Consider the following 57671-nt stretch of genomic DNA (forward strand, 5'->3'; position numbering starts at 1 on the left):
TCTCGTATCCTTCTGGCTTTGTCATGATTACAACGTTCTTTTCATAACCATCAGTTTGAGCTTTTAAAACTGGTATAGGATCTATAATTCCTCCATCTAGTAATTTTCGATTATCATATTCTACAGCAGGTGCTATAAACGGCACAGAGCTGGATGCACGGATGATTTTTAAAATATCATTTCCATGTTCTGTTTTATTATAATAAACAGCTTGTCCTGATTCGCAATCAGTCGTCCCTATAACAAATTGTTCATTACAGTTTAAGAAAGTTTGAAAATCAAATGGAACAATTTTATTAGGTACTTCATCAAATAAAAAGTCCATTCCAAATAATTCACGTTTTCGAATTAAATTTCGATAAGATATATACCTGTAATCTGATACTAGCTCTGTATTTACTTTCTTATTTCTCCCTTGTTGACGCGACAAATAGGTTGCTCCCATACAGGCTCCAGCTGATACGCCGACTACATATGGAAAGAATAAGTTCTTTTCCATGAAATATTCGAGTACACCTGCAGTATATAAACCTTTCATTCCTCCGCCCTCTAATACTAAACCGATATTCTTCATTCTATATCCCTCTGCTTCTTTTTTCTTAATTTCATATTAGCATAAGATTTTAAGATGAGGTTATATAAACTAATTACAACAATAACCAGAAACTACTAAAGTAATGTGATAATATCTTTGTGAGTAACATGTTACAATATAAGTAATTCATTCCACATATATTAAAGGAGGAATTTAATATGGGTTTATTTAGCGGTATTTTAGGAAATGCATCAAATACGAGTTCTGAAAGTGTAGAACGTGATTTAGAGAAGATTATGCTAGACGATGAAAAAGTAGAGCATGCTTATAAATTAATTCGTGATCTAATCGTATTTACAAATCGTCGTCTTATATTAGTAGATAAACAAGGAGTAACTGGCAAAAAAACAGAATACCATTCTATTCCTTATAAAAGTATTACACAATATAGCATCGAAACGGCTGGGCATTTTGATTTAGATGCAGAACTTAAAATTTGGGTGTCTAGTATGGAGGAACCAATTACGAAAGAATTTAAAGGTGACGATAGTATTTTAAGCATTCAAAAAGCGCTAGTAACCTTTACGACAAAGTAGTGTTTTTGTATCTTTATTCATTTTAGAAATTACTAACCCGATTATTTTGGAAGAACATACATTATTTTTGTATATTTAATCTAAAATAACATAAAAAGGTAAAGCGTATTTTAAATGCTTTACCTTTCTTTTTTGTAATAAACAAGTGTAGTTTTATCATTTAATTTCTTTATTACTTCTGTTCTTTTATACCCCATTTTCTCGTATAGAAAACAATTTCTTTCTTCTTCTAAAATCGTAGCAAGTTCAAAACTTCGTGCTTCTGGAAACATTTCTTCAATTAAAATAAGTACCTTCTGAGCAATTCCTTTCCCTTGATAGATTTGATGAATAAACATTGGACTAATCCAAAATTTATAAGGTAGTTCTTTTGCGGATATACATATCGCTCCAACAAGTTTCGAATCTATTATCACCTTATAAAAATTACTGCTGGGATTATTTATTCTAAAAATAGTTTTTTCAATAGTTTCATTTGCTGGATTTGTTTCATAGTCTTTATATTTATGTAATAAAGAGCTAAATGAGTCTATTTGCATTTGAAATATAACTTCTGCATCAGTTTCTGTCACCTTTTCTAATATAATCTCCATGTTACCAATTTAGACGCTTTCTTAAAGAAGTAATATGAGCGGTATGGTGACGACCATGCCATGCATATAGTCCTATTGCAACAGCAAGTTTTGTTTCACCAGTTTCAGGATGGTTAAATGTCTTTTCTAAATCTTCAATTTCTAGAGAATATAAAAGATTAACCCATCTTTTATGTAATGAATCTAGCATTACTAGTGAAACATCTACCGGTAATTTTGAATCAGGTAACTCTGCCCACTTCTCTTCTTTATACGGCTTAATAGTTGGATTCTTTTCTGTCAGTGCTAATTTAAAGCGTATGTAGCTATTCATATGGCTATCAACGACGTGATGAACTACTTGACGTACAGTCCAACCTCCAACGCGATATGGTGTATCTAACTGCTTCTGATCTAAATCTTTAATTGCCTTTGTTAGTTCATTAGGTAAATCTTCAATTTCTTGAATCCATGTATCAATCATTTCTTCAGTTATAGGACGTTTGTATGTAAATTGGCCAATTGGATAACGTAAATCATTCATGAATAAGTCCTCCTTATTATAAGTGCGAAGTATTTCTCCAAATATAGTGTACAAACTTCACATGTTCTCCATTTAATTCTACAGATGTTATATCTGATTCGTTTTGATAAGAAGAAAATCCGCTTTTTTCTAGTACAATTTGTGATGCGAGATTATTAGTCGTTGTTTTAGCATGAACTTCAGTAATTTCATTATTTTTCGCTACATCTAAAATTAATTTTACGGCTGCTGTTGCAACTCCTTTTTTAGTGAATTTTTCTCCGACACGATACCCGAGCGAACTAATTCGAGTTTCCGTATCTATATCTACTAAATTGATTCGCCCTACAATTTCTTTTTCTTCATTACGAATTAAATAAAAATAAGAATCTCCATCTGCCTGTTCTATTAATAAATCGTCTAGTAGTTTTTGGAAATATTCAAATTCAAAATATTTCGAGCCACGATTTGGTACCATTGTTTCAAAAAAAGATTTATTTGTAAGTTCAAACGTAAATAAATCCTTAGCATCTTGTTTCTTTAGTTGCTCTATGTATATTTCCATCCCGTATTCTCCTTCTTGATTTACTAACTGTTATACATTCTTTTTTAATCAATTATATTCCTGCTATTTCTTTCGATTAAGTAATACAGATAGTAGCACTTTCGGATGAAAGAGATGAAATGGACTACGAATTAAATTCATCACTCGTACTAACCGAATATAAACATCAGAATTACTTGCGGATAGTCGATATATTTGCTTCGTATACCATAGTTGAAATTTTTGTTTTGTAGTTAATTCTCTCTTTAGTTGCGGGTGACGTGATATTTCTGTTGTTGTCATATCCCAAGGGGTTTCTATTATAGTAGCTGCCTTTTTATAAAATTGTTGTGTAAATGTTTTATCAAGTTGTTTTCTATCGTGCAAAAGTAATTGCAATTGGTGAGCCTCCATAGCAGCAACTGATACGCCTTGGCCGAAAACGGGATCAAAACGACATTGCGCATCTCCAATAACTAATAATCCTTCTGGTACATTATTCACTAAATCAAATCGCCGGCGTACTTGATAAGGAATTTTGTATGTCTTTATATCAGTAATTCCCTCAGCCTTATTTAAGAAGTCTGTAACATTAGAAATTGATAGATTTTCAGCAAAATCATAAAACTCATCATCTGTTTGTGGTGCTTTCTCATTTGCGTATCCACTAAAAGTAACAAAATAACGATTATCTTCTATCGTTTGAATAAGAACGCCATAAGGGTTATCAGGGAAACTAGGAGACATTAGCATATTACAACAGTCTAACTCCTCATTTTCTTTAAGTTTGAACATTTTCGTTGCGTAAAATAAATCAATACGAACTTTCTCTTCTTGTACTTTAATTTCGTATTCTCGTAGCCACTCTATACTTTTTGAGCCAAATCCACTCGCATCAACTACAAGATCCGCATGAACTTCTTCTTGTGTGTTTGTCTCTAAATATTTAACTTTTACTCCACACACTTTGTTAAGCTTTGCATCTACCAATAACCCTTTAACCAATGTTTCATATTTAATAGTAATATTTGAAATTTGATGTATTCGTTTTTGAATATGCCATTCTAGCAAAGGACGACTTTGTTGAATCATATGTACTTCCCCTATGAACGGTTGTTTCCATAGACCGAATTGATGCCATTTCAAATCACGCGTAAAGTTGTTTATAATACTACCCGCTTCTATTAATTCGTTCGTAATATTAGGAAACAATTCTTCAATTGCGTTTTCTCCACCTTTTAATAACACGTGAGGATGATTACTTTGTGGAACTCTTTTTCTCAAAGACTTTCCATCCCATCTTTCACCAGCTTCTATAATGATTACTTCTTTAAAAGAAGTTGATAATGCTTTTGCTGCAAACTTTCCTGCCATACTTCCACCAATAACGATAGCCTTATTAAACATATTTTCCCCCTTAATAAAAAGAGATCCTGCCTTGTATGAATGAAACAGGATCTTAAACTAATTAACTTCTTTATCATTATACTTAAAATACATCAGTAAATTGCAACATTAAAATTAAAATACCTAATCCCCATACGTAATACGCGAATACTTTTAAGGAGTGACGTTTTAAATATTGAATCATCCATGAAACGGCTATGTATCCAAAAAACGCTGCTGATAACGTTCCGACAATTAAAGATGTACTAGAAATAGATTCTGCTTTCCCTTGAAAAACGTCTACAAATTGCAAAATGATAGCTCCAACGATGGCTGGTGTCGATAGTAAAAAAGAAAAGTACGCAGCAGTTTCACGGTCTAATTTTCTCCATAATGCAGCGACAATTGTCATTCCAGAACGGGAAATGGCTGGAAAAATAGCAGCAGCTTGAAATGAACCGATAATTAATGCGTCTTTATATGTTATGTCATCCATTTTTTTACGACCATTCTTTTGTTTATCTGCCATGTAGAGAAAGAATCCGGTCACTAAAAACTCCCAACCGATCGTGATTCCTGTTTTTGAAATATCTTCAAAGAAGTCTTTAAACAATAAACCAATTACAACTGCGGGTATTGTCCCAACGATAAGTAATAACATGAGCTTTGAAAATGGGTTTTTAATTAAATATATAAATTCTTTTTTGTAATAAATAAAAACCGCAAGTAAAGTCCCAATATGCAGCATCGTATCTAAAAATAAGCCAGCCTCATCTAATCGGAACAAATGCCTTCCTAAATAAAGATGTCCGGTACTACTGATTGGTAAAAATTCTGTTAAACCTTGAATTATACCTAGTATGAAAGCTTCTAACCAATTCATGATGGTCTCCTTTCTCTTTTGCTTGTACCAATATATGAGGGTTAAATTTTCGATATGAAAAAAACTATATTTCTCTATGAATTTACTTTTTATTTATGGATATATATGTAAAGAGGGTTAAGGAGGGTTATTATGTGGAAGCACACAAAATTCGGTAATGTATTACTTTGGGTGGGCCCTATCCTTGTATTTTTAGGACTATGTATGACAAATGTTATTTCAGATATTCCTTTCTTTGAGGGAAAACATAAAACGGTTGGTATTGTACTTATATTTATAGGTGTAATCTGTTTTGTTGCTGCTAATCATTTGAAAAAAGGAGAAAGATATGAAGAATAAATCTAAATAAAAAACAATCCTTGCATATTAGCTAGGATTGTTTTTTATTAATGTTGATTATTTGTAGAATACTTTATCAACGTTATATTTCGCTTTGTATTCATTAATGATATATGTTTCGTAAATTTCTCTTTCTGTTGGATCTTCTACGATACATGCATCAATGCGGTATACCTCATCACGGTGGTTTTTAATTGGTGAAACATTATCTTCAAAATGCTTCTTAATACGTTGTCTAATTTTACGAGCTTTACCTACGAAAAGAAGTTCGTCATTAATATTGTAAAACATAAAAATGCCGCCTTTATCTCTAGGGAACAAGTGGAAATCGATAAATCCATTAAATGGAGTAATGATTGGCTCGTCTCCTTTAATAACTTGTTTACGTTCAGTAATTGAAACATCAGCTTCAGGAATATTAATTTTAATCAAGTTCATTCACGTCCTCTTTTATTATAAAGATAAATAATAGCATACATAAGTAAGAAAAGCTATGTTCAGAGGCATATTTCATTTTATAATTCAAATATTATAGGTGTATCATGTAAACTTTTCTTCCAAATCATATGATCACTGGATTCTCCCCAGTAATCTTTCAATACATAGCTAGGTTTTCCAAACTTTTTCATCCATATACTTTGCGCATTTTTATATCCACTATCTAAACAATATTCTGTTATCCCTCTGCTAAGTAATGTAAGAAACATTGTATGTAGTAATAAACTCCCTATTCCCTTTCTCTGATACTCCGGAAGTATGAATACAGTTCCTATTTCATACAAATTTTTAAGTACACCACCTGTACAACTATTAATCAATGTACTTGCTGGACCGATTTCGATTGTTCCAATGATTTTATCGTTACTTGTATCAATTGCTAATAAAAAGTAACGACTTTCTCCGTTACTATCAAAGTCACTTTTCAAATACTGCTTTTTTGAGTTAATTTCATTTTCTATGTCATCTAATAATTGTGACAATCCTTCATCTTTGTATGTATTCGTAATAACTATACGGAAAAATAAATATAGTTCATCTACATCATTCAAATTCGGTCTTCTAACTGCAACGTTAGTCATGAATTCAATCTCCAATCCTCATTATGCCATTGTCAATACAACACTTTATATAATCTATTCATCATTATTCTGCAAAAACCTGCATAAATCCAACAGTATAGAAAGCTCATTATAAATATTGATAAAATAATTTTTATATCCATAGTTGTATGAACAGCAGGACCAAGTACCGGAAAGTGGAAAACATCGAGAACGATCATAATACCTATAAGTAGACAAGTTGCTGAAAAAGAAACAATCCAAATTCTCCTCTTTAATTTTAAAAAGGATACTCCTAAGGCTAGACCTAATAAGCCTGTAGTAAAAGGAAAGACAATTAGTTCACTGGGCTCAATAATAAATAATAGAAAAATAGTAAGAATATAAGAAAGTATTCCCTCACGAATAGAATAGAAAATAGCAAAAAAAATCGGTAATGTCGAAAATGGACTAATGAGCAAACCTATACCAGGAACTAAGTTTCCAGCTGCTTGAAACATGGTGGCCAATGCACTCATCAAAGCTGTAAGTACTAACTTATTCGCAAGGGACAATTTTCTTTTATGAACAAAGCTCGTATCATGTTCTATCATCAGTTGATACCAATAACGTACAAACCAATTCATTAAAATACCCCCTAAAGATACCACATTCATTACTTTCTATATTATTCATACACTTATGGTTTATGAGTTGCTTTCTACTAGTTATAAATCACTATATAATAGATACTTATAGATTGAAGATTTTTAGGGGGACAAGTCAAGTTGTGCGTTTTTGAAGCAGAATAAACTCTTTATGTTTTTAAACTGAGAATTTATATCGTATCAAGGAATAATTTCAAAAATGGTACCTTTGTTAAAATCAGTTACTTTCATAGAACTGTAAACTCCTAAATATAATTTAGTTTGATCCGAATTTGTTCCTAAACTCATATAATAAGCTGGTTGCGTACCAAAATCATAATTGGTTTCAATAGCATAAAAGTCAGCATGTTTACCGTCTGTACCTGCTCTAGTATAGGCTAAAACACCCTTAATTGGAGACTGAGATTCTCCTTTCTTGGCAAGGTCAGTAAAAACAACGCTACCTGTTAAATTTGGAATTGCATTTCCCATATATGGCTGAACTCCTGTAAGTGAAGTTCCTCCAAACTTATCTGTTCTAGAATCTTTATGAAAATAACTAAGTAGAGGCAGAATACGCTTCACTGAAGTTTGTATTGTTTCATCATAATAAACCATTGTTCTCTCATCCAAAGTCTGATTCTCAGAACAATGTCGTATAAAAGAAGTAGGTAAATCCCCTTCCCATCCTCGCCACCCAAAATTGATAAACCCATCTTGTTTGGGAGTTAACCTCATAAAATGCATTTGAACAAGTTTTGTAACCGGTATAGGTTTATATTGAACAAATGAAAAAATAGACTCTACAATATCTTGTCCGACATTTCCGGCGTATTTGATATATTGATTATAAAACCTTTGAAATGAAATGCCGGTTATATTACGTACTCCTTTTGCAATTACTGTAAGTGTTTCTTGTATAGATAAAGGAAGTTCATTAAAGCGTGTAACTACAGGAGGGTTATTTATAAATGTATTTTTACTTACATCGATTTCAATTATTTTTCCTGCTATTTCTAAATCATCTTGGCTTAAATTAAATGGATCATAACCTGATCCGCCATCTCCATTTGTAAAAACAAGTTTTCCAGTCTCAGGTGAAAAGTTTAAACTATTGACTCCGTTATGATTAAAAAATGGTCTTCTTACATTCAGTAATGTTCGTCGTTTTTGAGCTTGACCATTAGATTGTAAAGTCCATTCTTCCACTGTATCAATGTGATCATATTGCGTATTTCTATTAAACCACTTTAAATTTAACGTTTTAGGGTCACAAGGATTCGGTTTAAATTGCTCAGAAAATGCACCTGGCCCTTGAGTTCCAGCTACTGAATAATGAAGATAAAATAACCCATTTTGATAAAATTGTGGATGGAACGCAAGTCCAAGCAATCCGCGTTCATCATAACCGCTACTAGAAACACCTTCTTCAAATGTACCTAATTTAATAATTAGGTGACGAATATCTAAAAATGTCTTTATAACTCCGTCCCCTATGTAAAAAATCTCCCCTAATTGAGTTGCGATAAATAGTCTTTCGGTCGATTCACCTGGAAGTATCGTTGTTTTCAATACAGTTGGTAAATTTACGTTATGAACAATGGGTCGTAAACTAACTTTAACTTTTGTCAATTAACTGTACACCCCTTTTTCTTCTTTTTTATAGAAGAATATGATTAGAGTAGTTCTGTTAGTATCAAATAAGTCGCATTCCTTTTTATTACAATTTTGTATATAATATGATTATAAATAATCTGGGGGACGAACTATGATAATCGTACTACAAATCATCTTACCACTAATTTTCACAGTCTATTTATTTACCCTCTATCGTAAAGGGACGTATGGATCAGCTTCATTTCTTTTAGCAGTCATGATAGGAATTTTCGGTTTAGAGAATATTTTTCAGCATGCTAGTCTAACAGATCATGCTATTTATCCATATTGGGGCAGTTTGAAGGCTGTTGTTATCGTTTTATCAGTCGTATTTCTATTTAAAAAAGGTGGTTTAACAGGAAAATATTGATTTTTAATGCGTTACATATTTTCTTGTTAAATTGCTTTTATTTTATAAAAGAAGAAATATTTATGTAAAAACACGAAGGGATGTGTTACATATGTCTATAAATATTATTTCAATAGTATCTATCATAATATGGATTGTGTTAATTACAGAACTTATAAAACCTTCAAAAGAACAGAATGGACGAAAAATAGTAACTTTAGTAACTGCTGGTTCCGCATCAACACTTATTTTGACGGTTTCATTTATTCAAAATGTCCCGTTTTGGAATTGATAGTGATATAACTAACAAAAATATGTATAAATAAAAAGATTAGGATTTACTCCTAATCTTTTTATTTTTTGAGGTAACACCATATGCCCAGCAAGCTAAGGTCTTGAAATAGCCCCTAAACAAAATTTGAAATTTTTCTAAAGTTATTTATGTGAATTTAACTCGTTTTCAGGAACATATATGGTCCTTTTATAATTTGAAGTTCTTTTTAAGCTTCTTATATTTTCTATACGAACGCCTAACAATGTTTAACATAAAATACGGTATTTTAACCGGGAAAGGCAATTTATATATGAAAGGAAAATAAAAGGTGAAATATGCCTTTTCTAGATCTCTCCACTTACTATCTTCTTTTGTTTTTAAGAAATCAGATACATCGACTACATATCCCCTTCCTTTTTCCATCATCACATTTTTCCCGTGAACATCACAAGGAGTTAACCCTTGTTCCCTCGCATACTCTAAAGCCTCATTAATATCAAGTATTACTTGCTTAGGAATTTTAATACCCTTATGAATAGCATCGTATAAGGTAATTTCTTTTAAACGTTTCAATACTATGAAATTTTCCCCTTTATATATAAGCTTTGAATAAGAAGGATGACCTCCAATTCTTCGGTATACTTCTGACTCTTTTTCAATTCCTTCTCCTTCTCGCACGTAAACTTTCACTACCCAATCTTTGTATTCTTTGTGCATGAATACTGCGGCATAATTACCTGTTCCTAAACACTTCCAAAGTCTAGGAATATCTTTAACTACTACAGGCTCGAATTCATCCTCACTTCTTATACTTACCTCTTTTAATAATTCGTCATTTATCAATCCCACAAAACTATTTATACCCATCATTCCCACTCCGGTTTTGCTAAAAGGGGGCCCACCCACATTTTAACGAAAATATACACTAAGCGAATTTTAGCATAAAACGAGTCATCTTTCTTCCTAAAATAAAAAGCTGGCTCGTTTTATTTGAACTGTTGAATACTTAATATTTATTTCGTTATTCATAGCCAAAAACCGTACGATATAAAAATATTTCTAACTATTTTCATTTTTTCAGAGGCAACTGTATAGGGCTTTTCTTAGTGCAAGTTCTCTTCGTTCATTACCCATGCCAAATCTATAAAATATTGTTTAGAAGTGTAGCAAGGGTTTGTTAATGGTTCAATTCTTCTTCCACAACTATTTTTGTTAGCAAAAACTTTTATTGTTTTAATAGTCTTTTGTTTAATTCCCACAATGCTGTTTTGTTGCTATCCCATTTCAAAAGCGTTACTGCTTCCTCAAAGCATAACCATTTATAATTAAAGTGTTCTTTAGATAATGATATGTTTTTTGTAGGGACTTTAACTCCAAATTATTACATAAACCTCTTCTCCCCAAAGGAATCCTCTAACTACATCCTCTACTGGTAGTGAAGACACAGAATCTAATTGTATATATGGACATTCTCTTGTAATACCAGCCTCTTCAAACGCTTCCCGTTTTGCTGATTCAATAGGAATCTCACCGACTTCTCCGCCACCAGCTATTCCTTGCCAATAACTATAATCACTTTGGTTGAAAATAGCATATTGAATGGAATCAGTAGTTTTTATATAAGGAAATATCAATACTTGATATGGCGCTCTCATTGCTTAAGCTCCTCTCAAAAATAAGTTTTAAATAAATATAAATAAAGAGCCGACATCACAATTCTACATTATTAATGCAGGTTTATAATGTCGGCCTTCTATTTTTAAAGAATTTTATTTTTCATAAACAGGCTTACTCTTAACAGAGGGAAAACTGCTTATTCCTTGTCGAATTTGTTTAGCATGGTTCTTCCTAAATGTTAGCAGTACCCTATATTATTCAATTGCGCCAGCAACATCATAATCATTTAAATCTAACTCAATTGGTTGTCCCAGCGCTAATTTAGCAAGTTCCGCTCCTAAGTATGGACCAGCTGTTAAACCCGAAGCTCCTAATCCATTCGCAACGAGAATTCCTTCAAAGTTAGGTAGTGGTCCGATAACAGGTAAGAATCCTGGTGTGAATGGTCTGAATCCAACTCTCGTTTCAAGCATTGTAGCATTTTCTAAGCCAGGTGCAACTGCTAATGCCTTATGGAATACTTCATGTAAACCACCTGCTGTTACACGATGATCGAAACCAGTATCATTCTCATGTGTTGCACCAATTACGACATGCCCATTGTCAAACGTTAAAATATATTGATCGTTCGGTGGCATAACAACTGGCATATTTTCTGTTGCTGTATTCTCGATTTGCAGATGAACAATTTGTCCTTTTTGGAATGTAACTAAGAAATTAATTCCTAATGGATTCAAGATTTCATTCGCCCATGCGCCTGCAGTTACAATAACCTTTTCCGCTAAGATTGTTTCATCGTTTACTGTAACTCCCGTAACATGATTTCCTTCACGGACTAATATGGCATCGCCTTTTATGAAAGTTGCACCATGTTTTTTCGCAGCACTTATTAATGCATTACGTAATAATCTTCCATTTACTCGTGCAGCACCACTAATATGAACAGAACTATATTCGTCTGATAATGCTGGGAATAATTTTTTTGTTTCTTCAGCTGATAAGCGAGTGATTTCACCAATCTCTGGGGCATCTTCACGTCGTTTATAAGCTCGCTCTTCCATTTGATCTAACTTTTTCTCGTCAGTATGTAAACTAATTGCACCTACACGATTATATCCTGTGTCAGTTTCACCGTCTTCTTCTAATTGCTGAATTAACGAAGAATAGTAACGTGCACCGCCTTTAACAATTTTATACCATGCTTTATTACGACGCTGCGATAGCCATGGACATACAATACCTGCTCCTGCATCAGTTGCTTGTCCTAATTGTTGGCGATCCACGATAGTAACATTCGCACCTGCCTTAGCAAGATGATAAGCAGTAGACGCTCCTAAAATTCCAGATCCAACTACAATATACGATTTCATTTCAAACACCTTTTCTTTTTTGCTAATTATATAAATATAAGAACATTCCTTAGTATAATGGAAGAAATGCTTTTTTCAATGTACTCATCACAATTAATTGTTGCAGCATTGTGACTTTCTTAATCATTATTTTTTCTTCTTACGGAATAATTCAATTGTTTTATAGCCTTGTGAAAGGATCTCTATCATTTTCTCTAGACGTTTTTCACGTGTTTTTTCTTGTTTTACAGAAAAAAGATTACGTGCCCAATCTTTCTGATATCCAGGCGTTAAACTTTGATAAAACTTAAGTTCATTCGGATGATTAGCTAATAATGCTTCAACATCTTTAATTCGATCTGCATAATCGGCAACACATTGACTCATAGCAGATGTTTTCGTTGTTTTTTTCTTCTCGCGTTTTAAACCTACAACAGTAAAGACTTCATCCATACTTACCATTCGTGCAAATTTAATGTCGCTTTCTCCCACATAACCATCTTCTCCAACGTTTAATGCCGGAAACATCTCATCACGGTGAATAAACGTACTATAACGAGCATTACCTTTTTTCGGATATGCGAAGAATACGTAACCCTTTTCAATTAGTAATTCTTCATTACTAATAATAAAATTCGTTTGTTTCACCATTTCATCAAGCGTTTCTACAAATATAAAGATAGCATCGTGTTCTTTTGAGAATGCAGTTTCTTTACCTGTAAAAATGTCATAATCACTTGGTTCGTTAATAACGACCATATTTGTATACTTATTAAGTTTCAATTTATCAATAACTGACATAATAATCTTCCTTTACATTCAAAATTCATTGTACATACTTTTTCGTACTGTTCTAGTGTATTATATGTATTAAGAAAATCAAACTTTAAATCGTATTATTCTGCTGCAAAAGAACATAATTCTTTACTAGATGGGGTGGTTTTATGCCATATGTAATTCGAGATGAAGGGCTAGTTTTACAAGGGGATGATGGAAAAGAACCAATTTTTCATACATATGAAGAAGCTGAGAAAACATTAAAAACACTAACTATACCGCAGTTTCCGAAACATATTAGAAAAAAACCATTTACACCAAAAATAATAAAGATAGCCGCTTCTGAATAAGAACCGGCTATCTTTATTATTCATAACTTAATAGCAAATAAAGTATATAAAAACTCTTTATATTGATCTTCTGTAATTTCATGCTTAGTTTTTTTCCCACGAATAGCTTCAGTTAAACTTGTATTCGTTAATGAAATATGACCGGAGTTCGTCAACTTTACTGCAATTGGTCCTTTATTAAAAATAGACTTCTCATCTTCTATCACTCTTCTTTGAACATCGTTTACTATTATCTCATCAATATTATGTTTATAAAAAGCATGACAAACTTTCCATTCTCCATCAGTATCTATTCTTTCTAAAACATAATTTCCCTTACTCGTATCTTTTCGTCTCACCCGGTACGAACCATTTTTTGAAGAAACAGACTTACCAGTAAAAGGTACAGGAACAAGAGGTACTAACGAAGCTATACCTACATCAATTAAATACTGTACATTATCATAAGTTAAAATAATTGTTATATGGCCATCCTCAAGTGCCCATGCATTTATATCGTTTTTATAAACCGTACCTAATGCCAGTTGTACATCATAGCCACAGTCTCTTAAGAAATAGTAAAAAAGAGTATTTAATTCGTAGCAAAGTCCACCACGGGAACTAGTTAAAATTTTCTCTCGTAAGTTTTCCAGAGAGATTTGATTCGTATTTCGTGCTATAACATCTAAATTCTCAAATGGTATAGTGTGTGCAAATGAAAAGAGTATAGTAGGTAATTCTTCAAACGTTACTTCATTACGTTTTTTAAGATTTAATCTTGTGAAAAGCTGATTTTGTAAACTTGTCATAATTAGCACCCCTTAAAAATTTATAAGTTTAAATAATATATGCTGATTGTAAATTTTAAGGGGCACTGTAACAATGTACATTTCATTTAACTGTACCGGTACAAAAATTACGATTCACGAGGTAAATTAATAGAAAGCGTCATTACAAATGTCTTTTCTGTAATTACTTCTTTTTGAGGCAAATCAAAAGCTACGAATATAAATTTAATAGTTTATCTATAGGCAAATTATTACTATCACTTAAATCAACAAAATAGTGAAGTTGCCACGTTTGGCTCCTTTTAGCTTGATTGCTAACAGTGGTATCCCAAACAGGATAAATTCTCATTGCCATTTTCCCTGTTTGACTTTGTGTTCTCAATATTTTTTCTTTAAGAAGAACCTCTTTAGGAAAAATAAATTGTCCTAGTTTATTATCAGCAATACAAGTGATTACTAATAAATCAGGAGCAGCTTCATAAGAGAAAGCTCTATTTCGCATATTTTCATCTTTCTCCCAAAAAGAAACAAATTGACCAATTTTATTAGGAGTAACTTTTGATTTTCTAAAACGAATGGTTTTGTTATTTAAGTGGAATAAACATCCTGCATATTCTGCGTTTTGCTTTTCTTCTTTTAGATTCGTAATCATTAAATTGTTAGGTTTGTAAACTATATTGTTTAAATCTCGGATCGTATCATTAAAATTGTTCAAGAAAACGCCCCCTTTATTCATCTCTTAGTTTACCACAAACATCAGTTCTTCTATATCGTATATAATCATGAACTAAGTGAAATGGGGGAATTTAGCAGGATATAATTATTACTTTAATGTACTTAGTTTTTCAATTGCTTGTTGTTCAGTTGCTAAGTAAAAAATATCTTTTCCTTTATTACATTCATAAATAAAATCCTTTAAGCTTTTACTAGTATACATAGAGAAATCTCCAACAATAGCAATCTTTACCTTGTAGTTTATAAACTTTTGAAGGATATCGCCCGCAAGCCGTGTTTTTAGATCAAAGAAATCTTCACTTATTAAAGATTTATGGATAATAATATGTTTCGCATCTACCTCATATTGAACTGTTGCCATAGTATCTAATGCAGACTGAACATCCGATATTAATACCTTATCGTTCCTAATGACCGCAATATTGATTCCATCGATTACTACTTTCTTTATTTCCATAGTCCCACCCCTTTATAATTTATACAGTATGAGTAAAATTGTTTTACAAAACTTCGTATTAATCATAGATTAAATTAGCCTCAGCTATTAAAATAGCCTCTATTTTTTGTTGTAAATACATATTTTTTATTACTAATACGGTCAATGAAATTAATGATAGTTTCTCTTTTTTTATATTTTTGAATATATATATGGAATTACTTTTACTTGTTATAAAAATATTGTGGAGTAACATAACTTAACAAACTATCCAAAGTGTTAATCTCGGCATATGGTTGTATTTTGGTAGTATTCTTGATTTTCTGAGGGTTAAACCACACACCTTTTATATTTGCATTTTGAGGACCAGCAATATCCTTTTCTAAGTCATCCCCAACAAATAAAGTATTTTCCGGTTGTAAATTTAGCTTATCTAATGCTAGTTCGAATATACGTTTATCAGGTTTACTAAATCCCACTTCTTCAGAAATAATGATTGTTTCAAAATACCTATTTAAATTCGTGTTAAATATTTTAGCTTTTTGCCTCTGAGTTGAGCCATTTGTTATAATTCCAACTTTAAAGCGCTTCTTTATTTGATTTAAGAAATGAATAGTATTTTGGTCTATTGAAAAACATCTAGGGAAATTATTATTCCAAAAATCTTGGATGTAATTGCGTGGCAATCTATACCTTGGCGTGAATTCATCAAACAATGATTCTAAAACTGTCGTTTTATTACTTATGCCATATTCTCTTTTATCGTATTCTTTGAATTTCTGTAACATGTTGCTTTTAGCCGCACCATCTACATTTTCATAACACTTTTCTAAAACAATTAAAAATAATGCCTCTACTGCTTTATCCCTATCAAGTAATGTATCATCTAAATCAAACAGCATCGCTTTATAACCCATCAAATAATTTCACAACCTTTCTCGCATGATTTAAATAATCCTTAGTTCACACCTTAATCGTTTACTAAATTAGCAAAAAACTCTAAAGTTTGTGAAGTACACTCTATAATTTCGCTAGCTTTTTTTATATTGAAATTCATTTCCGTTTCCCCTTCTAGTAAGTAGCGAAAGTATATGTTCACACAGTTTAAGAAATCACATGCAGTTCCTAATATTATACATTGGTTTTTTAGAAATATAAATCGTTCAGCTTTTCATACGATAAGTTTTTTCAAGCATACAATTATTTTTTCATAAAAAGGAATATGGCTAATCATATTTTTTTGGAGAATACACATTCTTGAAAATGAAGCTAATACGTTAAACGTCCTATGAAGTTCCTATTGTATCTCCACATAAACTCCAGATAGTACGGCTATAATGACTACCAGAGGTGATATTATGAAAAACTATCATATTCTCGTGGTAGAGGACGATCAAGAAATTCAGGAATTAATTAAACAATTTTTAATGACGCAGCATTATACAGTGATAGTCGCTTCAGATGGACTAGAGGGTATGACACAATTTAATAAGCAATCATTTGATTTAATTCTTCTAGATGTCATGATGCCCAATCTTAATGGGTTTGAAGTTTCTAAAATGATTCGAAGTCAGTCAAACGTACCAATTATTATGCTAACTGCGTTGGAAGAAGAGGAAGATCAAATGAAAGGATTCGACCTTGGGATCGATGATTATATAACAAAGCCCTTTTCATTTCATGTTTTGATTAGACGAGTCGAAGCTGTACTTAGAAGAAGTTATGATAAAAATGTAAATAATCATTTGATATTTAAAGAAGTGCGTATTGATGTGGATGCATATAGAGTATATGTAAATGACGTTGAAATTATATTAACGACAAAAGAGTTTGAAATTCTACAACTACTATTTCAAAATGAGAGAAAAGTACTCACAAGAGAAAATATCGTAGAGAAAGTCTGGGGTTACGATTATTTTGGAGAAACACGAATAATTGATACACATATTAAAAACCTACGCAAAAAATTAGCTATCCCTTATATTAAAACAATAAAGGGTATTGGTTATAAAATTGATGAATAGTATTGTGAAACTCATGAAAATGAAGCAAATTACTTATAAACTCTTTATGACTACATCTCTCATTTTATTATCCTTTGCAGTATTGATTTATTTAACTTTATACTTCTTTCTCCCTACGTTTTATGAGCAATATAAAACAGATCAACTTCAAACAGGGATAAACGAAATCATTGATAAGTCTAAAAATCTTACGTTTCAAGATGCGATACCACTTTTTGATGAATACGCAAAAAAAAATAATGCGATGCTTTATCTTCAAAATAAAGAAGGAGTAATTATTTACTCTCCTTCATTTTCTTTTATTCAAAGTGGTACGCAAAAAACAGTAGTTACTAAAGCAACACGATTCGAGAATGCAAGTACCCTCAGCAATTCATATAATGTTACGAAACCAATTCAATTTCAAGATGGTAGTTTAACGCTTATAGTGTTTGCTACATTTCAACCGATTGATGAAGCTTCACAGGTTTTAGTACGCTTTCTCCCCTATATTAGTATCATTGTGCTCGTTATTGGTATAGGAAGTGCTTATTTTTATTCCAGGTTTATTACAAAGCCACTTATTTATATTAATGAAGGTGCACAAAAGATGGCAAATTTAGATTTCTCCGAAAAAATTGAGGTTCGCTCTACAGATGAGTTAGGAGAATTATCTAATAGTTTGAATGACATGTCTATTAACTTGCAACAAGCTATGTTTGATTTAAAAAAAGCAAATGAACAATTAAAAAATGATATTGAAAAAGAAAGAGAAATAGAAACAAAACGCAGAGAGTTTTTTGCGATTGTAGCACATGAATTAAAGTCCCCTCTTACTGTAATGAAAGGATACTTAGAAGGAATGATATACAATATTGGCCCTTATCAAAATCGCGATCAATATTTAAAGAAAAATCATCAAATTATTGAAAGTATGGAACAATTAGTTCGTGAAATTTTAAGCGTATCGAAATTAGAACAACACACCTTCAAACTAAAAGTAGAGAAAGTTAATCTTTCAAAATTAATAGGTACAATTACAAAAGATCTCGAATTTTTTGCTTCTCAAAAAAACATCGAAATAATAAAAGAAATTGATTTTGACCTTTCTATTTATACAGATTGTGCTCTTTTAGAAAAAGCATGTAAAAATATTATACACAATGCGGTTATGTATTCACCACATAATGAAAAAGTCTATATAAAGTTAAATGAGGATTCGAAACAAGGTCAAATCAAAATGCAAATTATAAATACAGGTGTCAATATTAAAGATGAAGATTTACAACAAATTTTCAAACCATTTTATCGAATTGAAAAATCAAGAAATCGAAATACTGGAGGAAATGGTTTGGGGCTATATATTGTTAAACAAATTCTTGAAACACTAGATATAAAGTATTCAATGAAAAATATGGAACATAGTGTGCAATTTTGCATGAGTATTCCATTATCTAAACATAAAAACAAACAAACTCTCCTTTAAATAGGACGAGTTTGTTTGTTTTTGTAGTAAGTATAAACTTATTAACAGGTTTTTCATTTGATGATATGTATGTTCTTAGAGCTGCTTTTGATAAGCAATCTATGCAAGATCTTCTTGGGAATTTAATAGTTGTTCGCCAATCTACCCTGCATTTACTTAGAAGCTTAGATAAAGAAGCTTGGTCACAAAGAGGAAATGCGAATAATTCTGAAGTTACAGTTCGTGCATTAGCATACATTATTGCTGGTCATGAGCTTCATCATCTTCAAATTATAAAAGAACGTTACCTTGGTCCTGATCTATATCCAGCAACTTAATATTTGAAGAAAATGAGTCCTATTTATGTAGTGCTCTATTAGCGCTTAGAACCATGGCAATTAAATGCATTTATTTATAAAATTCACCACATAATATTTATGCTATCCCTTCTTATTCTGTACATAATTTTCTTTAGGCTGATATACTATAAACGCAATAGTTCTGGAAAGGTGATGATAGTATGTATGAACAACAAAATAATAGAGATAGAGATCAAAAAATGATGTTTTCTATGCAAGGAGTTCCCACAAATAAAATTAACATGCATCAATTACCTAAATGGATTAGAATTTTTGGCTATTGTGCGTTTGGTTGGATAATAGTATTTAGTTTAATTATGATTGTAGGTTTAATTCTGCAATAACTATACAGAGTAGGTAAACGGGACGATATTTAGGTCATACATCTAGGTAATGTCCCGTTTTTTATGTGTGATTATCCCATGATATAGGTAACCAATTATAATAAAAAGAACCTGTAGAATATCCTACAAGTTCTTTTTATTATATTATTAAAACGGGAACAACAAACTATTTTAACATTCAGTACAGGGAGACCATTTTGATTATGGCTTGATTTTATTATAAATCAAATATAAGCTTTTGAAAGGTCTAGATTTTGAAAATTATGTGAATTAAAAAGCTACGATGTTTATATTAGATTTCATTTACGACCAACTTCTTCTTACTTAAATACACTGCACGATCTGATTTTTTAGCAACCTCCTGTGAGTGCGTCACAACAATAATGCATTTATTCTCTTTATGTGCAAGTTCTTGAAATAGTTCTATTATATCCATTGCAGTTTCCTCGTCGAGGTTTCCTGTCGGCTCATCTGCAATCAGTAAATCAACATTACAAGATAGTGCTCGAGCAATTGCTACACGCTGTTGTTGTCCACCGCTTAGTTGCAGGACGTTTCGTTTCGCTTCAACTTCTGTGAGTCCTACCCTTTCTAACAATTCTAATGCTCTTGCTGTTTTATTTTGCACTTTAACACCCGTAATTTCCATTGCTGTTAAGACATTTTGAAGAGCTGTCATATAGGTTATCAAATTATAAGATTGGAAAATTACAGATACATTTTGATTACGGTATCGATCCAAACCAATTTTTCTAATATCTTTGCCATTATACAGTACATAACCATTTTTAGGGACGTCCAGTCCACAACCTAAGCTCAGAGTTGTGGTTTTACCAGATCCAGATGGTCCTAAAATCGTGTAGAAATGTCCTTTTTGAAAAGAAAAGTTAACATTATCTAGTATCGCTACATTTTTCCCATTACTTTCATAATAATAATCCAAATTTTTAAACTGTAAAATCGTCTCCATATTAAGCCTCCTCATTCATCTTTTAAAAGAATTTGTTTTGGGTTTAAACGTAGAATAGATAATGCTGGAAGAAGCGTTGCTATTATAGCAATAGCTAGTCCAATTCCACCCATTTTCCCTACATCTTCTCCTGTTACACTTACATCAATTTTATCAATTGGATCTTCTTTTTGATTTTGTAGAGTACCACCAGATCCAGCCATCATTACAGTACCATGTTGCGAAGTATCTGTTTCTTCGCTTGCAGTAGCAATTTCATTCGAAAGTAAATTATCTCCGATATATTGAGAAACTTTAGCTCCTGTTGTTATGGATAATCCAAATGCTAAAATAGCGACACACACTACTTCTACTACGAATTGCGCTATCAATTTCCACTTTTTCTCTCCAATAGACAATAGAATTCCCATTTCTTTACGACGTCCTTTAATTGATAGCATAATGATTAATCCTAAAATAATTGCACCTGCAATCGATACAATATAAATAATCATTTGAGAAGTCGAAGAGATATTTTCGATAGGACCAATCATTTGCTTGTACAATGAATCATGCGCATCTAATTTATAATAATTAAAATCAATGTTAGATTTTTTTGCTTCTTTTTTAAATGCATCAATATATTGTGGATCATTCAAGAAATACACGACTTGACCACTACTTATACCTTGGTCTACTTCTAATTTTTTCATAGTTGAATGCGGCATATATAGTTTATTAGCTGGATCCATAATAGGAGGAGCCTGTTGACCCATTGCTTGCTCATTTGTTTCGTAAATGCCGATAATTTCAACCTCAAGAGTTTCCTTCTTATCCCCTGATTGTACTTTAACTTTGTCTCCTACTTTCAAATTGTTTAATTCCGCTAATCGTTTTTCCATTAAAGCTACATTCTGATCTTTCATTTGCTCTGTTATTGGTTTTCCATCAATGATTTTACTTTTTCCGTTTTTAAAGCTTTCTTGTAATGCAGTCTTGCGAACTCCCTCAATCATAAAAGAAGCATTCATATCTATTTCTGTACCAGAACTTGAACCGCCTCGCGCAGCCGTCATTCCCACTTTACCTTTTCCTTCTTCTTCTCCTTCTGAAGCTCCTACTAGTTTAAGCCCATCAGAAATACCGAAAGTGTTAGCTATGTAATTATAATCTTTTACATACTTGGACTTCGCTAATTGATTTGTTTCTTTTGCATCGAGCTGCGGCGGATTTGGCATTTCTCCAGTTTCCTTAGCTTTTTGACCTATTTTGTCGAAATCAAGACCTAAAGTAACATCTGCACCAAGTTTTTTTCTTGCAGCATCCGCTGCTTTTTTTGATGCATTTTGGATTGTGTAACCTGAAAGAACCAAATTTGTAACAATCAGAAAAACTGCCATCAAAATTAATGATGTTCCTATCCTTTTTTTCATACTGAGAATTGCTCGTTTCATAAAATTCATTTTTCTTACCTCCTTGATAACTTGTATTCTATATAGGTTATCTAGAGTTTATATGGAGCTAATCGGTAGTTTAACTAGAGATATAAGGAGTTTATGTGTAGTTATTCATTTACCTGTTCAAGAAAAACTAGAACACAAATTCAAAAATGCAGTCGTTTTTGAATATTGGTAAGGAGTTAGTCAATTTAAGAGACTTATAGAAAAAGAGGTTAAGCTTAATTTAATGTATATAATATAAAAAATATATTTATTGTATAATTTCTATACAATAAATATAGAGAAGCTATTTGTGAATATCTAGATGGGAATTGTTAAGTTCCTCATAGAAATTACATCTTTTAATAAGAAAAGAAACAAGTTAACATTCTTCTTAAATTTTAATATAAATTATTTATAGTTTTATTTTATTGCACGATTTATAATATAATATACAAATTTATCACCTATTTTTATAATTCAAGCACCTACTATTAGGAAAAGAGAATATTTCCTAATTAATTTAAAACATAAATTTTGTCTATGTTTTAAACAATATGTATTTTGGAGGAGGTTAATTTGATTTTTTCAAAACTCATTGATCGGTACGCCTTATATGATTTACACAAAAAAAGAAGTGTAGCATTTCAGTTTACTTCCCTTTCTAACACTTCATTAAATATAAAGAACATAGAATCTTTTTATAAAGTAAAACCATCACATTTTCATTTTGACATTAAGCATTCAAAGCAGGAAAATGAATACATGGTTGGGCAATTCAACTATAAAAGTTCGGTTCAATCCGGTGATTCACGCAACGACTCTGTAACTGGGGAATTATTCTTACATGAAAATGAAAATGCACCTCATGTTATCTTTGTTCACGGTTGGAGAATGGATTCTAACGAACGTGTGAAAAAAATATTCCACGATCATATGACCAGCCTGAAGTGGAATATGTATTATTTCACTCTACCCTATCATTTTGAAAGAAAACCCGATCAATCCTTATTCAGTGGAGAGTATATGGTAAGTGCAAATATTGAACGAACATTACAAGCAACTAGACAAGCGGTAGCTGATTTACGAGCTTTGATTAAATGGATTAAAGCAAATAAAAAGGGGACCCTGATTCTAATAGGAATTAGTTTAGGCGGATTTATTACTAACTTAACCTCTCTTGTTGAAGAAGAAATTGATGTGTTAGCATCCATTTTCTATGCAAATCGACTTTCTTATTCTATTTGGAATACAACTCCAGGTAAATTTATTAGAGAAGACTTGGAACATCATGGTGTTACGTATGATGATTTAATAGATTATTGGAAAATCACTGAACCGAGTCAAGCATTGCCAAAAGTAAAAAAAGAAAATATTTTATTAATTTCAGGTAAGCATGATCTATATGTGCATTCTGAGGATACAGACTACTTGTGGGAATCTTGGGAAAGACCTACACGATATATTTATAAATGTGGGCATGCCGGAATCGTTCTTAAACGTAAAAAAATTGCAACTGATACTATTGATTTTATTCAAAATCGATTGAACTCCTCACACTTATCCAATGTCATGCCTTAAATTGTGAGATTACTAAGTACAAAATCTTATACTTATATTGTTATATTTTTTACTAGTCACCTTTGTAAATCTTAGCCCCAAGCCTTACACGATTGAAAATGAAATAAAATAAATAACTAAGGAACTAATTTACCATATGGAAAAACATTGCTCAGCATTTTCACCAGTGGTCCCTGTATATGCAATATTACATACAAAAATCTTTATGTATTACGTTATTAATTTAAAAATAAATTATTCATCCATAAATCTATACCATCCGTATTTACAGTTATGGATACCCTAATTACATATGAAAAAGAGAGAAGAACATTGGTTAGTTCTTCTCTCTTTGTTTATTTTTAAGATAACTATCTATAAAATTTTGCTTTTCATAATTCTTCATGAGTCTAGAAAAGAATCTAATCCTTTTCTAGACTCAAAAAGAAATTTTTCTAATGTACATAATTACAACGACATTAAACCACTTTGCTCTTAAATCCACTACTTGTATTATTGATTGCATGAAACTCCTTCTTGAGAAAGGTTTTAGTTTCCGAATATTCTGTCGACCGTTATAACATATCCAATTTACAATTTAATTGTGGTGTTCTTTCACAATTAAACTACTTAGAATACACTTCATTTATTTGAAAACAATTACAAATAGAGGTGCTAAAATGAAAACTAGAGTAAATCCAGAATTATTACAAGGGTTAGAGATGTTTCCGGATCTCGATTTACGCCCAGAAAATTTGCAATCAATCAGAGAAGGAATAGCTCAAATGAGACCACCTACCGTTGGTGATGACTCTCTTTCTTTAACAGATAAAGTCATTGTTGGGCCTGATGATAATCCGTTACCATTACGAATTTATCGTCCAAAATCAAATCATGAATCTTTACCTGTCTTATTATGGATACATGGTGGAGGTTATATCTTAGGGTCTATAGATGATAACGATGATACTTGTATGAGGTTTGCAAAAGAAGCTAGCTGTGTGGTCGTGTCTGTAGACTACCGCTTAGCACCTGAACACCCTTACCCAGCACCAATTGAGGATTGTTATTCAGCTTTAAAATGGATTGCTGATAATGCAAATTCATTAAACATTGATTCGAATCGAATTGGGGTTGCAGGAGTAAGCGCTGGCGGTGGACTAACAGCAGCATTATCATTATTAGCACGAGATCGAAAATATCCTTCAATTTGTTTACAAATGCCACTATATCCAATGATTGATGACAGAAATGATACACCTTCAGCGAATGAAATTAAAGAGGGATTTGTTTGGAACCAAAAGGCAAATGAGGCTGGCTGGAAAATGTATTTAGGAGAAATGTATGGAACGGATCAAATCCCTGCCTATGCAGCACCTTCTCGAGCTGAGGATTATAGTGACTTACCGTATACTTACACATTTGTTGGTCAATTAGATCCATTCCGCAGCGAAACATTAACCTATGTAAGCAAACTAGCACAAGCTGGTGTTGATGTGGAGTTTCATTTATATCCAAATGCCTATCACTGGTTTGAAGGGTTAAATCCAAATGCCGATGTATCTATTTATGCTGTGAACGAAATAGTACAAGCAATAAAGACTGGTTTCAAACGAGTATCCAAGGTTGAGGCTTAATCCCATTACAAGAGAAACACTTATAAATAGTATATATGTATTTATCATTTAAATATAATAGCCGATTCTAAATAAGAATCGGCTATTAATATGTAAAATCCGCCTAATATATCAAGGTTGAGAAACAGATATAAGATGTTTAGGCGATGTGTTTATTTCCTCTGCTAATGCTTTTATGTTCATCATGATTTGAAGTATTTCTTCTTTTGTTGTTCTTGGGTTGATAGAGCAAAGTCGAATTACTACTTTTTCTTTTAATTTAGTCGTACTTAGCATAGCAAATCCTCTTTGATTAATTTCTTCCACCAATTTTTTGTTTATTTCATGAATTGTATCTGTAGATGTTAGCTCACATGGAATATAACGAAAAGTAACAATTCCTAATTGGGCAGGTGTTACTACTTCCCAATCTTTTTCTTTCCTTAAAAACTCTTCAACTTGTTCAGCTAGCATAATGCCATGATCAATTGCCTCACGAAAAGCTGTAACTCCGAATGCTTTAAAAGAAAGCCATACCTTTAATGCTCTAAATCTACGAGAAAGTTCAATTCCACGCTCCCCAAAATTCACTTTTTCTTCTATATTAGTTTCTGTATCCTTAATATACTCTGGGATCATACGGAATGTTTCACTTAAATATTGGCTATTTCGAATAAGTACACAACCAACATCATAAGGCTGAAAAAGCCATTTATGCGGGTCTAACGTTAAAGAATCGGCACGATGAATTCCACTTAATAACTCCCTCCCTTTTTCACTGAGAATTGCTGCAGCCCCATAAGCCCCATCCACGTGTAGCCATATATCTTCATCACCACATACATCAGCCAATTCATCGAGGGAGTCCACCGCTCCGCAATTCGTTGTCCCTGCATTAGCAATAACACAGAATGGTTTTTTCCCTTTTAATCGATCTTCTTTTATTTGTTTTCTTAAAGTACTAACTGAAATTTTTAAGTCTTCATCTGTCTCAATTCGGCAAATTTGATGCTGTTTAAAACCTAATACTTTAAGTGCTCGATCTACAGAAAAATGAGTTTGGTTAGAAAAATAAACAATCGCATTTTCTATGTCATTATTCAGCTTGACCTGTCTCGCTACAGTAAGTGCAGTCAAATTAGCCATGGAACCACCACTGACAAATAGTCCTTCAGCTGAATCAGGGAATCCTAGCATTGATTTTAACCAGTTAATTGTCGTTAATTCAATTTGTTCGGCACCTGCACCTACTATCCAAGCTGTAGGAAATACATTAAACCCACTTGCTAAAAAATCTGCTAATACACCAACATAATTATTAGGACCTGGCACAAAAGCCATAAAATGAGGATGATCCACATGAGTAATTTGATTAAACACATTGTTATTAAGAAAATGAAGTAATTCTTTTGGATTAGATCCGTTTTCCGGAATCGTTTCAATTAGCTTGTCTCTAAAAATATTACTATCAATCGTTTCTGAAACTGGTTTACTTTTTAAATGATTCATATGATCAACAATCAAGTCAACCGCTTGATATCCTAACTGACGCATTTCTTCGGCTGATAACTGTAATTTTTTTGTCATTTGATTTACTCCTATTCTATTTAAAAAGGCGAGTTCTTGCTCGCCTTTTCATTTTTTATAATTTGTAATCACAAATTGTTTGTATTGGATTTTGAAGAATCGTGTTGATTAACCCATGGATGTGATTTAATATTTCCTGTATTTTCTCTGCTTCATATACGGTTTGATCATATCCAAACTTTATTGTAAGTCTTTCTTCAGGGAAGCACATAATTCCATACTTTACATGTGGCTCATCAACAACTTCGTAATCCGTGATAGCAAAATGTCTGTTTTCATTTGAAGAAAAGATTGCTGGATTAGTTGGATAGTTTTCAAAAACCCAAAGATGGTCAGTCAACTCAGTTTTTAATTCACTTTGCTTTTGTATATCAACAAATGAATAGTATGCATACTCATTACATTTCAATGTCTCTAGTTGTACCTTTTGCAGGAAGTCCACAAAAGATTGCGTTTCTGTCCATGCTAATCGGATAGGCAAAACATTTGTGAACAGACCGAACATATTTTCAATTCCTTCTACTTCGGGAGGTCTGACTGATACTAGATTAGGCAATACTACTTCTCTCGTTCCGTTGAATTTGCCAAGCAATATTCCCCATACAGCTAGTAATGCCGTATTCATAGTTATATTATTTTTAGTTACAAATGTCTGTAACTGATCAGTCAAATCCTTGTCTAATGTTAAATCCATAAAAGTGAAGTTTAACCCTTCACTTTTAGATGGGACTTTCTTTTTAGGAATACTAATTTTCTGATTGTATCCTGATAAATAATCTCGCCAAAAATGACGTGCTTTCTCATGATCTTGTGCCAAAGTCCAATCTATAAATGTTTCAAAAGGTTTTACCATGGGTAACCCCGCCGTAGTTCCGGCATTTGTAGTTTCGTAGAGCTGGAATAATTCGTCTATCAAAATGCTGACGCTCCAACCATCACATAATAGATGATGGGAACTCCAAATTACTTTATGCTCGTTATTACCTAGTTGGAATATACAGAGACGTGTCATAAGTTCATCATTTTTAAATCCTCGACTTAAATTTTCATTCATCCACTGTTTTAGGAATTCTTGCTGTTCTTGTTTCGTCATCTCGATCAAGTTTTTTATTTCTGAATTTATTTGAACATCATATAGAACAGCTTGCCAAGGTTTTGCTTGTTCATCTTGCACAATTATTGTTCTTAAAGAATCATGACGATCAACTAATCGTTGGAAACACTGAATAAAGAGTTTAATATCCAGCTCCCCCTCAAGTGCCCAAATTGTTTGTTCAAAATATGCATTTGTATCAGGTTCATTCGTAGCATGCTCATAAATAACTTCCTGGAAAGGTGCTAACGGGTAAATACGTTCTATTTTTATATCCGGCATTTTTTCTTGTATTTTGTTAAGTGTATGTTGATTAAGTTGTTTATCTTTAACATTTAGTAATGTAGCTTTATTATCGTTCATTATGTTTACATCATTTGTTTGTGAACTTGAAAACTGGTCTAGCTTTTTAACAAATTGAACCATGTCCCTTAATATAGGAAATGAAAATATATTTTTTGGTTCAAGCTCGAATCCTTGTCGATACAGTCTGACGGACACTTGAATCGCTTTTATCGAATCTCCACCTAAGGCGAAGAAATGATCATTTACTCCAACTTGATCTATTTTGAGTACTTCTTGCCAAATACTAGTTAATATTTTTTCCATTTCAGTTTTTGGGGCAATAAATACTTCATTTTTTTGTTTCTCCGGAGTAGGGAGCGCTTTTCTATCTAATTTCCCGTTTGGAGTCAAGGGTAATTGGTCCAAATAAACAAAATAAGAAGGAATCATATAATCTGGCAAGTGATCTCGCAAATGCTTTCGTAGTTCTGTTGTACTAATATTTTGCTCAGTTACCACATATGCAACTAAAAATTTTATTCCGTTCTCATCTGTTTGATCAATTACGACAGCATGTTCGACTTGTTTATAAGTTAGAAGACAATGAGAGATTTCTTCTAACTCTACTCGATATCCCTGAATTTTCACTTGGTAATCTTGGCGGCCTAAAAATTCAATATATCCCTCAGAATGCATTTTTCCACAATCTCCTGTTTTATATATAAGACCAAAATCAGGATGTGACACAAACGCTTCATTTGTTTTCTTTTCATCATTTACATATCCTTTAGCAAGGCCCACTCCCCCGATATATAAATCTCCAATTACACCAACAGGGCACATTTTCTTTTCATAGTTCAACACATAATACGTTTGGTTTGCCAAGGGCATCCCGTATGGAATACTATTCCAATGTGATTCCACCTGTTTGACCGGATAATAAATTGACCAAATCGATGCTTCTGTTGCCCCTCCTAGTGAAACTACTTCTGCAATTGGAAAATGTCTTTTTATTTTTTCTGGTAAAGAAAGCGGAATCCAATCTCCACTATGTAAAACTAAACGTAAAGAAGGATATTCAAAATGAGAACCTACTTGATCCAATGCCAAATCCATGATTGCAGGCACCGTATTCCAAATTGTAATCCCTCTACGTTCGACAGTGCGGATTAATTCTTGCATGTCTCTCGGATCACGAATCATTACTAACATTGCACCTGTGCTTAAAGCTCCGAAAATATCGTATACAGATAGGTCAAAACACATGGAAGAGATACCAATAATACGATCATCTTCATTCACCTCATATTTTTGATTTATGTCTTGAATAGTATTTGTAACCGCTTGGTGAGTAATAATTACTCCTTTTGGTTTTCCTGTACTTCCTGAAGTGTATATAATATAGGCAATATCTTCTGGACCAGCAATAGCGGGCATATCTTCTGTTGTATAAAATGACAAATGATTTTCTTCATAAAGACTAGGTTCTAATAAAAGCTTGCATGAGCTATTTTTTAAAATATATGTTTGGCGATCTAAAGGATGATCGGGATCAATCGGAACATAAGCGGCACCTGATTTTAAAATACCTAACATATTAACAATTGTGTCAACTCGCCTTTTTGCTAAAAGACCCACTTTGTCACCTAGACCAATACCTTGCTCTTTTAAGAAGTGGGCAATTTGATTAGAACGTTTATGAAGTTCCGAGTATGTTAACCATTCTTGTTCAAATACCACTGCTACTTCATCCGGCGTACGTTTTACTTGGTCTGTAAATAATTGATACAGAGTAGTTGAAGGTATTTTTTCTGTTGTTTCATTGTATTGCTTAATTAGAGTTTGATCCGATTCTTTCATATGCAAAGATGTTATATCGCTTTGTTTCACCAATTGTTCCAATAAGTCAACAAATTGGGAAAACATTGCTTCTATTACATCAACATCAAACAACTCTTCAACATAGTTCCAGCTAATTAATAACTCTCCATTTTTTTCAATTACTACATTATCCAAATACACTTGTGGAGTCCGAGCATGAATATAGCGAAGAGAACCAAGTTGTTCCCAAGAGAAAGCACCTGCACCTGCTAACATCGAGGTGAAAACGATTGGCATAACTGCTTTTGGCGTCATTTGATGATATCGAGTAAAATCTCGAATAAAGTTAACTCCATCGTAATGACGATGTTCAAGGCCATCTAATAAAGTAGCTTGCGTTTCTTTTACTCTAGCAAAGAAAGTTTGCTCTGGTTTTACATCAACATCCAATAAAATAAGTGATGTGAAATCTCCAACAATCTGTTCTACTTCATCATGAACAGGATAACGGTTAAATACAGTCAAGTTAATTGCTAATCGACGTTGATTACTCCAATATGCCAACACATCACCATATATTGTACAAAGTAGAGCGGAAGGCGTTACCTCTTTCTCTTGTGCTAACTTTCGTAGCTTTGTCCATTTTTTATTATCCAGGATTTTTGTAAGTGATTGGAATTTAGGAGTAGCAATCTCTGCTGGATCCTTTTTTAACAGCAAAGAAGGTGCAAACGGAAAGTCAGGAAGCTTACTTGTCCAATAATCTTTTGCTGTTTTATATTCTTCGCTTTGTTCCATTTCATCATAGATAAACATATAATCTTGAAAATCAAAAGATAAAGATTCTAATTTTTGATTTGGTTTATAATAATAATGCAACAAATCCTGTCCAACAATGTTCATGCTTGCTCCGTCCATTAATAAAGCATCGTATCGAAAACATAATAAATACGTGTCTTCTTTTAAAAGAAAAGCTTTCAATTCAAACAAAGGCCATTGCCCCAAAGGGAATACATGGTTAGTCATTCGAGAACGCTCTTCTTGTAAGCGAGCATGTTGATTCCTATCATCTAAATCTATGAGACTCACTATTTCAATCTCGTAATCAGGAACGCTTTGTAATATTTGCTGTTTTCCCTCTGGTAAAATTACAGCTCGCAACATTGGATGGCGATGAATTACCTTTTGAAAACTTTTTGAAAGACGATTGATATCCAATGCTGTTTCATATTCAAAATATGTTTGAGGTGAAATACCGCTTAATTCAAACTGTGAATTCCGTCCTATCATATACGCTGTCTGAACTTCTGTTAAGGAAAATGGCTTAGACAAATCTTTAACATGAGTTGGTCTACTTTCAAGGTTTTCCTCTTTATGCTCTAACTTTACACAAGAACTCAATTGAGCGATTGTGGGGTGCTTAAAAAAATCTGTTGTACTTATTTTTAAGCAGTCTTTTCTTAATAAATTAATTACCTGAAGTGCTTTAACAGATTCTCCTTTTAATGCAAAAAAATTATCATGAATACCGATTCCCTCAATCTCCATAACTTTTTCCCATGCACGCACTAATTTTTGTTCAATTTCATTGCGCGGAGCAACGTATGGAATTGATACATAATCCGTTTGTGTTATATCCAACAATCTTTTTCTATCCACTTTTCCATTTGGATTCAATGGAATCTCTTCTACCTGAATCATTTTTTCAGGAATCATAAACTCAGGTAATTTATCACTTAAATATTTTCTGATTTCACCAAAAGACACCTTGTTATCCGATACATAGTAGGCAGCTAATAATTTCCTATTTCCATATACTTGATCAACAACGATAGCCTGGTTTATTTCTGGATATTCCCTTAATTGAGTTTCGATTTCTCTTAATTCAATCCGATACCCCCGAATTTTCACTTGATGATCCATTCTACCTAAATATTCAAGTTCTCCATTAGGCAACCAACGAACGAGATCACCTGTATGATACATCATTTCCCCTGCCGCAAAAGGACTCGGTACAAATTTTTCATCTGTCAGTTTATTTTTACCAAGATACCCTCGTGCTACCGCTACGCCAGCAATGCAGAGTTCACCGGGAATTCCAAATGGCTTTAATTGGCCATACTTATTCAATATATAGCAATGATAATTCGGGTTAGGTTTGCCAATCGTAACTTCTTTGGAAGTGCTCAAGTCTTTTACTGTTGCGCAAATGGTTGTTTCTGTGGGACCATAAATATTTAAAATTGTTGCTTCACTGATACAACGAATTTTTTCAACCAAATCAATGGAAAATGATTCTCCTGCTAATAAAATAGATTTTAAATCTTTTAGAAAAATCGCCCCTTCTGGATCACTCAAAATCACTTCCATTCGCGATGGCGTTGATTCCCATAAATCCACCTTATGTTTTTTGACCAAATGAGACAATTCTTTTGTTGCAAACTGGTCCTCTGTAGCAATTACTACTTTTGAACCTTGCGTTAAAGGAAGACATATTTCTAACAAGGAAATATCAAAAGATACACTAGCAAGAAACAAGAATGATTGATTAGCTTTTACTTTTTCTCTCATTACATTTAAAAAATGAACTAGCGATTTTTGTTCTATCATTACCCCTTTTGGATTTCCTGTCGATCCTGATGTGTAAATAACATAAGCTAAATCATTAGGATTATGTTCTCGAACTAAATTACTTTCTTCACCTTGAAAAAGATATTCTTTATCAAGATACAGTACTTCACCTGCAAATTGTGGCAATACTTCCTCTGTTCGCTTACTAAGTAAATATTTTGCTTGACTATCTTGTAACATATATTCAATTCGTTCAGTTGGGTAGTTAGGGTCGATTGGTAAATACGCTGCTCCTGCTTTTAAAATCCCCATCATACCAATAATCATTTCTAATGACCGATCTACCATAACGCCAATAATACTTTCTTTTGAAACACCTTTACTTTGAAGAATAGAAGCCAATTGATTCGCTTTCTTATTCAATTCTCTATATGTCAAAGATTGATCATTACAAACAACAGCAATTTGATCTGGAGTTTTTAATACTTGCGCTTCAAACAAATCTTGAAATGATTGAAACAAGTCTATGCCCGTTTGAAAAGTATTCAATCCTTCTAACAACTCTTTTTCTTCTTCTGCAATAATACAAATATCTTTCAATGCCAAATTCGGATTTTGTGAAACTTGCTTTAAAACATAACAATACGAATTGGCAAACTGTTGCAAAGAAGAGAATGAACGGGACTTGCAAGAAATTTGAAATTCAAATTCATTATGTATTTCATTCCATTTTCTTCGTATCCATAGGGCTAAATTATTCTCTGCGTATTCTTCTAGCGAATTTTCATTATGTAATCCTTCCATCCCGATTACAATTTGAAAAGGAGTTAAATTGTGTTTAACTAATAATTCAGAGAGCGGATACTCCTGATTTTCATACCCGAATAAAGTCGTTTGTTCAATCTCATTTACTAATTGTTTAAAGGTGTGATGTGGCTGGATTTCACTTCCTAAAGGAATCAACTTATTAAGATTCTCACTTTGTTCAAGATTCTTTTCAATTATAGGAATACCAATAGTAATTCTTTCTTGATCTGTATAATGTGCCAAACAAACCCTTAAAGCGGCTTGAAACCAGCTAAATAATAATAAATCTTGAGACTTACTTATTTTTTGTATACTTTTACTAAATTCTACATTCACTATGACTTGAACGTATTCACAAGGTGTTTCTTTATTTAGTTGGTAATCGCTATTAAATTTAAATACAGAAAAATCGAGAATCTCGGAAGATAATTGCTCCTTCCAAAACGCTTCTACTTCTTTATTTTCATGAATCGAACTTCGATCTTTAATGTGCATTTTTATCTTTATCCCCCTAATATTCATTTCTTCTACTCGTTAATTTTCAAGCCAACTTCAAGCCCATGGAGAAACACTTGATGATTATCCAAACATAAAAATTGCTGAATATCTTCAAATTTCATATGACCAACTGAACAAACCCCTAAATTTAATGTCTCAGCAACCATATTTAAGGTAGCAGTGATAATGCCTGACTCAATACAAGCAAATAAATATCCGTCTGAACCGTATTTCGGGATGGAAGCGTTCGCATTATAAACCAAATAAACTGAGAAGGCAGATTGAGTAAATAAATCCTGATTAATTAACTCATGATCACTTTTGATTACTTGATCAATGCTATTTACAATCACAAGACTATTTTTTGATGGGTTATAATAATAAAATCCAGCTTTCATACCCTCTATACGTTTTGGTTTTACATAAACAAAGATATCAATGGGATAGAGCCCGCCTGCACTTGCGTAATGATAGTATATTTTTTCTTCCCTAACCTGTTTTAGAGTTGATAAGAATCGGGAAAATTCCGAAAAACTAATATGTTTTTCCATATCAAATTGACGACAAGATCTACGTTCCTTGATTATAGTAGGTAGCTCATTTGTTGTTTCAAGTTGAATTTCGGTCGACCGTGCAGCAACGTGCGTGCGATTTAATTGTTCACTCATATACTTATCTAACTTTTCTTTAGAAAAGCGAATCTGGTTGCTATATGGATTTGAAAAAATCTTTTCTTGTGAAGAAAATACTTCTCTTGGGTGTAATATGTTACTTACTAACACACGATTTTTTATCATGAGCTCTATGTTTTTGTGTGTCTCTTCTACATTTCCTAATGAAAAGCGCTCTACTAGTTCACTGATTTTCACACCTTTTTGAGCCATAAAATAAAAATCAGGAAACCACTCAGACAGAATACCTGTAAATCTCATTTCCCCGATCAAAACTTCATTATGCAACTTCTCCCAATGCTTAATCGGAGACCAGTAATAAATTTTCTCGCTCATATAACCCTCCATAAACGTTTAACTTATTTTTGAAATGCAATTTTCTAATTTACAAAAATTTTTTCGGATTCTGCTCCTTGTCTCATAGTGATTATAAATACATGCACTTTAACGAAACTTGAAAATAATGAAATAACTTTTTCTTCATTAAAATTTTTTATTTCATCATAAAAAATGATTTCTTTTTGGATATTTCACATCCTTTCCCATAGTAATCCTATAAGGTATAAACCATTTATAACATTGAGAATATTCATGTATTTCCAATGTGAAATTATTGTAATGGATTGGAGAGCGGTTGAATATAGTTATTAAATCAAATAATGTTGAGAAAGTTTTATTTATTATATCGATAAAATTTTATGATGTAATTTATTACAAATAGATTAAGAAAAGAGTTTTAAATTTTTCTTAATCAGTTAGTGTGAAAATATCACATACTATTACATACAATCGAGTTACTTACATTTCATATTCAAAATAGAGAAAAGACACCTTGAATGGTGTCTTTTCTCTATTTTAATTCCATATACTTTTTACGCCTTTGTTATTTTTAAACGATTTGTAGGAATTAATACAACTCTAACATCTAGTTCTTTATATGTTCGAATATATAATAAACATTATATAAATTACGAATGTATTTCAGGTAATTTTATAAATAAACTCAAAGATATCTTCTCCTCCTACTGTCACAAAAGAAATAATCTATTGCTTATTTCTTTTATTAAATTGTAATATAATTACAGTATGTGAAATTATATTACATTAACTTTAAAAGCGAAGTGAGAATAATCTTCACTTCGCTTTTTTCATTTGCAATCCTTATTAAATTTGCTCAATGCAGTATTTATTTCCACATTCTTCGTTTTTATTTAATCGGTTTCTCTGTTTTTAAGACAAATGAACTTAATGCAGGAACTTTAATTTTATTGTCATGGACAACATAAAGTGGTTTACTTCCCGCCTGCTTGCCGTCTACTAGTACTTTCCAAGGCCCTTTCGATGGAAGTGTTATTTCAACAGCTTCTCTATTTGCATTGTGAGCCACTGTAAAGTATTCATTTTTATTCCCCTCTATTGTATAAGCTACAGTGTTTTTCGGAGCATCAATAAATGATACATGTGTTTTTATTTGCTCTGCAGATGTCATTCGAAAAGCTGAGTACTTTTTGCGTAATTCTATTAAACCCTTCATATAATCTACTTCATTATTAAACGTTGCACGGCGCAGCCAATCCATCTGGTTAATTGAATCTGAAGATTTGTAACTATTATGATCACCGTATTTCGTCCGCATAAACTCTTGCCCTGCATGTAAAAATGGAATCCCTTGTGATGTTAATAAAATTGAAGAAGACAATTTGTGCATTTGTTTTCGCATTTCTTCACTGTCACCTGGATTAGTTAACTCAAGTTTATCCCATAATGTATGATTGTCATGTGCTTCCACATAAGTTAATACCTGTTCAGGATCTTGATAGGTAGACGAATTTGTATCATAGTCAATACCTGCTGTAATGCCTTTTTTAATACGATCTTCCATGTTTTGCTTTCCATTTACAAAACCATTTTCCTTTTCCTCAAATACACTACCTTTCAACCCATCACGTATATTATCGTTAAAATGAGCAATCCCTTTCATTTTCTCTGCATTTTTTTGATTTGCTTTCAACTCAGCTGCAAGAGGTGTATTTAAATCCCATCCTTCTCCGTGTAGTATAATAGAAGGGTCAATTTGATTAACAGCTTTACGTATTTCATTCATCGTTTCATAATCATGAATACCCATTAAATCAAAACGGAATCCATCTAAATTGTATTCTTTTGCCCAATATGTTACGGAATCTATCATAAATTTCCTCATCATTTTTCTTTCTGAAGCAGTATCATTTCCTACTCCAGTTCCATTTGCAAATGTTCCATCTTCATTGTAACGATAATAATAACCTGGAACTAACTTATGAAAATTAGATTCAGCAGCATTATACATATGGTTATATACTACATCCATCACTACTCGAAGATTATTATCATGTAGTGTTTGAACCATTTGCTTTAATTCAGTTATTCGAACAGTTGGCTCATAAGGATTTGTAGAATAGGAGCCTTCTGGAACGTTGAAATTTTTAGGATCATATCCCCAGTTATATTGCGGTTCATTTAAAGTCTCTTCATTTACTGAAGCATAATCAAATATCGGTAAAAACTGAACGTGAGTAACACCAAGGTCCTTTATATGATCAAGTCCTGTTTTTACACCTCCTGGCCCTTTTGTTCCTTTTTCTGTTACACCTAAATACTTCCCTTTCTGTTTAATACCACTTTCAGGTTGAATGGAAAGATCGCGTACATGTAACTCATAAATAATAGCATCTTCCGGATTTTTAAATTTTCGCTTTTTGTTTGCTTTCCATTTTTTCGGATTTGTTTCTTCTAAATTAACGACTGCACCTTTATCGCCATTTACAGAAGCAGCACGCACATATGGATCAACCGCTTCAGCCCACTTATCACCAATTTTGACCTTATACGTATAAAAGAGCCCTTTTTGGTTCCCCTTTAGTTCTGCTGTCCAAGTTCCCTTTTCACCTTGTTGCATGTTTATTTCAGCACCTATTTTATCGTTCCAGTTTTTATATGTAACTAACTTCGCTTCGCTTGCAGTAGGAGCCCATAAACGGAACTTTGTATGTTGCGGAGTATATGTATTTCCTAAATCGTTGCCACCATAATAAAATAAATTATCAAATTCTTCGCTACGAATGACTTTACCAATTTCAGTATTCGTATCAGCTAAGTTTTCAATTTTAACTTTGTATGTTTGTTTTAAATCAATTTTCTGTTCCGTAATTATTTTAACCTTATTAGTAATATCTCCACTGTTTGTATCATAAGGAGTAATATTTTTAATTTTAATGCCTTCAATTTCAATTTTCTTTTCCTTAATATGAAACGGGACATTAGTCGTTACAGTAATTTCATTGAAACTATCAATAGTTGCTTTTTGAATTGAGAGATCCGATGAAGGCTTAGAGTTATATACTTTTTCATCACCCGAAAGAATCCATACTTCAGCACGACCGTCCTTTATATTTTCAATCCAACGATCCCCACCATCTTTTTCCCATTCATTTGTTCGAACTATAAATCCTACACGATTATAGTCACCGTCTATTTTTATCTTAGCGTATTTTCCAAATTCATCTTCACCAGTAAATTCATAAGATGTACCATTTGCATTTTCTCCCCATAACCAAAGATTCCAGTCTTTTGTATTTCCAAGCTTTTCTTTGTAATGAATGATAATTTCAGTTGTTTTCGAATTTGAAACTGCCTTCACACTCTGAAAAGAGAAAACAGATGATAACATAATAATTAAAGTAAGTAATAAAACTGTTTTGTTAATTAATCTTTTTGTAATTTGCACCACATACACCCTTTCTTCAAATATTACTAACGATTTATTATGCTTTCACTGAATAAAACTGCTTAAATTTATCTAGAAATCTCTTTAACTTCACCTCCATATTGGCTATTTTCACGTATGTATTTCAATGACCTTTTAATACGAAAGCGTTTGCATTAACGCTTAAAAAAATAGATTTGTTTATGCCTTCATATATTTGTAAATACTAAAAGATCAGGGAAATCATTTTAAAGCAATCGTTTGTTATCGCTTTCATTTTATAGATTTTCTATCAAGAGGTCAATATATTATTAATTTTCTGTTTTTATACACTTTAAACCTTATTGATTTGTCACTACTTCTTAAAGAGAAAGCGCCTCATTATTGCTTAGTCAGTTTATTTTCAATAATACATTGCTACGTAAAAAAACAGCTAATATCCTTAAAATGACATTAGCTGTTTTTCATAATGTATTAATATATGAATGAGAACTATATTTCTAAATTACTTAATTTTTGCTGCATCAAATGCTTTTTGAACTGCTTGAACTTCAGCTGTATTCGCACCATATTTATTAGTTGCCACTCGAATACATGCTGATCTCAATTCTTTGAAATTAGAAGTCATGTTTAACTCATCTGTATTTGCATAATAGAAAATATCAAACATTTTATCTTCACCAATTCCTTTAACAGTTACTCCGTTATGAGTTCCGCCTTTCGCAATGAGATACGCAACTTTATTAATAATACTTGAATTAAAATGAACACCGCCTTGATCCCATCCATTAAAATCGTTAAATTCACTGTAATCATCTGGATAAGGTACTCCAAGTGAAGATGGAACAGAAGCTGGGTTTTCCATATCACGGAAAACAGATCCCGTTTGTTCTCCCATTGTCCAGTTGAATTTTCCATTATTTACGTATTTCTCAATAGATGTTCCCATAATATCAGATAATGCCTCATTAATCGCACCGGATTCTCCGTAATATTCAAGATTAGATTCGCTAGAAGTAACAGCGTGTGTAAATTCATGTCCAGCTACGTCATATGCTTTAACAATAGGATCGCCATATACAAGCATACTTCCATTATTAGCACTTAATGCATTCTGCCAATTTTTCGGATCATTCGTCTCTTCAGAATCCCAAGCGTGTACAACTGAAACTACTTTTTGTCCTTTATTATCAAAGCTATTACGCTTGTATTTATCTTTATAAAAATCAAATACTTTTGTTGCTAAGTAATGAGCACTTACTGCTTTCGGATCGTTAAATGTTGCCGAAGTACTAGTCGCTAATGTACCAGGATAATAGCTTTCTTCTTTAGTAATATCTCTGTAATTCACATCATATGTTTCAATGCCTTGCCCTCTTGTATAATCAGCAAGAGCATATTTGCCATTACTTTGTTTAGAGATACCAAATGAACGAGAAATACCTAAATCATCTTTTCCTGTTCCAGTTAATGATGTAAGACTGCTTTGTTTACTTTTCTTTAAAGCTCCAACTAGTTTGTCACTGGCTTTTAAGTTAGATTCTTGTACCATATTTTTTAACATATCACCATTTTGTGCATTTACTAAATAAGTACCAGAAACATAGTTTGGTGTTGCAGCTTCAAAGGTAACTTGGTATGCATTTTTAGCTTGTCCATTATTTTCATCAACAAAAATAACCTCTTTAACTTCTGGCTCAGAAATAAACTTGAGATCGTTCCCGTACTTCGTATAAATAAATTGTTTTGCTTCATCTTTTGATAGATTAATAGGTTTTTTCAATTCTTCTTGTTTTAAATTTTGCGCGCTATCACCTGAAACACTTTTAATAACACCATTATTATCTACGTGTGCAGTTAATTGATGGCCATATACTTCTTTTCCTTCGTATGTTTGTTGCATACGCACAAGTGTAGTTCCATCATACGAACCACGTTTTTGAAGAACTTTATAATCTACTCCTGCTTCTCCATTGACTTGTTTTTGGGACAGAGCTTGTTCTGTTTTCTCCTTAAGTGCATCCTTTACTACATTTTCTGGTGCCTTTTGTGACGGTTGTGTAAGTTCACCCGAACGGAACGATTCCTCTTGAATTTGGACTTGTAGTTGATCTGTTTCCTCTGCATGACCTACGCCATATGGTGCCACAGCTGTTAAAGCTAATCCTGTTGTTAATGCTACCTTAGTTAATGTCTTTTTGTTTTTCATTATTTCACCTCGTATAATTTTTGAAATAGAAAGCTTGTACAAAGTATACTGTCTATTTCTGTCGGAAAAAAGAGAAAATACTAAATTTATGTAACATTATGCAAAATTACATAAATTGTGGTCAATATTATAAATAATGAACGGAACACATATGTACATTAATTCGAATAAAAGAGAATCCTTATAGACGCTCATCCAATTGGTTAGTTATTAATTATCTATATTCATTCTAATAAAAGTATACTTACATCTAAATAACAACATAAAAACCCACTCTTTACTATTGTAAGAGTGGGTTTAATGCTATTAAAATAACAATTACTATAAGAAACCTTATAATTTATATTTTTTTAGTAATCCTATTAAGTTTTTTATAAAATTCACCTTTTGTCTTTGCATGATTAAACTCATTTGGATTAATATTTGCTTTTTGTGAGAGTGCTACAATTTCTTCTTTTGAAATTGAGTCTTTCGTATTTATAGATGCTATATTTGTGTATTTTCCGTCTTCTGTTTTTGGAATTTCTAAAATCCCTTTATTCACGAGATCAACTACAGCCTTATGCTCTGAAGAATGTAAATCTACACCAGTAATTTTCCAATTACGCATAACTTTTGGAGTGTATACACCATTCTTTACCTCTTTTAAATATGTAATAGCAAGGTTACGAATGGTTCCGCCTGTTTCTCCAAATGCATTCTCTTGTTTAGATGACCAAATTTGTTCAAACTTACGCCCCTCTAAAGCTCCCCCTTTTGCCTGAAGAGCCTCCATTCTATATGCATTCATTCCTAGCGTCATAACATCGCTCATTTTGATTGGTTTGTTTGTACGAATAGAGCGTAAATTTGTAATTCTGCTTCCATATGGTTTTGTTAAGTCAATTTCGTATTTTACGCCTCCAAAGAAATCGTTCGTACTGTATTTAGATGCACGGCGGGTTTTATCAAAGCTAACGGTTACATCTCCGGCACGAGATGAGTTAAAATATCCTGCTGCCCATTCCATATAGTCTTTTAAATCTTTTCCAGAAATCTTATATACTGTAATTTCTCCCAAGGCATATTGGTAATTGTACGCAATATCTTTTTTCTTAATAGGACCTGTATCTAAACGGGCATAATCATTATCAATTTGATGGGCTACTACATCTGCTTTACTGTAGTAGAGCATGACTTCATGAAAGAAATCTGATAAAGGTGTTTCTTGAATCTGAACACTTGGAATACCCTTTATTTCATTTTCAGGAACAAGATTTCTACCCTTTAATTGAGCGACTACAACATTTGCATCTCCTCTCGCATATTCGTGAAAAGGTGTTAATGTTTCTTCAAGTGTAGGATCAGATAATATCGTTGTTCCATCAGCATTTTTTACAGGTATAGCGGTAGCAGTTTTATTTTTAAAAGTCAACTTCCCATCTTGCTTTGTAAAAGTAAGGTCAATACGTGAAATATGTGTTCCATATTTATCTGGTTCTGTAATAATTACGCCATTTACAACTTCTTTTTTTACAAGTTTATGCATGTGAGCCGCAAAAATAGCGCTTAGTTCCGGACAAGCATTTGCAATATCTTGAACACCAGTACCAGGGATACCATTCTCATTTTCTAATCCCATATGCATAACTCCTACCATTACATCTACTTTACCTTCTAATTCCTTAATTGCCTTTTTCGTCTCTTCTACCGGATTTTTCACCACTAAACCATCTAAGTGATCTGTCCCTTTTTCAAAATCACTAATCATTGGTGTATTCATACCAATAATCCCAACTTTAATTCCACCTTTTTCTACAATTGTATATGCAGGAAGAAAGCGCTCTCCATTTTCCTTATAAATATTTCCTGCTAACGTTTTTCCCTTATATTGCTCACTAACTTTTTTCAATGTATCTAATCCAAAATTGAATTCATGATTTCCAAATGCCCAGGCGTCATATCCCATTGTATTCATCGCTACCATCATTGGCGATTGTGGTTTATCGTTGAATAATTCTACTGAGTTTCCTTGAATTGTATCCCCAGCATCTACTAATATGGTATTTGGATTTTCTTGACGGACCTTCTTTATAACCGTATAAAGCTGCGTCAAACTTCCACTCATATTTGCTCCATCAAGCGCATAATCCCAAGGCATAAATCTACCATGAATATCTGCAGTACCTAACAATGTGATATTAACTTCAGATTCCTCAGCCTTAGAGATAGGTGGTTTGACTATTACTGCTGTTCCAAGCAGTAATAGAATTACAAAGTAACATACATAGTTCTTCCATTTCATTTTTTGCATAATAATAATATTTCTCCCCTTTTTGTACTTTCATAAAGTTGCTTGAACTTTAAAAATGTAACTTATTATTCAGGAAACTTCAACTACAAAAGATAATTTTGAAGGTGGTTCTGTTGCAAAATAAAGAGAATAAATTGCATACATCCCCTAACAGAATTGTATTTTATCGTTTCCTGACAGAATACCCCTTCCTTAAGCGTGTGAAGAGTACTTTCAAAATAAGGACATATCATTCATCATCATAAAATCATTATTTCAATTTACTAAAATTCGCATATAAAATATGTTATGATGATTATTTTTTTGAATTTCATTGTCGAAGTATTTCCTTCTCAATGAAAATACTTCCAAAAAAATAACCCCGCTCTTCATTTAAGACGGGGTTACACTTATACAGAAAATCGGATAGTTTCATATTTTCTTAAGCTTATTGGTTACTTTCAACTAATTTCATTCTATTTTTGTTTTCTTCTGAATCAATATGAATCAACCGTTTTCCCTGTTTATAATACGCATCAATAAATAGGGAATGATTTTTACTTTTCAATTTCACAAAGTAATTTTATCTCTTTTATTTGTGAAATATGACGCTGTTCATGTAAATAAATCAGTTCTATCCACTGATCAAGGGATAATTCTCCAAGAGCTGGATGCATCACTGCTTTTTTCGCTAATATAGACTCATCTTCTATTGTACTCAGGAAACGCATCAATTCTTTTCTTGATTCGTTTAGCATATTGAGCATTTGCTCCACTTCAAATGGTTCTATACTTGGTTCAATCATTTCTGGAGCTATAAACTTTTTCGTTCTATCTAATAAAATAGTGTGAATTTCTTTACGCTCATTTTGGGTACTATCTAACTTTTTTAATCCTGATGAAATAACTGTTATAACTCTCTCATCTAATAAAACTAAATGATGACAAACTTGTGCAATACTCCATTTATCCTTATCTGGTTTCCTATTAAATTGAGCATCACTCAACAAATTAATTTCCTCAACTAATTGATCTCTCGTTTCATAAAACTTGTCATTTACAAATGTATCCATGTGGATTCTCCTTTCATTGCAACCTACATACTTAAATTCCTACGCTAGAAATATTATCTTCAAAAAAAGTTTTTCTTTCACTACTATTCCAATTTCATTTTAAAGCTACAAATGAAATTATTTGTTTTTTATATCTTTTTAATTGGCACAAATAAATTAACCTTTAACTTTCCGTCTAGATCTTCAGCAACATTATTTAAGCAAAACTCTAAATTATCTCTATCATAATCTGCATCATACTCACTATTTGGTAGCCACTCTGCATACATGTATTGATACGCTTCACTTAATTTATGAGGTTCATCATAGAACTGGTATAGACCATATGTACCTCCATCTAATCTTTTAAATTGCACATCATGATGCTTTTCTTTATCGAAGTTTTCAGGAATCGTAACACATGCATCATGCCGGCACTTATGACTTGCAACAAGTTCAGGATTATCTAATGATATTCCGATAAATGATTGCTCTGGTGGATAAAGTTTATTTTCAATTGACCAATTCAGTAACTTTCCCCAGTGATCTTGTGGTTCAAAGTAGCTACCAGTTCGTCTTATATATGCTACTTCTAATGGTGGAAATTTTTTTATAAAAACTTTCATTTACATCTTCTCCCCTATAAATATGTACACTGTTTATTTAGCTTTCTTTAAATATTTATTCCTTCTTAAATAAAAAGAATCCTCTAATCACATGAATTTTAATTGAAATACAATTGATTACTATTACTACTACTAAAGTAGTATGTACTTTCATACTTTTATTTGATTTTAAATTCTTTTTAAATCGATATATTAATTGTAAGAAAATAAAAAGGTGGAGGATTTTAATTGATTAAAGGAATATACGAAGCGCATTTACCAGTATAATGTCCTATCAATTTATCATTAAATAAATGTAAAAAATGACCCTATTTATTCATTTTTAATGCGTATGTATGTACATTTGTTAATTTATTCGATATATTATGGGTATTGAATGATTACGTGAAGTGTATAGGTCGCTTATATAACACCTTATATTTTTATATCCGTGAAAACTACAAAGTGTATGAAAATCCATTTGTCAAATGAATTTAGTGCGGAAGGAGGTTTGTGGTTACTTCATAGGGTATAATAATCAGTTTTTTACTGATAAAAATATAGGAGGCGACATAATGTTTCGTACGATTTCAAATTTCATGAGAGTAGCTGAGATAAGAAGGAAAATCCTTTTTACACTAGCGATGTTAATCGTTTTTCGAATTGGCACGTTTATTCCAGTTCCTCATACTAACGCAGAGGTATTAAAAGTACAAGATCAAGCTAACGTTCTAGGTATGTTAAACGTATTTGGCGGAGGAGCATTGCAACACTTCTCAATCTTTGCTGTAGGTATTACACCATATATTACAGCTTCCATCATAGTACAGTTACTACAAATGGATGTTATACCTAAATTTTCGGAATGGGCAAAGCAAGGAGAAATGGGCCGTAAGAAATCAGCTCAATTCACTCGATACTTTACAATCATTCTCGCATTCATACAGGCCATCGGAATGTCTTATGGCTTTAATAATATAGCAGGTGGACAATTAATAACAGATCAAAGCTGGACTACATACTTATTTATTGCGACAGTTTTAACTGCAGGTACTGCATTTTTACTTTGGTTAGGCGAACAAATTACCGCTAACGGAGTTGGTAATGGTATTTCGATGATTATCTTCGCAGGTCTCGTTGCCGCCATTCCAAATGTTGCAAATCAAATTTATTTACAACAATTCCAAAATGCTGGCGATCAGCTATTTATGCACATAATAAAAATTGTTTTAATTGGACTCGTAATTTTAGCGATAGTTGTTGGTGTTATTTACATTCAACAAGCTGTACGTAAAATACCGATCCAATATGCAAAAGCTGTTTCAGGAAACAATCAATATCAAGGAGCAAAAAACACTCATTTACCGCTTAAAGTAAATAGTGCTGGTGTTATACCAGTTATCTTTGCTTCTGCATTTTTAATGACGCCGCGTACAATTGCGCAGCTCTTCCCTGATTCAAGCGTATCAAAATGGTTAGTTGCAAATCTTGATTTCGCACATCCAATTGGAATGACACTTTATGTCGGTCTTATCGTTGCTTTCACATACTTCTACGCATTTATTCAAGTAAATCCTGAACAAATGGCTGAGAATTTGAAAAAGCAAAATGGATATGTTCCTGGTATTCGTCCTGGTAAAGCAACTGAACAATATGTAACTAAAATTCTATACCGTTTAACATTTATCGGTGCAATTTTCTTAGGTGCTATTTCTATATTACCGCTCGTATTCACGAAAATTGCTACGTTACCACCTTCTGCTCAAATTGGTGGTACAAGCTTACTTATCATTGTCGGTGTAGCACTAGAAACTATGAAGACGTTAGAAAGCCAGCTTGTAAAACGTCATTATAAAGGCTTTATTAAAAAAGTGAATTAATTATTAAAAACACAGTTGGTTATTTTTCCAACTGTGTTTTTGATTTTATCAGTCCTGTAACATACAGGGCTATTGCTTTATTAAATTACATCTCCTTCTCTAATAACCGCCCTTTTTTGAAATAAGTCCGTAGTGTTGAACGATTGGCCAAAAATACACCAATCAATATAAGACAAGCCCCCATTCCCATTGTAGGATTTAAAGGTTCTCCTAAAATGATATATCCCACAATTATTGCAATTAATGGTGATACATATAACCACGTCGATGGAAATACTGGATTTGTTTTTGATAAGAGCCAGTAATATAATCCGTGTCCACCAATCGATCCGATAAATATGAGATATAAAATAGGCCATTGCACACTCCATGAAGTTAATACGGTTACATTTGGTTGTTCTACAATAATAGATGCGATTAGTAGTAAAATCCCTCCATAAAACATTTGAATACCGTTAATAAGAAATGGTGATACATTTGATAAATCTGACAGTATTTCTTTCGAACGAATAGAGCCTATTCCGTAAAATAACTCCCCTATAACTAACACAATACAAGCAATACTCCATATGAAACTTACTTGTTGATGCATTCCTGGTAAAGAAACAAATATAACACCTGCTAGTGCAATAACTAAAGCAACGAGTTGTTCCATTTGTAATTTCTCCCTATCCCTCTTTGCTTGTATTAATAAAATCATCATTGGTCCCGTAGCAGAAAGAACAGCAGCTAATCCCGAAGAAATATATTGTTCTGACCAATATAAACTTGCGAATGTCATAAATGTTAAACAAAATCCAGCATACATAATGCGTTTTGAAAATATATGTGGCATAATTTCTTTTCGCTTTAATTTAAAAATAATCATAAGGATTATGCCCGCTAAAAAGAAGCGAATTCCTGCTGAAAACAACGGTGGCGCCCCTGCTTCAATTCCAATTTTTATCGTTAAAAATGTTGTCCCGAAAATAATACATACTAAAATGTAATTAAAAATGACCATTTTGCTTCCTCCTTTTTACTCTTAGAATGAGTATAGAGGCTATGGTGTATAACAGTGTATCGGTACATATAACAGTTACTTCAAGTTGTAGTTGATTCCCTATATATTTTTCGCTTTAATTAAGTTAAAAAGAAAAATAGGTGAACCTATGAAAATTGTATTGCGTAAAGAAACAAACATACCGTATTACAAGCAAATATATATGCAAATTGTTGACAGAATACAAAGTGGTATGCTTTCACATGGTGAATCTCTTCCTTCTTTACGTTGTATGGCCACAGATTTACAAATCAATGTATTAACAGTTCGTAAAGCGTATAAACAGTTAGAAACGAAAGGGTATATACGCATCGAACAAGGAAAAGGTGCTTACATATATAAACGGGTAAAGAAAGATTTCAAACCAATTCCGTATAAATGGCAACAAATGAAAACGATTAATGTTATGCGTTCTCAATATGCAATGAATAAGCACCGTAAATATTATAATTTTTCACAAGCAATTCTGTATCCTCGTCTGTTACCAAATCCATTTTTGGCAGATGAAATGCATAAATTGCTGGATAAAAATCCGATGTTGTTAGCAACTTATGGGCCAGTTCAAGGCGATTATGAATTGCGAGTTGAAATAGCAAATTACTTAAATGAACACCAGAAATTAGTGACAGACCCATCTCAATTATTAATTACAAGCGGCGCACAACAAGGAATTGATTTAATTGCTCAAACATTATTAAAACCTGGAGATATTGTATTAGTAGAAAGTCCATGTTACAGTGCTGCGCTTGATATTTTCATCAATAAAGGTGTTCAAATCATTCCCGTTTCTCTTGATAATCATGGAGTTCGCTCCGACTTAATTGATGATATTTGTCAAAGTAAAAATCCCGTTTTATTGTATACGAATCCCACCTTCCAGAATCCGACAGGTACAGTAATGAGTAAAGAACGAAGAATGGAACTTATAGAACTATCGGAGCTATATCAATTTTTTATTATTGAAGATGATTCTTTCGGAGAAATATATTTTGAGGATGCTATAGTCCCGCCCCCAATCAAAAGTTTTGATAAAGATGGCCACGTAATATATATAAAAGGATTTAGTAAAACGTTAGCACCAGGACTGCGTATCGCAGCACTTATTGCCGATGGCCCTATTTTTGAATGGCTATATGCAGTAAAAGGTTCGATGGATATCGGTAGTCCTTTATTAACACAGAAGGCACTTCTACCATTTTTACGTGCAGAACGTATGAAAAACCATTTAGAAAAATTACGTACAGCTTTACAAATGAGACGTGATTTAACAATTGATATATTGTCGCCATTAAAAGAACTACACTTTGAAATACCAAATGGAGGTTTTAATTTATGGGTGACACTGCCTGATTCGATAGATCCCTTTACCTTATTACAAAAAGCAAATGAAGTAGATGTCTCTTTTTTACCAGGAACAGCTTGTCTATTAAATTACGAAACAAATGATAACCAATTAAGAATTAGCTATTCAATGTTAAACGAGAAAGATATGGAAATTGGATTAGAAAAATTACACGATACAATACGAAACAGTATTTGTTAGAAGTAATATCACAATAGCTAACAATAAATAATACTCGAAAATGAAAATGTATAGTATGGGATATTATTTATTGTTGAGCTTTTTCGTTATTCTGAACAACCGGTTTTAAAACTTGTCTTTCTTTTAATTCTTCAACAATACCATATTGATCAATAACAATTGCTTTCATTTCCTCTCCTCCTTGCTGTTTATTTTAATAACATACAATTATTTCTCAAAATTTTTTGCCTTGAATTAACATATAATTATTTTTGGGGGTAATTATGCAAGAAGCATTATAAAGTGAAACTTTAATCAACCCTCGCCAATCGGGCTTTTTCGGGAAGTTGGTCCCCTCCCAACTTCTTTACTTTCCCTGAATTTTAAGATGGGACTCTTACTGTCCAGCAAATAGCGGGATGAATTCCACCACGAATCTTACACACATCTTAGAATCATCCAAAATTGTTTTATTAATTAAATTCAAAAGAAATGAGGCTAACTATATGAGTGAAAAGATATTTAAAATAAACGGAATTGATATATGTACAGAAAGCTTTGGGAACCCTAAGAACCCTGCTATTTTATTAATTATGGGCGCTACATGTTCCATGGTTTATTGGGATGAAGAGTTTTGTGAGCTGTTGGCTAGTACGGGGAAGTTTGTTATTCGCTTTGATAACCGTGATGTTGGGCGCTCTGTTGCCTATGAACCTAGAACTTCCAATTACACAGTAACAGATATGGCTGAAGATGCAATTGGAGTACTAGATGCTTATCATATTGATAAAGCTCACCTATTTGGCATGTCATTAGGTGGTATGATTGCTCAAATTGCCGCTGTAAAACATCCCGAAAGAATTTTGACGCTAACTTTACTAGCGACTAGTGTAATAGGATCTGATGACAATACTCGCGATTTACCTCCAATGGATGAAAGGATTTTAACACATCATGTAAATGGCACAAGTATAGATTGGGCAAATAAAAATGATGTGGCAGAGTATTTAGTTTCAGGATCTCGTCTATTATGTGGATCAGAACGAATATTTGATGAAAATAGAGTTTATAAACAAGTAAAACAAGAAATAGAACGCGCAAACAATTTATTAAGTATGTTTAATCACGCTTTACTTCAAGGTGATGATGCATATGAAGGTGTACTTCAATCCATACAAGCACCTACATTAGTTATTCACGGAACAGACGATACAGCACTACCATTTGAACATGGCCTCGCACTAATTGATGAAATTCCAAACTCAGTACTATTAACCCTTAAAGGGGCAGGCCATGAAAACCATCCAGATGACTGGGAAAGCATAATTAATGCTGTTTCTAAACATACATCTAAAATTTAGATAAATAACTAATGGAAGGGTCACAAATTGTATTGTGCCCCTTCCATTTACAAACAAAACCCCATCACTGTATTCGTATGTATAGTGATGGGGACTTCTTATATTTTTCTATGTTTAAAAAAATGGACAATCTAATTGATCAACAGATTCCCATAATTTTTTTTTTGCATTTTCAGTGGATGTATTTGTGTCTAGTGTCATGTTTTTAAAAGGGTTTACTTCGACTTTTAATAAGGATGAAGGCTCCACATATAATGAGAAAACATGGCTGCTTGGTAAAGCTTTAGAAACATCAATATCTCCTACTTGTTTAAATAGTTGCTGCGCAGCAAAGAAGAAGAAATTAGTTGGATTTGATTGTTTATTCAGCCACGCAAGCATTTCAGGTGATACCGATTTATGAATATTGATTTTTACTCGATCACCACGTTTATATCGCCTAGATCGCATACTCCCACCAACTAACTTATCGTTAAGTTTGTAAATCCTAACTCTTTTTGCTTATGCTCTCTATATTTTGGCGAACAAGTATAGACTAATAATCCTCGTGCATTTGTAAATAACGGATTATCTACAAAGATTACATTTTTGAGTCGTCCTTTTTGCTTTAAAATCATTTTTAAACTGTTTTTAATAATTACTGCACCCCCGCCATAAATAAACACGTATGGATCGTCTTTCATATCATCAATTTTATTTATAATATCTGTTGCAACACGCGCTGCTAAACCTAATAGCGCTGGCTGTGATTCCTCAACTAATAATGTATTTCTCGGATGCTTATCATTTAAATAAATTTGATTGAATTCTGTAATGCTATCAATCGTTTTAGTTGGATACTTCCGGTTCCATCTCGTAATGATTTGTAGTAACGTCTCTTTTACACCATAAGATAAACCTTTACTTAGTTGCGGACGGAAATTCACCCCTAATGAAACGACTTCTTCTGTCGTCCCTGCGCCAATATCAAAAGAGAGTAGAGTTTTATCTACAAAATCAATTTCAGAAACTTGATTTTGCTCACATTCTATTTTATGTTTCACAACATTTCCTTCTTCATCGTATACAATGCCCCACGTCCCAGAAGCACCCTCAGGTAGGCATTTACAATACTCAATTGAAACATTAATTGTCACATCGCGTCCGTTCGGATAATGGAAAATAACCTTATGATTTCCCATATAACGTTTTGCATTTTCAGCAGCTATTTCTTGTGTAATAAGCTGCATAGGAAGAGCGACAGATAAATCATAACGAATATTAATATGGCTAGAAGTTGGACTTTGACGCATAGCGCTTACCGCCAAACCTGATAGTATTGTAATAACCATTAACTCATCCGTTGACTTATTTGATTTCTTCTCTACCTCAGTACCTTTTAATTGATCTTGAATGACTTTTTCTCCAACGATGTATCGTACATTATTTAGCATTAACGATGGCGAACTTATAGTCACATCAATGTGGTTTTCTAATTCAGATAATGAAACATCTACCTCATCTAAGAGTCCTGTAGGCTCACCTATATATAAAGAATAAATACTCGGAATAAAAATAGGGTCTTGCCCTTTCACCATTAACTTCAAACCGTTGTTTCCTGCATCTGCACCAGCTTTTAAAAGTATAGACATAACTACCCCCTAAATTAATCTGACATCCCTTCCAAATATATGCGAGCCCATTCTTTTACATTCAAATGTATTGTAATTTTTTATTTATCATAGAACTAAAATATTACATACTTACATATTTCGTGTAAAAAGTATTTGACATGATACTTTTCCAATTTTATACTTATATTTGTAAAGAGTTTTTTACAATCGAGGGGGCAATTATTTATTGAATACTAAAAAAACTATTTTTATAATCATTGTTTTAGCATTAATTGCAATACTAGTACATGGCACATATAAATACATAACTGAAGGTTCTATTTTGGGCGGTACGATTTTTGCTATTTCGTTAATACTTAGTAATTTAATTAATTACATTACTTGGGGAGATCCCCACGGTGTATCAGAAGAAAGTCAAGATGAAATGGGACAACAAATTACATATAAAAGCTTTAAAATTGCATATTTTGTGCTTGTAATTGTAATGTTCCTTATATTAATCTTCTCTGAAGGATTTTCTATGGGGGCTAATTTAGATGGAGTAAAAAACCTCCCTCTGTTCATCGCAATTTGCTCTTCCTTCTTTATTTATCCTATTGTCGAACTCGTAGTTGCAAAACAATATAAATAAAAAGATGAGGTTTTCTACATGTAGAAAACCTCATCTTTTTATATTTACATACCCTCTACAATTGCTTTTAATTTGTTCACAGTCCGCCAATTCCTAACTGTAGCTGGTGTATGTAACTTCTGAAACTGGTTCATTAATTTAGAATTTCGAATGCTATTTTTGAAAAACAAATAAACGACTTTCTCATCTATATAGCAATCTTCAAGTTCACTTTTAAATGTAAGCAATTGACTACTCTCTTCTTCAGAAAGTACATTCGCTAAAAAAGCAATATGAACACTTTCTCCTTCTAACAATGAATGAACTTCATACGGACATTGTTTAATAATATTTATAAATTCATCATGTGTTCTTAGCATGACTGGAACATCGAAATCAAATTCATTTTTTATTTCCGTTTGTATTCGGTCTTTTAGAAAGTTTATATCTTCCTCAGATTCGAACACGATATTACCACTTTGTATATACGGTTTCACTTGTTTTAACCCTATTGATTCAAACACTCGTTTTAACTCAGCCATTTTGATTACTTTATGTCCACCGACATTGATTCCTCTTAGTAATGCAATATAAAGTGTCATACTATTCCCCCCACAATAAAATGAACTTATCAATTGAATCGATTTCCCCACTCATATTTCTCGGATATTTGTTTTAATTCTTCTAACATATCATGAATAGATAATACCTCAAATAAAATAATATACTCACTTGAAAAATGGTGATGATAATGATTTGGTTTATAATCTTTTAAATCATTTTTATAACTCCAAGTTGAGATATTAAAAAATTCACAAACTAACACTGTAAGAAAAACTGCAATCCCAGTTTTAATCACTCTTCCCCCAACGATATTCCATTTTCTATCTTGATTTATTTTTTATATCCTTCATTTCTATTTCATTTTATATACATATATTTTATATTATTAAAATAAAAAAACCTACTACATGAATATTCAAGAGTAAGTTTTCTATCTCATTATTTCATTATAGACAAATGCATTATTATTTGTTGGCCTATTGGTCCCATTCTTCTAAAACCTTTATCTTGGAAGCCGACTTTTACATATAAATTTTGTGCAGGAATATTTCTTTCATTCACAGCAAGTACAACTTCATTTTTTATTGGAAAATAACGTTTTACAAACTCGTCTAATAATAACAATGACTTTTTAGCGTATCCCTTTCTTTGTCTATTGTGATTTATAGAAAATGAGGTTAAAAGTAAAGCGTTTTTATTGTCTGTGAATTCCTGTACTCTATCGCCTGTTTGCAATGCGAAAAGACCCACCGGTACCCCATTGTAATCTAAAATAACAATCACATTTTTTGTACGATCACTTTTTGCTTTCTCCAGTAATGCGCTTGGATCTGATGTAAACTGAACTTGTTCACTTGGTAAAGTAAATGTTTGTATAACTTCTTTATATTTCTCCTTATACGGAACTAATTGAATTTCCCCTGTGTGTATGTTCATGCTAAACTCTCCCATTTTTCAGCTTATTAACTTATACCTTGCTGTGCTTTTGAATGCACTCTTCCATCTAAAAAGGTAATTTCAACAAATGAATTTGGATTGTTCCCTTTCCAAGCAAAAATTTGTTTAATTTGTGTAGAATGTTCTACCCCTTCTTCTATAAGTAAATCTCCTTCAAAACCAATTAAATCTTTCACTTCTGTATAAGTCATCCCTTCATTTATACTCGAAAAATGATTTATATTGATAGACTCTTTCTGTTGCCTTTCCATCACAGTAGAAGAAGTTGCTGTTTGATTTTTCACTTCTTTTCTCTGTTCACACGCTGTCATACTGAAACCTAAGCATAAACCAAACAATATACATGCGCTTTTTTTCATCATAACAGTTGTCCCTCCCATCATAATTAAACCATATTTTTCCTTGAAAATAAACTGAATATTTAATATTATATTTAAAAACCTCGTACAATTAAGTACGAGGCTAATTTCATTTATTCAAATGATTATTTGATTGATCATTCTGTTCTTTTCTTAACTCTTGTTCTTCATCTTTTGGTAATTGTTTATCATTATCCTTAATTGGATTCGTTTCTCTATTTTCTATCATATCATTTGGAACTTGTGGCATTACTCGGCCCACAATAGCGGCTAATTCATCTAGTATACCTTCACCTGTTTTTCCTTTTTTAATTTGCTTTCCAATTTGTTTGAGCCGTTCATACGTATCAACATCTGCTACAACGACTGCATTAGCACCGTCAGGGTCATTTTTTAAACTTTCTGCAACAGAGTATTTAATTGATTCAACTCGAGTTCGATCAAGTTTTGCTTTTACATCAATACCTACAATAGCATATTTTCCAACAACGACCGCGGTTGCATCATTCACACCTGGCACACTTGCCGCTAAAGATGCTAAATGATCTGCTGCTTTTTCATTTGGCTTATTTGATTTATTCGTATAATTAACATTTTTCATTGAAACATTTTTTTGTTCCGGTTTTTCGTTTGGATTGTCTTTTTTTCCAATACTGCATCCAGTTATAACGAAGCAAAGCATCAATATATATATTAGAGTTTTCATTATTTTCACCACTTCACTATTAAGGTTTAATCATAAATTTTTTCAACAGCTTGCATTTTCTTTACCTTTTCCTCGGCCCCGCTATTAGCATTAATGAATATTTGGTACGTATCTTTTCCTAAAGTGCCTACAAATTCATAGCAAAGTACTTCATTATGCAAATCATTGACTACTAAAGCTTTACGTTCTTCCATGACTTTTACATCCGGATTGATTTTCTTTCTTGCTTCTGCTGCAGTTAGCTTTGCCGATGGAACTGTTCGCTTTTGATGTGACGCTAAATATTCTTTTGCGGAGAACCCAACGATAGAACCATCATCTAAAGCAATTTTCATTTGGATTGCTTCTGGATAAATTCGTACTCCATTTTCATTTACTACATACGTAAATACACCAACATTATCATATTGGGAGCTATCATAAAGCTCCATATTATTAAACTTATGGTCCTTTAAAAATTTCAAGCCTTTACTACCTGCATCGTTTAAACTAACTTTCTGTTCTTTAATTTCACGGTTATTCATAACCCAAATTGGATATCCGCCTTTTCCGGTAATATCCATATAGAACTCATTATTCGTTGCTTCATCTTTAATTTTCACACTATAGAAGGATTCTTTCGCACCTTTTCCGCTTTTCTCTACATCTACTTTTTCATTTCCTTTTAAATTCAGAAACGATTTTGCGATTTTCGCCGCTTCATCTTTAGAAATTGCCTTTCCTTCCGCTTCAAATCCGCCTTTTTTATTTTTTTGCGCACTTGTAAAGGTCGGTCCGAAGTTTGTAGAAGAATATGATGTTACGTTTTTCTCTACAGTTTTCAATCCATCAATAATTGTGTTATCTGCTGGATCGCGATTTGATGCAAGTGCCATTTCTACATCCATCCAGCGTAAATTATTTTTCAAAACAAGATGTTGTACTTTTCTTAGTTCATCTTGTATATTTCCTGCATTTGAATATAAAGTTTGTAGCGTTTTATATTCTTGCTCATTTAACGGCTCTTTTTCTAAATCACGAATGGCTGCACGGTAACTGAAATCACCGATATTCGCTAAAAATTCTTCTGTTTTATTAAATGGCATTAATGTTAAAGGAAGTTGCCCTACATCCGAGCGAGCTTCAGATGTTAAACGCCATACATCCGCTAATGCAGGTGATAAAGATGATCGTGAATTCATCGCAAGTGTTGTGCCAATTTTATCGTGTAATAAATCGACTTCGTATGCTAAATCATGGAATGCACGTTGATAGCTATTTTCCGCTCGAATTAAAACTGCATTTTTCTCTTGGTGCTCTTTATAGCCCCAATAGCCTGTTCCTACTACACCGACTGTTAATAATACAATGATAATACCTCGTAACATTGTCCCACCTCCGCTCTATTTACAGAAAATATGTTTACCGATTTTTTTAATTTGTGGACGAGTCCAAATCCATTTACTAGTCGCAGTATCTGGATTGAAATAATATAAAGCATTTCCTGTTGGATCCCATCCGTTAATCGCATCTAAAACTGCTTTTTTTGCTGTTTCATTTGGCGTTAAATATATTTGTCCATCGGCTACCGCTGTAAATGCTCTAGGTTCAAAGATTACACCTGAAACAGTATTTGGGAATGACGCACTTGTAACACGATTCAAAATAACGGCAGCTACTGCAACTTGTCCTAAATACGGTTCACCACGCGATTCTCCGTATACTGCGTTTGCCATAAGCTGAATATCATTTTGAGAATAACCGTTTGGAACATTTGTCCCTTTATTTTGAGGTGGTTTATTCTCTTGTGCAGTGCCACCGCTATTTCCTTTATTCGTTGTCGTCCCTTTATTAGCAGTGGACTTGTCATACTTCGTTGCCTTCACGAGCATTTGCTTCGTTTTAGCTCCAGCTAAACCATCAACGGGTAATCCGAATTTCTCTTGAAAATTCCGAAGTGCCCAATATGTACCCCATCCGAAAACACCATCCACTTTTCCCGTATAAAACCCGTTATATTTCAAACGAGATTGCAGTTCAATGACATCTTCGCCAGATGCTCCTCTTTGAATAACTTGATTAGAAAAAGCTTCTACATTCTTTAATTGTATACTACTGACCATTAAAGACAGTCCTATGAACGCAAGTAAAACTGCTATTTTAAAAATAGCTTTTTGGCGCATAATTTTCCCTCCTTAATTACGGAAATGATTTCTTGGTTATGTTTTGTAAAAGCCTCGCTTTTATGTAAAGAAGACAAAAAAATCCAAACTAATATCGTTGAAAAAATATGTAAACAATATAAAAAAGGATAAAAGGAGTTCATCATGAAAAAATTGTTAAAACGTGTTGCACTTGTCATTCTGTTCCTAACAACATGTTCAAATATATATACAGGCTCATCAATTGTTCATGCGCAGCCGCCGTATGCCAAATGGGGTAAACTTGCCGTAGAAAAGACGAAAGAACAATACCCAAAAGCAGAAATTATTGACTATCTTCATATAGGTAGAAAACCAAAAACAGTTCAAATAACTGTTGAAAAATTTAAATTGTGGTTACGTGAGAACGGAAAAGAATACGGTGTTTTTGTTGATGTAGAATTTGAAACAAAGACGGTGAAATTTATAAAGTTGTCGTTTCAGAAGACGAGTAGATAAAGTGAAACCTTAATCAGTGGGGGTTTTGTTCATCTCCCACTAATCATCAGCCCTCACCAATCGGACTTTTACGGGCAGCCCGACAAATAGCTGGA

At 32.7% G+C, this 57671-nt stretch carries 51 protein-coding genes and 2 pseudogenes (1 of these 53 only partly in view); 16 read left to right on the forward strand and 37 right to left on the reverse strand.

The genetic code is table 11. The features are described from left to right. Positions 1-574, reverse strand: partial view of a patatin-like phospholipase family protein gene (locus ACS2CR_RS09135; protein WP_000789291.1) — the 5' portion only. 278 nt of this gene lie to the left of the window's left edge; only the first 574 of its 852 coding nucleotides appear in the window; it begins with the start codon at positions 572-574; its stop codon lies beyond the left edge, outside the window. 179 nt (positions 575-753) lie between these two features. Here ACS2CR_RS09135 and ACS2CR_RS09140 point away from each other — a divergent pair, with 179 nt between their 5' ends. Beyond that, a complete protein-coding gene (locus ACS2CR_RS09140; protein WP_000522476.1) occupies positions 754-1131 on the forward strand; it encodes a PH domain-containing protein in 378 nt (125 codons plus the stop codon). 119 nt (positions 1132-1250) lie between these two features. On the opposite strand, the gene ACS2CR_RS09145 is transcribed toward ACS2CR_RS09140, so the two are convergent. The 5 genes from ACS2CR_RS09145 to ACS2CR_RS09165 all read right to left on the reverse strand — a co-directional run bounded on the left by ACS2CR_RS09145 (position 1251) and on the right by ACS2CR_RS09165 (position 5039). Beyond that, entirely contained in the window at positions 1251-1724 is a 474-nt protein-coding gene (locus ACS2CR_RS09145) for a GNAT family N-acetyltransferase (protein WP_053513117.1), read from the reverse strand. 1 nt (position 1725) lies between these two features. Beyond that, positions 1726-2247 (reverse strand): YfiT family bacillithiol transferase, encoded by a 522-nt coding sequence (locus tag ACS2CR_RS09150; protein ID WP_000999070.1) that lies wholly within the window; start codon positions 2245-2247, stop codon positions 1726-1728. A 16-nt stretch (positions 2248-2263) separates the two neighbouring features. After that, on the reverse strand, positions 2264-2791 hold the full coding sequence (locus ACS2CR_RS09155; protein ID WP_000409242.1) for a GNAT family N-acetyltransferase: 528 nt from the start codon (positions 2789-2791) through the stop codon (positions 2264-2266). 63 nt (positions 2792-2854) lie between these two features. After that, positions 2855-4177 carry an FAD-dependent oxidoreductase gene (locus tag ACS2CR_RS09160; protein ID WP_053513119.1) on the reverse strand — a complete coding sequence of 441 codons (1323 nt, stop codon included), beginning with the start codon at positions 4175-4177 and terminating at the stop codon, positions 2855-2857. An 82-nt stretch (positions 4178-4259) separates the two neighbouring features. Next, complete coding sequence (locus tag ACS2CR_RS09165) at positions 4260-5039, reverse strand: undecaprenyl-diphosphate phosphatase (protein ID WP_001104298.1); 780 nt, start codon at positions 5037-5039, stop codon at positions 4260-4262. A 132-nt stretch (positions 5040-5171) separates the two neighbouring features. Between ACS2CR_RS09165 and ACS2CR_RS09170 the strand changes: the two genes are divergently transcribed. Continuing rightward, a complete protein-coding gene (locus ACS2CR_RS09170) occupies positions 5172-5378 on the forward strand; it encodes a hypothetical protein (RefSeq protein WP_000265477.1) in 207 nt (68 codons plus the stop codon). A 57-nt stretch (positions 5379-5435) separates the two neighbouring features. Here the strand turns inward: ACS2CR_RS09170 and ACS2CR_RS09175 are convergent, their stop codons facing one another. From ACS2CR_RS09175 to ACS2CR_RS09190, 4 genes are all read right to left on the reverse strand, one after another. Beyond that, positions 5436-5816 (reverse strand): nucleotide excision repair endonuclease, encoded by a 381-nt coding sequence (locus tag ACS2CR_RS09175; RefSeq protein WP_153602616.1) that lies wholly within the window; start codon positions 5814-5816, stop codon positions 5436-5438. Between the two features lie 77 nt (positions 5817-5893). Next, complete coding sequence (locus ACS2CR_RS09180) at positions 5894-6457, reverse strand: GNAT family N-acetyltransferase (RefSeq protein WP_000185958.1); 564 nt, start codon at positions 6455-6457, stop codon at positions 5894-5896. A 32-nt stretch (positions 6458-6489) separates the two neighbouring features. Continuing rightward, positions 6490-7062, reverse strand: coding sequence for a hypothetical protein (locus ACS2CR_RS09185; RefSeq protein ID WP_001103993.1), 573 nt, complete (start codon positions 7060-7062; stop codon positions 6490-6492). Between the two features lie 201 nt (positions 7063-7263). Then, on the reverse strand, positions 7264-8694 hold the full coding sequence (locus ACS2CR_RS09190; protein WP_053513122.1) for a PQQ-dependent sugar dehydrogenase: 1431 nt from the start codon (positions 8692-8694) through the stop codon (positions 7264-7266). Positions 8695-8830: 136 nt separating this feature from the next. On the opposite strand from ACS2CR_RS09190, the gene ACS2CR_RS09195 reads away from it, so the two are divergent. After that, positions 8831-9088 (forward strand): hypothetical protein, encoded by a 258-nt coding sequence (locus tag ACS2CR_RS09195; protein WP_000587709.1) that lies wholly within the window; start codon positions 8831-8833, stop codon positions 9086-9088. 91 nt (positions 9089-9179) lie between these two features. Beyond that, positions 9180-9359, forward strand: coding sequence for a hypothetical protein (locus ACS2CR_RS09200; protein WP_000026326.1), 180 nt, complete (start codon positions 9180-9182; stop codon positions 9357-9359). Between the two features lie 189 nt (positions 9360-9548). On the opposite strand, the gene ACS2CR_RS09205 is transcribed toward ACS2CR_RS09200, so the two are convergent. The 4 genes and pseudogenes from ACS2CR_RS09205 to ACS2CR_RS09220 all read right to left on the reverse strand — a co-directional run bounded on the left by ACS2CR_RS09205 (position 9549) and on the right by ACS2CR_RS09220 (position 13108). After that, the gene (locus ACS2CR_RS09205; protein ID WP_153602615.1) at positions 9549-10208 is read right to left on the reverse strand and encodes a serine/threonine protein kinase; all 660 of its coding nucleotides are present in this window, start codon (positions 10206-10208) and stop codon (positions 9549-9551) included. A gap of 358 nt (positions 10209-10566) precedes the next feature. Beyond that, positions 10567-10996: pseudogene (locus ACS2CR_RS09210) on the reverse strand (NUDIX hydrolase). Between the two features lie 216 nt (positions 10997-11212). After that, complete coding sequence (locus ACS2CR_RS09215) at positions 11213-12328, reverse strand: NAD(P)/FAD-dependent oxidoreductase (RefSeq protein ID WP_000844386.1); 1116 nt, start codon at positions 12326-12328, stop codon at positions 11213-11215. A gap of 126 nt (positions 12329-12454) precedes the next feature. Then, the gene (locus ACS2CR_RS09220; RefSeq protein ID WP_000110844.1) at positions 12455-13108 is read right to left on the reverse strand and encodes a YdeI/OmpD-associated family protein; all 654 of its coding nucleotides are present in this window, start codon (positions 13106-13108) and stop codon (positions 12455-12457) included. 143 nt (positions 13109-13251) lie between these two features. Here ACS2CR_RS09220 and ACS2CR_RS09225 point away from each other — a divergent pair, with 143 nt between their 5' ends. Continuing rightward, a complete protein-coding gene (locus ACS2CR_RS09225) occupies positions 13252-13434 on the forward strand; it encodes a hypothetical protein (RefSeq protein WP_016110104.1) in 183 nt (60 codons plus the stop codon). A 20-nt stretch (positions 13435-13454) separates the two neighbouring features. Here the strand turns inward: ACS2CR_RS09225 and ACS2CR_RS09230 are convergent, their stop codons facing one another. From ACS2CR_RS09230 to ACS2CR_RS09245, 4 genes are all read right to left on the reverse strand, one after another. Further along, positions 13455-14222, reverse strand: a complete 768-nt coding sequence (locus tag ACS2CR_RS09230) for an arylamine N-acetyltransferase family protein (protein ID WP_016110105.1) — start codon at positions 14220-14222, stop codon at positions 13455-13457. A 190-nt stretch (positions 14223-14412) separates the two neighbouring features. Further along, a complete protein-coding gene (locus ACS2CR_RS09235) occupies positions 14413-14916 on the reverse strand; it encodes a MepB family protein (protein WP_001058768.1) in 504 nt (167 codons plus the stop codon). 108 nt (positions 14917-15024) lie between these two features. Beyond that, positions 15025-15393 carry a DUF4180 domain-containing protein gene (locus ACS2CR_RS09240; protein ID WP_000403462.1) on the reverse strand — a complete coding sequence of 123 codons (369 nt, stop codon included), beginning with the start codon at positions 15391-15393 and terminating at the stop codon, positions 15025-15027. Between the two features lie 203 nt (positions 15394-15596). Continuing rightward, positions 15597-16289, reverse strand: a complete 693-nt coding sequence (locus ACS2CR_RS09245; RefSeq protein ID WP_000540717.1) for an HAD-IA family hydrolase — start codon at positions 16287-16289, stop codon at positions 15597-15599. A gap of 441 nt (positions 16290-16730) precedes the next feature. On the opposite strand from ACS2CR_RS09245, the gene ACS2CR_RS09250 reads away from it, so the two are divergent. From ACS2CR_RS09250 to ACS2CR_RS09265, 4 genes and pseudogenes are all read left to right on the forward strand, one after another. Further along, positions 16731-17396: a response regulator transcription factor gene (locus ACS2CR_RS09250; protein ID WP_000800726.1), complete on the forward strand. Its 666-nt coding sequence runs from the start codon at positions 16731-16733 to the stop codon at positions 17394-17396. Further along, positions 17389-18861, forward strand: coding sequence for a sensor histidine kinase (locus ACS2CR_RS09255; protein WP_001084896.1), 1473 nt, complete (start codon positions 17389-17391; stop codon positions 18859-18861). Before ACS2CR_RS09250 ends, ACS2CR_RS09255 begins: the two co-directional genes overlap by 8 nt. A gap of 41 nt (positions 18862-18902) precedes the next feature. After that, positions 18903-19178, forward strand: a pseudogene (locus tag ACS2CR_RS09260) (DinB family protein); the annotation flags it as partial. Between the two features lie 182 nt (positions 19179-19360). After that, positions 19361-19543 (forward strand): hypothetical protein, encoded by a 183-nt coding sequence (locus ACS2CR_RS09265; protein WP_000273232.1) that lies wholly within the window; start codon positions 19361-19363, stop codon positions 19541-19543. 292 nt (positions 19544-19835) lie between these two features. On the opposite strand, the gene ACS2CR_RS09270 is transcribed toward ACS2CR_RS09265, so the two are convergent. Continuing rightward, complete coding sequence (locus ACS2CR_RS09270) at positions 19836-20513, reverse strand: ABC transporter ATP-binding protein (RefSeq protein ID WP_000447855.1); 678 nt, start codon at positions 20511-20513, stop codon at positions 19836-19838. A gap of 11 nt (positions 20514-20524) precedes the next feature. Next, positions 20525-21955, reverse strand: a complete 1431-nt coding sequence (locus ACS2CR_RS09275) for an ABC transporter permease (RefSeq protein WP_001010232.1) — start codon at positions 21953-21955, stop codon at positions 20525-20527. 555 nt (positions 21956-22510) lie between these two features. Here ACS2CR_RS09275 and ACS2CR_RS09280 point away from each other — a divergent pair. Together ACS2CR_RS09280 and ACS2CR_RS09285 are read left to right on the forward strand one after the other, a co-directional pair. Then, positions 22511-23512 carry an alpha/beta hydrolase gene (locus ACS2CR_RS09280; RefSeq protein ID WP_000577705.1) on the forward strand — a complete coding sequence of 334 codons (1002 nt, stop codon included), beginning with the start codon at positions 22511-22513 and terminating at the stop codon, positions 23510-23512. Positions 23513-24171: 659 nt separating this feature from the next. Beyond that, positions 24172-25128: an alpha/beta hydrolase gene (locus ACS2CR_RS09285; RefSeq protein WP_016110109.1), complete on the forward strand. Its 957-nt coding sequence runs from the start codon at positions 24172-24174 to the stop codon at positions 25126-25128. Positions 25129-25239: 111 nt separating this feature from the next. Here ACS2CR_RS09285 and ACS2CR_RS09290 read toward each other — a convergent pair whose 3' ends face one another. The 8 genes from ACS2CR_RS09290 to ACS2CR_RS09325 form a co-directional block, all read right to left on the reverse strand. After that, positions 25240-26694, reverse strand: a complete 1455-nt coding sequence (locus ACS2CR_RS09290; RefSeq protein ID WP_000162820.1) for a pyridoxal phosphate-dependent decarboxylase family protein — start codon at positions 26692-26694, stop codon at positions 25240-25242. Between the two features lie 55 nt (positions 26695-26749). Beyond that, entirely contained in the window at positions 26750-33766 is a 7017-nt protein-coding gene (locus tag ACS2CR_RS09295; RefSeq protein WP_153602760.1) for a non-ribosomal peptide synthetase, read from the reverse strand. A gap of 32 nt (positions 33767-33798) precedes the next feature. Further along, positions 33799-34776 (reverse strand): SagB/ThcOx family dehydrogenase, encoded by a 978-nt coding sequence (locus tag ACS2CR_RS09300; RefSeq protein WP_016110111.1) that lies wholly within the window; start codon positions 34774-34776, stop codon positions 33799-33801. Between the two features lie 871 nt (positions 34777-35647). Continuing rightward, the gene (pulA, locus tag ACS2CR_RS09305) at positions 35648-38206 is read right to left on the reverse strand and encodes a type I pullulanase (protein WP_053512401.1); all 2559 of its coding nucleotides are present in this window, start codon (positions 38204-38206) and stop codon (positions 35648-35650) included. A 484-nt stretch (positions 38207-38690) separates the two neighbouring features. Continuing rightward, positions 38691-40394, reverse strand: a complete 1704-nt coding sequence (locus ACS2CR_RS09310; protein WP_000791453.1) for a M4 family metallopeptidase — start codon at positions 40392-40394, stop codon at positions 38691-38693. 340 nt (positions 40395-40734) lie between these two features. Next, positions 40735-42687, reverse strand: a complete 1953-nt coding sequence (locus ACS2CR_RS09315; RefSeq protein ID WP_016110113.1) for a bifunctional metallophosphatase/5'-nucleotidase — start codon at positions 42685-42687, stop codon at positions 40735-40737. 536 nt (positions 42688-43223) lie between these two features. Further along, positions 43224-43739, reverse strand: a complete 516-nt coding sequence (locus tag ACS2CR_RS09320) for a DinB family protein (protein ID WP_000379370.1) — start codon at positions 43737-43739, stop codon at positions 43224-43226. A gap of 128 nt (positions 43740-43867) precedes the next feature. Continuing rightward, a complete protein-coding gene (locus ACS2CR_RS09325; protein WP_000862353.1) occupies positions 43868-44344 on the reverse strand; it encodes an AraC family transcriptional regulator in 477 nt (158 codons plus the stop codon). 554 nt (positions 44345-44898) lie between these two features. Between ACS2CR_RS09325 and secY the strand changes: the two genes are divergently transcribed. Beyond that, positions 44899-46203 carry a preprotein translocase subunit SecY gene (secY, locus tag ACS2CR_RS09330; RefSeq protein ID WP_000490135.1) on the forward strand — a complete coding sequence of 435 codons (1305 nt, stop codon included), beginning with the start codon at positions 44899-44901 and terminating at the stop codon, positions 46201-46203. An 85-nt stretch (positions 46204-46288) separates the two neighbouring features. On the opposite strand, the gene ACS2CR_RS09335 is transcribed toward secY, so the two are convergent. Continuing rightward, positions 46289-47206 carry a DMT family transporter gene (locus tag ACS2CR_RS09335; protein ID WP_000234328.1) on the reverse strand — a complete coding sequence of 306 codons (918 nt, stop codon included), beginning with the start codon at positions 47204-47206 and terminating at the stop codon, positions 46289-46291. 148 nt (positions 47207-47354) lie between these two features. Here ACS2CR_RS09335 and ACS2CR_RS09340 point away from each other — a divergent pair, with 148 nt between their 5' ends. Together ACS2CR_RS09340 and ACS2CR_RS09345 are read left to right on the forward strand one after the other, a co-directional pair. After that, positions 47355-48788 carry a PLP-dependent aminotransferase family protein gene (locus ACS2CR_RS09340; RefSeq protein WP_000706793.1) on the forward strand — a complete coding sequence of 478 codons (1434 nt, stop codon included), beginning with the start codon at positions 47355-47357 and terminating at the stop codon, positions 48786-48788. Positions 48789-49273: 485 nt separating this feature from the next. Next, positions 49274-50128: an alpha/beta fold hydrolase gene (locus ACS2CR_RS09345; protein ID WP_001290770.1), complete on the forward strand. Its 855-nt coding sequence runs from the start codon at positions 49274-49276 to the stop codon at positions 50126-50128. Positions 50129-50242: 114 nt separating this feature from the next. On the opposite strand, the gene ACS2CR_RS09350 is transcribed toward ACS2CR_RS09345, so the two are convergent. Together ACS2CR_RS09350 and ACS2CR_RS09355 are read right to left on the reverse strand one after the other, a co-directional pair. Beyond that, positions 50243-50578, reverse strand: coding sequence for a hypothetical protein (locus ACS2CR_RS09350; protein WP_001257760.1), 336 nt, complete (start codon positions 50576-50578; stop codon positions 50243-50245). Positions 50579-50589: 11 nt separating this feature from the next. Then, a complete protein-coding gene (locus ACS2CR_RS09355; protein ID WP_000025622.1) occupies positions 50590-51759 on the reverse strand; it encodes a ParM/StbA family protein in 1170 nt (389 codons plus the stop codon). A gap of 208 nt (positions 51760-51967) precedes the next feature. On the opposite strand from ACS2CR_RS09355, the gene ACS2CR_RS09360 reads away from it, so the two are divergent. Further along, positions 51968-52372, forward strand: coding sequence for a hypothetical protein (locus ACS2CR_RS09360; RefSeq protein ID WP_001093143.1), 405 nt, complete (start codon positions 51968-51970; stop codon positions 52370-52372). Positions 52373-52416: 44 nt separating this feature from the next. Here the strand turns inward: ACS2CR_RS09360 and ACS2CR_RS09365 are convergent, their stop codons facing one another. The 6 genes from ACS2CR_RS09365 to sleB form a co-directional block, all read right to left on the reverse strand. Next, on the reverse strand, positions 52417-52953 hold the full coding sequence (locus ACS2CR_RS09365; RefSeq protein WP_016110115.1) for a DUF1697 domain-containing protein: 537 nt from the start codon (positions 52951-52953) through the stop codon (positions 52417-52419). 400 nt (positions 52954-53353) lie between these two features. Continuing rightward, positions 53354-53866, reverse strand: a complete 513-nt coding sequence (locus ACS2CR_RS09370) for a GNAT family N-acetyltransferase (RefSeq protein WP_140159906.1) — start codon at positions 53864-53866, stop codon at positions 53354-53356. Positions 53867-53877: 11 nt separating this feature from the next. Beyond that, positions 53878-54234 carry a hypothetical protein gene (locus ACS2CR_RS09375; protein WP_000976435.1) on the reverse strand — a complete coding sequence of 119 codons (357 nt, stop codon included), beginning with the start codon at positions 54232-54234 and terminating at the stop codon, positions 53878-53880. Between the two features lie 106 nt (positions 54235-54340). Further along, complete coding sequence (locus tag ACS2CR_RS09380; RefSeq protein ID WP_000854054.1) at positions 54341-54937, reverse strand: YhcN/YlaJ family sporulation lipoprotein; 597 nt, start codon at positions 54935-54937, stop codon at positions 54341-54343. A 26-nt stretch (positions 54938-54963) separates the two neighbouring features. Further along, positions 54964-56304, reverse strand: a complete 1341-nt coding sequence (gene ypeB / locus ACS2CR_RS09385; RefSeq protein WP_000943727.1) for a germination protein YpeB — start codon at positions 56302-56304, stop codon at positions 54964-54966. A 15-nt stretch (positions 56305-56319) separates the two neighbouring features. Further along, positions 56320-57099 carry a spore cortex-lytic enzyme gene (gene sleB / locus ACS2CR_RS09390; protein WP_001249053.1) on the reverse strand — a complete coding sequence of 260 codons (780 nt, stop codon included), beginning with the start codon at positions 57097-57099 and terminating at the stop codon, positions 56320-56322. A gap of 144 nt (positions 57100-57243) precedes the next feature. Between sleB and ACS2CR_RS09395 the strand changes: the two genes are divergently transcribed. Then, entirely contained in the window at positions 57244-57576 is a 333-nt protein-coding gene (locus ACS2CR_RS09395) for a DUF3889 domain-containing protein (protein ID WP_153602740.1), read from the forward strand. The last annotated feature ends 95 nt before the right edge of the window (positions 57577-57671 follow it).

This window comes from Bacillus cereus group sp. BceL291, assembly GCF_051776705.1.
Classification (GTDB): Bacteria; Bacillota; Bacilli; order Bacillales; family Bacillaceae_G; genus Bacillus_A; species Bacillus_A cereus.

Bases quoted from the DNA above. Each gene is read 5' to 3' on its own strand.
- ACS2CR_RS09140 (WP_000522476.1), top strand. From the start codon at position 754: ATGGGTTTATTTAGCGGTATTTTAGGAAATGCATCAAATACGAGTTCT.
- ACS2CR_RS09145 (WP_053513117.1), bottom strand. From the start codon at position 1,724: ATGGAGATTATATTAGAAAAGGTGACAGAAACTGATGCAGAAGTTATA.
- ACS2CR_RS09150 (WP_000999070.1), bottom strand. From the start codon at position 2,247: ATGAATGATTTACGTTATCCAATTGGCCAATTTACATACAAACGTCCT.
- ACS2CR_RS09155 (WP_000409242.1), bottom strand. From the start codon at position 2,791: ATGGAAATATACATAGAGCAACTAAAGAAACAAGATGCTAAGGATTTA.
- ACS2CR_RS09160 (WP_053513119.1), bottom strand. From the start codon at position 4,177: ATGTTTAATAAGGCTATCGTTATTGGTGGAAGTATGGCAGGAAAGTTT.
- ACS2CR_RS09165 (WP_001104298.1), bottom strand. From the start codon at position 5,039: ATGAATTGGTTAGAAGCTTTCATACTAGGTATAATTCAAGGTTTAACA.
- ACS2CR_RS09170 (WP_000265477.1), top strand. From the start codon at position 5,172: ATGTGGAAGCACACAAAATTCGGTAATGTATTACTTTGGGTGGGCCCT.
- ACS2CR_RS09175 (WP_153602616.1), bottom strand. From the start codon at position 5,816: ATGAACTTGATTAAAATTAATATTCCTGAAGCTGATGTTTCAATTACT.
- ACS2CR_RS09180 (WP_000185958.1), bottom strand. From the start codon at position 6,457: ATGACTAACGTTGCAGTTAGAAGACCGAATTTGAATGATGTAGATGAA.
- ACS2CR_RS09185 (WP_001103993.1), bottom strand. From the start codon at position 7,062: ATGAATTGGTTTGTACGTTATTGGTATCAACTGATGATAGAACATGAT.
- ACS2CR_RS09195 (WP_000587709.1), top strand. From the start codon at position 8,831: ATGATAATCGTACTACAAATCATCTTACCACTAATTTTCACAGTCTAT.
- ACS2CR_RS09200 (WP_000026326.1), top strand. From the start codon at position 9,180: ATGTCTATAAATATTATTTCAATAGTATCTATCATAATATGGATTGTG.
- ACS2CR_RS09205 (WP_153602615.1), bottom strand. From the start codon at position 10,208: ATGGGTATAAATAGTTTTGTGGGATTGATAAATGACGAATTATTAAAA.
- ACS2CR_RS09215 (WP_000844386.1), bottom strand. From the start codon at position 12,328: ATGAAATCGTATATTGTAGTTGGATCTGGAATTTTAGGAGCGTCTACT.
- ACS2CR_RS09220 (WP_000110844.1), bottom strand. From the start codon at position 13,108: ATGTCAGTTATTGATAAATTGAAACTTAATAAGTATACAAATATGGTC.
- ACS2CR_RS09225 (WP_016110104.1), top strand. From the start codon at position 13,252: ATGCCATATGTAATTCGAGATGAAGGGCTAGTTTTACAAGGGGATGAT.
- ACS2CR_RS09230 (WP_016110105.1), bottom strand. From the start codon at position 14,222: ATGACAAGTTTACAAAATCAGCTTTTCACAAGATTAAATCTTAAAAAA.
- ACS2CR_RS09240 (WP_000403462.1), bottom strand. From the start codon at position 15,393: ATGGAAATAAAGAAAGTAGTAATCGATGGAATCAATATTGCGGTCATT.
- ACS2CR_RS09245 (WP_000540717.1), bottom strand. From the start codon at position 16,289: ATGGGTTATAAAGCGATGCTGTTTGATTTAGATGATACATTACTTGAT.
- ACS2CR_RS09250 (WP_000800726.1), top strand. From the start codon at position 16,731: ATGAAAAACTATCATATTCTCGTGGTAGAGGACGATCAAGAAATTCAG.
- ACS2CR_RS09255 (WP_001084896.1), top strand. From the start codon at position 17,389: ATGAATAGTATTGTGAAACTCATGAAAATGAAGCAAATTACTTATAAA.
- ACS2CR_RS09265 (WP_000273232.1), top strand. From the start codon at position 19,361: ATGTATGAACAACAAAATAATAGAGATAGAGATCAAAAAATGATGTTT.
- ACS2CR_RS09270 (WP_000447855.1), bottom strand. From the start codon at position 20,513: ATGGAGACGATTTTACAGTTTAAAAATTTGGATTATTATTATGAAAGT.
- ACS2CR_RS09275 (WP_001010232.1), bottom strand. From the start codon at position 21,955: ATGAATTTTATGAAACGAGCAATTCTCAGTATGAAAAAAAGGATAGGA.
- ACS2CR_RS09285 (WP_016110109.1), top strand. From the start codon at position 24,172: ATGAAAACTAGAGTAAATCCAGAATTATTACAAGGGTTAGAGATGTTT.
- ACS2CR_RS09290 (WP_000162820.1), bottom strand. From the start codon at position 26,694: ATGACAAAAAAATTACAGTTATCAGCCGAAGAAATGCGTCAGTTAGGA.
- ACS2CR_RS09295 (WP_153602760.1), bottom strand. From the start codon at position 33,766: ATGCACATTAAAGATCGAAGTTCGATTCATGAAAATAAAGAAGTAGAA.
- ACS2CR_RS09300 (WP_016110111.1), bottom strand. From the start codon at position 34,776: ATGAGCGAGAAAATTTATTACTGGTCTCCGATTAAGCATTGGGAGAAG.
- ACS2CR_RS09310 (WP_000791453.1), bottom strand. From the start codon at position 40,394: ATGAAAAACAAAAAGACATTAACTAAGGTAGCATTAACAACAGGATTA.
- ACS2CR_RS09315 (WP_016110113.1), bottom strand. From the start codon at position 42,687: ATGCAAAAAATGAAATGGAAGAACTATGTATGTTACTTTGTAATTCTA.
- ACS2CR_RS09320 (WP_000379370.1), bottom strand. From the start codon at position 43,739: ATGGATACATTTGTAAATGACAAGTTTTATGAAACGAGAGATCAATTA.
- ACS2CR_RS09325 (WP_000862353.1), bottom strand. From the start codon at position 44,344: ATGAAAGTTTTTATAAAAAAATTTCCACCATTAGAAGTAGCATATATA.
- secY (WP_000490135.1), top strand. From the start codon at position 44,899: ATGTTTCGTACGATTTCAAATTTCATGAGAGTAGCTGAGATAAGAAGG.
- ACS2CR_RS09335 (WP_000234328.1), bottom strand. From the start codon at position 47,206: ATGGTCATTTTTAATTACATTTTAGTATGTATTATTTTCGGGACAACA.
- ACS2CR_RS09340 (WP_000706793.1), top strand. From the start codon at position 47,355: ATGAAAATTGTATTGCGTAAAGAAACAAACATACCGTATTACAAGCAA.
- ACS2CR_RS09345 (WP_001290770.1), top strand. From the start codon at position 49,274: ATGAGTGAAAAGATATTTAAAATAAACGGAATTGATATATGTACAGAA.
- ACS2CR_RS09350 (WP_001257760.1), bottom strand. From the start codon at position 50,578: ATGCGATCTAGGCGATATAAACGTGGTGATCGAGTAAAAATCAATATT.
- ACS2CR_RS09355 (WP_000025622.1), bottom strand. From the start codon at position 51,759: ATGTCTATACTTTTAAAAGCTGGTGCAGATGCAGGAAACAACGGTTTG.
- ACS2CR_RS09365 (WP_016110115.1), bottom strand. From the start codon at position 52,953: ATGACACTTTATATTGCATTACTAAGAGGAATCAATGTCGGTGGACAT.
- ACS2CR_RS09370 (WP_140159906.1), bottom strand. From the start codon at position 53,866: ATGGGAGAGTTTAGCATGAACATACACACAGGGGAAATTCAATTAGTT.
- ACS2CR_RS09375 (WP_000976435.1), bottom strand. From the start codon at position 54,234: ATGATGAAAAAAAGCGCATGTATATTGTTTGGTTTATGCTTAGGTTTC.
- ACS2CR_RS09380 (WP_000854054.1), bottom strand. From the start codon at position 54,937: ATGAAAACTCTAATATATATATTGATGCTTTGCTTCGTTATAACTGGA.
- ypeB (WP_000943727.1), bottom strand. From the start codon at position 56,304: ATGTTACGAGGTATTATCATTGTATTATTAACAGTCGGTGTAGTAGGA.
- sleB (WP_001249053.1), bottom strand. From the start codon at position 57,099: ATGCGCCAAAAAGCTATTTTTAAAATAGCAGTTTTACTTGCGTTCATA.
- ACS2CR_RS09395 (WP_153602740.1), top strand. From the start codon at position 57,244: ATGAAAAAATTGTTAAAACGTGTTGCACTTGTCATTCTGTTCCTAACA.